Source organism: Anoxynatronum buryatiense (genome assembly GCF_900182905.1).
GTDB lineage: Bacteria > Bacillota > Clostridia > Peptostreptococcales > Tindalliaceae > Anoxynatronum > Anoxynatronum buryatiense.
The window spans coordinates 1-57,671 of record NZ_FXUF01000015.1 but is presented as its reverse complement, the minus strand read 5'-3'; the positions used below and the strand labels follow the sequence as shown (position 1 = coordinate 57,671).

50 protein-coding genes and 2 riboswitches (1 of these 52 running past the window's edge) are annotated in these 57,671 nt (G+C 51.1%); of the genes, 41 read left to right on the top strand and 9 right to left on the bottom strand.

What is annotated here, in order from left to right; genetic code table 11:
* From QOL74_RS15305 to QOL74_RS15255, 11 genes are all read left to right on the top strand, one after another.
* Positions 1 to 239, top strand: partial view of a glycerol-3-phosphate responsive antiterminator gene (locus QOL74_RS15305; RefSeq protein WP_283410373.1) — the end only. 328 nt of this gene lie to the left of the window's left edge; 239 of the gene's 567 nt are visible here — the last part of the coding sequence; the start codon falls outside the window, past its left edge; the stop codon is at positions 237 to 239.
* A 142-nt stretch (positions 240 to 381) separates the two neighbouring features.
* A complete protein-coding gene (locus QOL74_RS15300; RefSeq protein WP_283410372.1) occupies positions 382 to 1,842 on the top strand; it encodes an NAD(P)/FAD-dependent oxidoreductase in 1,461 nt (486 codons plus the stop codon).
* Positions 1,839 to 3,107, top strand: coding sequence for an NAD(P)/FAD-dependent oxidoreductase (locus QOL74_RS15295; RefSeq protein ID WP_283410371.1), 1,269 nt, complete (start codon positions 1,839 to 1,841; stop codon positions 3,105 to 3,107). The genes QOL74_RS15300 and QOL74_RS15295 overlap by 4 nt, the downstream gene beginning before the upstream one ends.
* A 49-nt stretch (positions 3,108 to 3,156) precedes the next feature.
* Positions 3,157 to 3,531, top strand: coding sequence for a DUF1667 domain-containing protein (locus QOL74_RS15290; RefSeq protein ID WP_283410370.1), 375 nt, complete (start codon positions 3,157 to 3,159; stop codon positions 3,529 to 3,531).
* A gap of 222 nt (positions 3,532 to 3,753) precedes the next feature.
* Entirely contained in the window at positions 3,754 to 4,503 is a 750-nt protein-coding gene (locus QOL74_RS15285) for an MgtC/SapB family protein (protein ID WP_283410369.1), read from the top strand.
* 61 nt (positions 4,504 to 4,564) lie between these two features.
* The gene (locus QOL74_RS15280) at positions 4,565 to 4,891 is read left to right on the top strand and encodes a hypothetical protein (RefSeq protein WP_283410368.1); all 327 of its coding nucleotides are present in this window, start codon (positions 4,565 to 4,567) and stop codon (positions 4,889 to 4,891) included.
* A gap of 135 nt (positions 4,892 to 5,026) precedes the next feature.
* Entirely contained in the window at positions 5,027 to 5,563 is a 537-nt protein-coding gene (gene hpf / locus QOL74_RS15275) for a ribosome hibernation-promoting factor, HPF/YfiA family (RefSeq protein ID WP_283410367.1), read from the top strand.
* 192 nt (positions 5,564 to 5,755) lie between these two features.
* Positions 5,756 to 6,361 (top strand): DUF5317 domain-containing protein, encoded by a 606-nt coding sequence (locus QOL74_RS15270; protein WP_283410366.1) that lies wholly within the window; start codon positions 5,756 to 5,758, stop codon positions 6,359 to 6,361.
* Positions 6,362 to 6,396: 35 nt separating this feature from the next.
* Positions 6,397 to 9,075, top strand: a complete 2,679-nt coding sequence (gene secA / locus QOL74_RS15265; protein ID WP_283410365.1) for a preprotein translocase subunit SecA — start codon at positions 6,397 to 6,399, stop codon at positions 9,073 to 9,075.
* Positions 9,076 to 9,107: 32 nt separating this feature from the next.
* Positions 9,108 to 10,212 (top strand): peptide chain release factor 2 gene (prfB, locus tag QOL74_RS15260; protein WP_283410364.1). Its coding sequence is split into 2 segments (ribosomal slippage): positions 9,108 to 9,182 and positions 9,184 to 10,212, totalling 1,104 coding nucleotides; the frame shifts between segments, so codons are not numbered across the junction.
* Positions 10,213 to 10,352: 140 nt separating this feature from the next.
* Positions 10,353 to 10,625 carry a hypothetical protein gene (locus QOL74_RS15255; RefSeq protein ID WP_283410363.1) on the top strand — a complete coding sequence of 91 codons (273 nt, stop codon included), beginning with the start codon at positions 10,353 to 10,355 and terminating at the stop codon, positions 10,623 to 10,625.
* 161 nt (positions 10,626 to 10,786) lie between these two features.
* Here the strand turns inward: QOL74_RS15255 and QOL74_RS15250 are convergent, their stop codons facing one another.
* Positions 10,787 to 11,239: a YaaR family protein gene (locus QOL74_RS15250; RefSeq protein WP_283410362.1), complete on the bottom strand. Its 453-nt coding sequence runs from the start codon at positions 11,237 to 11,239 to the stop codon at positions 10,787 to 10,789.
* A 397-nt stretch (positions 11,240 to 11,636) separates the two neighbouring features.
* Between QOL74_RS15250 and QOL74_RS15245 the strand changes: the two genes are divergently transcribed.
* From QOL74_RS15245 to QOL74_RS15230, 4 genes are all read left to right on the top strand, one after another.
* Complete coding sequence (locus QOL74_RS15245) at positions 11,637 to 15,041, top strand: DUF6240 domain-containing protein (RefSeq protein ID WP_283410361.1); 3,405 nt, start codon at positions 11,637 to 11,639, stop codon at positions 15,039 to 15,041.
* 11 nt (positions 15,042 to 15,052) lie between these two features.
* Positions 15,053 to 15,367: an EscU/YscU/HrcU family type III secretion system export apparatus switch protein gene (locus QOL74_RS15240; protein ID WP_283410360.1), complete on the top strand. Its 315-nt coding sequence runs from the start codon at positions 15,053 to 15,055 to the stop codon at positions 15,365 to 15,367.
* 283 nt (positions 15,368 to 15,650) lie between these two features.
* Complete coding sequence (locus QOL74_RS15235; RefSeq protein ID WP_283410359.1) at positions 15,651 to 17,261, top strand: flagellin N-terminal helical domain-containing protein; 1,611 nt, start codon at positions 15,651 to 15,653, stop codon at positions 17,259 to 17,261.
* Positions 17,262 to 17,371: 110 nt separating this feature from the next.
* Complete coding sequence (locus tag QOL74_RS15230) at positions 17,372 to 17,845, top strand: flagellar export chaperone FliS (RefSeq protein ID WP_283410358.1); 474 nt, start codon at positions 17,372 to 17,374, stop codon at positions 17,843 to 17,845.
* Positions 17,846 to 18,076: 231 nt separating this feature from the next.
* On the opposite strand, the gene QOL74_RS15225 is transcribed toward QOL74_RS15230, so the two are convergent.
* Positions 18,077 to 20,221, bottom strand: a complete 2,145-nt coding sequence (locus QOL74_RS15225) for a methyl-accepting chemotaxis protein (protein ID WP_283410357.1) — start codon at positions 20,219 to 20,221, stop codon at positions 18,077 to 18,079.
* A gap of 461 nt (positions 20,222 to 20,682) precedes the next feature.
* Between QOL74_RS15225 and QOL74_RS15220 the strand changes: the two genes are divergently transcribed.
* The 9 genes from QOL74_RS15220 to tsaD all read left to right on the top strand — a co-directional run bounded on the left by QOL74_RS15220 (position 20,683) and on the right by tsaD (position 28,901).
* Positions 20,683 to 22,839, top strand: coding sequence for a Tex family protein (locus tag QOL74_RS15220; RefSeq protein WP_283410415.1), 2,157 nt, complete (start codon positions 20,683 to 20,685; stop codon positions 22,837 to 22,839).
* Between the two features lie 58 nt (positions 22,840 to 22,897).
* Positions 22,898 to 23,015: riboswitch (FMN riboswitch) on the top strand.
* Between the two features lie 79 nt (positions 23,016 to 23,094).
* Positions 23,095 to 23,709: an ECF transporter S component gene (locus tag QOL74_RS15215; protein ID WP_283410356.1), complete on the top strand. Its 615-nt coding sequence runs from the start codon at positions 23,095 to 23,097 to the stop codon at positions 23,707 to 23,709.
* Positions 23,710 to 23,838: 129 nt separating this feature from the next.
* On the top strand, positions 23,839 to 24,300 hold the full coding sequence (gene tsaE / locus QOL74_RS15210) for a tRNA (adenosine(37)-N6)-threonylcarbamoyltransferase complex ATPase subunit type 1 TsaE (RefSeq protein WP_283410355.1): 462 nt from the start codon (positions 23,839 to 23,841) through the stop codon (positions 24,298 to 24,300).
* On the top strand, positions 24,297 to 25,040 hold the full coding sequence (gene tsaB, locus QOL74_RS15205) for a tRNA (adenosine(37)-N6)-threonylcarbamoyltransferase complex dimerization subunit type 1 TsaB (RefSeq protein ID WP_283410354.1): 744 nt from the start codon (positions 24,297 to 24,299) through the stop codon (positions 25,038 to 25,040). The genes tsaE and tsaB overlap by 4 nt, the downstream gene beginning before the upstream one ends.
* Positions 25,041 to 25,042: 2 nt before the next feature.
* Entirely contained in the window at positions 25,043 to 25,522 is a 480-nt protein-coding gene (gene rimI / locus QOL74_RS15200; protein WP_283410353.1) for a ribosomal protein S18-alanine N-acetyltransferase, read from the top strand.
* A 152-nt stretch (positions 25,523 to 25,674) separates the two neighbouring features.
* Positions 25,675 to 26,253, top strand: a complete 579-nt coding sequence (locus QOL74_RS15195; protein WP_283410352.1) for an RNA polymerase sigma factor — start codon at positions 25,675 to 25,677, stop codon at positions 26,251 to 26,253.
* On the top strand, positions 26,223 to 26,807 hold the full coding sequence (locus tag QOL74_RS15190; protein ID WP_283410351.1) for an anti-sigma factor family protein: 585 nt from the start codon (positions 26,223 to 26,225) through the stop codon (positions 26,805 to 26,807). The genes QOL74_RS15195 and QOL74_RS15190 overlap by 31 nt, the downstream gene beginning before the upstream one ends.
* On the top strand, positions 26,804 to 27,787 hold the full coding sequence (locus QOL74_RS15185; protein ID WP_283410350.1) for a hypothetical protein: 984 nt from the start codon (positions 26,804 to 26,806) through the stop codon (positions 27,785 to 27,787). Before QOL74_RS15190 ends, QOL74_RS15185 begins: the two co-directional genes overlap by 4 nt.
* 31 nt (positions 27,788 to 27,818) lie before the next feature.
* Positions 27,819 to 28,901 (top strand): tRNA (adenosine(37)-N6)-threonylcarbamoyltransferase complex transferase subunit TsaD, encoded by a 1,083-nt coding sequence (gene tsaD, locus QOL74_RS15180; protein ID WP_283410414.1) that lies wholly within the window; start codon positions 27,819 to 27,821, stop codon positions 28,899 to 28,901.
* A 342-nt stretch (positions 28,902 to 29,243) separates the two neighbouring features.
* Here tsaD and QOL74_RS15175 read toward each other — a convergent pair whose 3' ends face one another.
* On the bottom strand, positions 29,244 to 31,190 hold the full coding sequence (locus QOL74_RS15175) for an ABC-F family ATP-binding cassette domain-containing protein (RefSeq protein ID WP_283410349.1): 1,947 nt from the start codon (positions 31,188 to 31,190) through the stop codon (positions 29,244 to 29,246).
* Positions 31,191 to 31,316: 126 nt separating this feature from the next.
* On the opposite strand from QOL74_RS15175, the gene QOL74_RS15170 reads away from it, so the two are divergent.
* The 3 genes from QOL74_RS15170 to QOL74_RS15160 all read left to right on the top strand — a co-directional run bounded on the left by QOL74_RS15170 (position 31,317) and on the right by QOL74_RS15160 (position 34,090).
* Positions 31,317 to 31,958, top strand: coding sequence for a redox-sensing transcriptional repressor Rex (locus QOL74_RS15170; protein ID WP_283410348.1), 642 nt, complete (start codon positions 31,317 to 31,319; stop codon positions 31,956 to 31,958).
* A gap of 201 nt (positions 31,959 to 32,159) precedes the next feature.
* Positions 32,160 to 33,563 (top strand): CAP-associated domain-containing protein, encoded by a 1,404-nt coding sequence (locus tag QOL74_RS15165; protein WP_283410347.1) that lies wholly within the window; start codon positions 32,160 to 32,162, stop codon positions 33,561 to 33,563.
* A 47-nt stretch (positions 33,564 to 33,610) separates the two neighbouring features.
* Positions 33,611 to 34,090, top strand: a complete 480-nt coding sequence (locus tag QOL74_RS15160; RefSeq protein ID WP_283410346.1) for a MarR family winged helix-turn-helix transcriptional regulator — start codon at positions 33,611 to 33,613, stop codon at positions 34,088 to 34,090.
* A gap of 25 nt (positions 34,091 to 34,115) precedes the next feature.
* Here QOL74_RS15160 and QOL74_RS15155 read toward each other — a convergent pair whose 3' ends face one another.
* Entirely contained in the window at positions 34,116 to 34,286 is a 171-nt protein-coding gene (locus QOL74_RS15155) for a DUF362 domain-containing protein (RefSeq protein WP_283410345.1), read from the bottom strand.
* A gap of 160 nt (positions 34,287 to 34,446) precedes the next feature.
* On the opposite strand from QOL74_RS15155, the gene QOL74_RS15150 reads away from it, so the two are divergent.
* Positions 34,447 to 35,256, top strand: a complete 810-nt coding sequence (locus QOL74_RS15150; protein ID WP_283410344.1) for an AAA family ATPase — start codon at positions 34,447 to 34,449, stop codon at positions 35,254 to 35,256.
* Positions 35,257 to 35,515: 259 nt separating this feature from the next.
* On the opposite strand, the gene QOL74_RS15145 is transcribed toward QOL74_RS15150, so the two are convergent.
* Positions 35,516 to 36,046, bottom strand: a complete 531-nt coding sequence (locus QOL74_RS15145) for a type 1 glutamine amidotransferase domain-containing protein (protein WP_283410343.1) — start codon at positions 36,044 to 36,046, stop codon at positions 35,516 to 35,518.
* 748 nt (positions 36,047 to 36,794) lie between these two features.
* Here QOL74_RS15145 and QOL74_RS15140 point away from each other — a divergent pair.
* A complete protein-coding gene (locus QOL74_RS15140) occupies positions 36,795 to 38,066 on the top strand; it encodes an FAD-dependent oxidoreductase (RefSeq protein ID WP_283410342.1) in 1,272 nt (423 codons plus the stop codon).
* 30 nt (positions 38,067 to 38,096) lie between these two features.
* Positions 38,097 to 39,356 carry an NAD-dependent dihydropyrimidine dehydrogenase subunit PreA gene (preA, locus tag QOL74_RS15135; protein WP_283410341.1) on the top strand — a complete coding sequence of 420 codons (1,260 nt, stop codon included), beginning with the start codon at positions 38,097 to 38,099 and terminating at the stop codon, positions 39,354 to 39,356.
* 216 nt (positions 39,357 to 39,572) lie between these two features.
* On the opposite strand, the gene proC is transcribed toward preA, so the two are convergent.
* From proC to QOL74_RS15120, 3 genes are all read right to left on the bottom strand, one after another.
* Positions 39,573 to 40,406, bottom strand: a complete 834-nt coding sequence (gene proC / locus QOL74_RS15130; protein ID WP_283410340.1) for a pyrroline-5-carboxylate reductase — start codon at positions 40,404 to 40,406, stop codon at positions 39,573 to 39,575.
* Between the two features lie 117 nt (positions 40,407 to 40,523).
* Positions 40,524 to 41,894, bottom strand: coding sequence for a dihydropyrimidinase (hydA, locus tag QOL74_RS15125; RefSeq protein WP_283410413.1), 1,371 nt, complete (start codon positions 41,892 to 41,894; stop codon positions 40,524 to 40,526).
* 165 nt (positions 41,895 to 42,059) lie between these two features.
* On the bottom strand, positions 42,060 to 43,589 hold the full coding sequence (locus tag QOL74_RS15120) for an NCS1 family nucleobase:cation symporter-1 (RefSeq protein ID WP_283410339.1): 1,530 nt from the start codon (positions 43,587 to 43,589) through the stop codon (positions 42,060 to 42,062).
* A gap of 675 nt (positions 43,590 to 44,264) precedes the next feature.
* Between QOL74_RS15120 and QOL74_RS15115 the strand changes: the two genes are divergently transcribed.
* The 11 genes from QOL74_RS15115 (at position 44,265) to QOL74_RS15065 (ending at position 57,139) form a co-directional block, all read left to right on the top strand.
* Positions 44,265 to 45,581 carry a hypothetical protein gene (locus QOL74_RS15115; RefSeq protein WP_283410338.1) on the top strand — a complete coding sequence of 439 codons (1,317 nt, stop codon included), beginning with the start codon at positions 44,265 to 44,267 and terminating at the stop codon, positions 45,579 to 45,581.
* Positions 45,578 to 46,450 (top strand): DNA glycosylase, encoded by an 873-nt coding sequence (locus tag QOL74_RS15110; RefSeq protein ID WP_283410337.1) that lies wholly within the window; start codon positions 45,578 to 45,580, stop codon positions 46,448 to 46,450. Before QOL74_RS15115 ends, QOL74_RS15110 begins: the two co-directional genes overlap by 4 nt.
* A 114-nt stretch (positions 46,451 to 46,564) precedes the next feature.
* Positions 46,565 to 47,281: a DUF554 domain-containing protein gene (locus QOL74_RS15105; protein ID WP_283410336.1), complete on the top strand. Its 717-nt coding sequence runs from the start codon at positions 46,565 to 46,567 to the stop codon at positions 47,279 to 47,281.
* Between the two features lie 31 nt (positions 47,282 to 47,312).
* Positions 47,313 to 48,848: a methyl-accepting chemotaxis protein gene (locus tag QOL74_RS15100; RefSeq protein WP_283410335.1), complete on the top strand. Its 1,536-nt coding sequence runs from the start codon at positions 47,313 to 47,315 to the stop codon at positions 48,846 to 48,848.
* A 326-nt stretch (positions 48,849 to 49,174) separates the two neighbouring features.
* Entirely contained in the window at positions 49,175 to 49,459 is a 285-nt protein-coding gene (groES, locus tag QOL74_RS15095; RefSeq protein WP_283410334.1) for a co-chaperone GroES, read from the top strand.
* Positions 49,460 to 49,509: 50 nt separating this feature from the next.
* Entirely contained in the window at positions 49,510 to 51,147 is a 1,638-nt protein-coding gene (groL, locus tag QOL74_RS15090) for a chaperonin GroEL (protein ID WP_283410333.1), read from the top strand.
* Between the two features lie 95 nt (positions 51,148 to 51,242).
* Entirely contained in the window at positions 51,243 to 51,626 is a 384-nt protein-coding gene (locus QOL74_RS15085) for a hypothetical protein (RefSeq protein WP_283410332.1), read from the top strand.
* Between the two features lie 196 nt (positions 51,627 to 51,822).
* The gene (locus tag QOL74_RS15080; RefSeq protein WP_283410331.1) at positions 51,823 to 52,986 is read left to right on the top strand and encodes an aldo/keto reductase; all 1,164 of its coding nucleotides are present in this window, start codon (positions 51,823 to 51,825) and stop codon (positions 52,984 to 52,986) included.
* Positions 52,987 to 53,256: 270 nt separating this feature from the next.
* A riboswitch (purine riboswitch) is annotated at positions 53,257 to 53,358 on the top strand.
* Positions 53,359 to 53,460: 102 nt separating this feature from the next.
* Positions 53,461 to 54,933: an IMP dehydrogenase gene (gene guaB, locus QOL74_RS15075; RefSeq protein ID WP_283410330.1), complete on the top strand. Its 1,473-nt coding sequence runs from the start codon at positions 53,461 to 53,463 to the stop codon at positions 54,931 to 54,933.
* 66 nt (positions 54,934 to 54,999) lie between these two features.
* Positions 55,000 to 56,532: a glutamine-hydrolyzing GMP synthase gene (guaA, locus tag QOL74_RS15070; RefSeq protein WP_283410329.1), complete on the top strand. Its 1,533-nt coding sequence runs from the start codon at positions 55,000 to 55,002 to the stop codon at positions 56,530 to 56,532.
* 364 nt (positions 56,533 to 56,896) lie between these two features.
* Positions 56,897 to 57,139 carry a hypothetical protein gene (locus tag QOL74_RS15065; RefSeq protein ID WP_283410328.1) on the top strand — a complete coding sequence of 81 codons (243 nt, stop codon included), beginning with the start codon at positions 56,897 to 56,899 and terminating at the stop codon, positions 57,137 to 57,139.
* Between the two features lie 100 nt (positions 57,140 to 57,239).
* Here the strand turns inward: QOL74_RS15065 and QOL74_RS15060 are convergent.
* The coding region (locus QOL74_RS15060; protein ID WP_283410327.1) for a hypothetical protein at positions 57,240 to 57,671 on the bottom strand (432 nt) is incomplete at its 5' end.

The following is a 57,671-nucleotide window of genomic DNA, read 5'->3' as shown; positions in this document are numbered from 1 at the left end:
TGTTCATACTGGATTCCCTGTCACTTGAGACGGGCATTAAATCCATTCATGCCAACCGTCCTGACGCAGTGGAAGTATTGCCAGGCATTATGCCCAAAGTGATTCGCCAGGTACGGGCAGAAACCAAGGCGGCAGTGATCGCCGGCGGACTGATCAACGACAAGGAAGATGTGATTGAGAGCCTGAAGGCAGGAGCCATTGGTGTTTCATCCAGCAATCAAGCCATCTGGAGTCTTTAAAGCAGCAAAACAGCAGGGGTGGTCAGCAGTCATAATTTGATATAGATGGTTGAGAAATGGAGAACCATGCCCGATAAAGCCGCTGCAGTGCAACGGCTCTGTCGGGCATGGTTTTTTGATAAATCAGCAGGGAGGAGACCCCATGAACGATTCGTATGATATTGCCATCATTGGCGCCGGTATCATCGGGACAGCCATTGCCAGAGAACTAAGCCGTTACCAACTGAATACCGTATTAATTGAAAAAGAGAATGATGTGGCCAATGGCACCACCAAAGCAAACAGTGCCATTGTGCACGCAGGCTATGACGCTGCCCCCGGTTCCCTGAAGGCTCGGTTCAATGTGATGGGAAACCGAATGTATGAAGCGCTGTGTCAGGATTTGCAGGTACCCTTTCAAAGGGTGGGATCCCTGGTGGTGGCCTACGACGAGACTGAAATGAAAACACTGGAGGGGTTATATCAGCGGGGAAATGCCAATGGTGTCCCACAGCTGACAATAATTGACGGCAAAACCCTGCTCGCCTGGGAGCCCCATCTATCGCCCCGGGCAGTTGGCGCCCTCCATGCTCCCACCGCCGGTATCGTAGGTCCCTGGGAACTGGCCATTGCGTTAGCAGAAAATGCAGTGGAAAATGGAGTGCATGTGTTGCTGCAAAGGCCGGTTACGGATATTAAGAAACTGAACAAAGGATATTTGCTGACCACTCCAGAGGGAACACTGAGCGCCCGCATGGTGATCAATGCAGCAGGAGTTGAGGCAGATCGCGTGTGTGCCATGGTGGCGGCACCCCCGTTCACCATCACCCCCAGCCGGGGAGAATACCAGCTTTTTGACAAGGCTGCCGGCAATTATGTAAACCGTGTGATTTTTCAGTGCCCCACCCCTCAGGGAAAAAATGTGGTGGTACTTCCCACGGTGCATGGCAACTTGCTGGTGGGTCCCACAGCCGCCTTTGTGGATGACAGAACCGGAGTGGAAACCACCGGGGAGGGTCTGGCAGAGCTGGAAGAAAGAACCAGGGATCGGTTTGTAAAGCTGCCCTGGCATCAGGTCATCACCAGCTTTTCAGGGCTGCGGGCCAAAACCCCGGCCAATGACTTTATCATTGGAGAACTCAGCCAGGCTCCCGGTTTCTTCAATGTGGCAGCCATCGATTCTCCTGGCCTGACAGCAGCGCCGGCCATTGGAGAATATGTGGCAACACTGGTAACAAAGTCGTGGGGAACGGTACCGGTTCGCGAAGATTTTCAGCCGAAGCGACGCGCGGTGGTTCATTTTGATCAACTCTCCACTGAAGAGAAAGCCGATTTAGTGCGGCAAGCACCCAGTTATGGGCGAATCATCTGTCGCTGTGAAACCATTACAGAGGGTGAAATAGTGGATGCTATTCACCGGCCGGTGGGCGCGGTGAGCCTGGACGGTGTCAAACGGCGGGTGCGCGCCGGCGGCGGACGGTGTCAGGGAGGTTTTTGCGGTCCCCGGGTGATGGAAATCATTGCCCGGGAGAAAAAGATCCCCCTGACAGCCGTCGTGAAAGACGGTCCCGAATCATGGATCCTTTCGGGTCAAACCAAAAGCCGGAAGGAGGAAGGCCGATGAAGCACTGGGATCTGGTGGTGATTGGCGGCGGACCGGCGGGTCTGGCAGCGGCCATTGAAGCCAACGAAGCGGGAATTTCCTCCATTCTCATTTTAGAACGGGATCAGGAACTGGGGGGGATTTTACAGCAGTGCATACACAATGGATTTGGGCTGCATATCTTCAAAGAAGAGCTCACAGGGCCAGAATATGCGGAACGCTTTATCGATGCCCTGAAAGGGCGCAGCATCGATGTCATGCTGGATACCATGGTGTTGTCGCTGACACCTGAAAAACAGATTACTGCTGTCAATACCCGAGAAGGTCTTCTTCAGATACAGGCTGGGGCTGTCATTCTGGCCATGGGCTGCCGGGAAAGAACCCGGGGTGCCGTCAGGATACCCGGCACCCGGCCGGCCGGTATTCTCACTGCAGGAGCAGCCCAGCGGTTTGTCAACATGGAAGGGTACATGGTGGGCCGTGAAGTGGTTGTTCTGGGGAGTGGCGACATTGGCCTCATTATGGCCCGGCGCATGACCCTGGAAGGGGCCTCGGTAAAAGCGGTGGTGGAGCTCATGCCCTATTCCGGCGGACTGACCCGTAACATTGTCCAGTGCCTGGATGATTTCCATATTCCCCTGCTGCTGGGCCACACCATTACCCAAATTGAAGGAAAGCAGCGTCTTGAGAGCGTGACCATTGCCCAGGTGGACGAAGAAAGGCGGCCTGTTGAGGGGACACAGCAGCGCATTTCCTGCGATACGCTGTTACTTTCTGTGGGGCTGATTCCTGAAAATGAGCTTTCTCAGCAGGCAGGCATTGAACTGGACAGTATTACCGGAGGTGCGGTGGTGAATCAAACCATGGAAACCTCAGAACCAGGTATTTATGCTTGTGGCAATGTGCTTCATGTCCACGATCTGGTGGATTGGGTGACAGAAGAGAGCCGCAGGGCAGGCCGTTATGCAGCAGCCTACCTTAAAAAACGGGAATCGCTGGTGAAAACACTTCTTCAAATGACTCCTGGCCCGGGTATTCGCTATTTAGTTCCTCAGCAGGTAAGCTGTCCCCACGAAGAACAGGATCTGAAGGTTTATTTCAGAGTTGCCCAGCCTTGCGCCAAAGGTGAACTGCAAGTGTGGAGCGGCGAAGAAGTCTTGATGAGTCGGAAGAAGACGCATATGACCCCGGGAGAGATGGAATGGATACAGATTCCTGCCGACATGCTCCACCAGGCAGCGGATACCTCCCGGGAAATCACCCTGACACTGAAATCCCACCCATAATCAGTATTTTCCACTTTGAAGAGCCATGAAAAGAACAGGAGACATGGAAATGAATAAAACGGACAACCAGCACAGTACCATGACATGCATCGTATGCCCCATGGGCTGTCATCTCGATATTGAACACACCACAAAAGAAGGAAACTACCAGGTGACGGGAAACCAGTGCCCCCGGGGAGAGCAATACGCCATTGAAGAAATCACCCATCCCACCCGGATGCTCACCACCACCGTAAAGCTGAATCATGGAAACGTCACCCGGCTGCCGGTGAAAACCGCTCAACCTGTTCCAAAAGCATTGCTGTATCAGTGTATGCAACAGTTGAACCAACTGGAAGTGGAGGCGCCGGTGAAACAGGGGCAGGTATTGATTAAAAACCTGCTGAACACCGGTGTGGATGTGATCGCCACCAGAAGTGCTTAAATCGCTTCCCCAATTGACCCGGCAGCTGTCAACCCCTCATCACTGGTATGGCTCTTCGAACTGACAGTTGCCGGGCTTTTTTTAAGGTAAAGAAACAGCATGCGCAAAAAAGTGAACAGAGTGCCATTGCAGACGTTTTTTTGAACAAAGAGACTCATTCCGGGCGAATGTGTTATATCATATTTATGTGTTATATCATATTTAATGAAAGGGGGACTGATCTTGATATCCACAACCGAGTTGATACTTCGGCTGGTGCTGTCAGCCGTCATCGGAGGTTTCATTGGCATGGAAAGGGAAGCCAATAACCGGCCGGCAGGTCTCAGAACCCATGTGCTGGTCACTGTCGGCTCAGCCTTGATCATGCTGCTTTCCATGTATGGCTTCACCCATCTCACCGCCGCCGACAGAGGCGATCCCGCCCGTTTGGCAGCGCAAGTGGTCAGCGGGATCGGTTTTCTGGGTGCGGGAACTATTCTGAGAACAGAGAATAAAGTCAGTGGGCTCACCACTGCTGCAAGTCTTTGGGTGTGTGGCGGCATTGGGCTGGCCATCGGCAACGGCTTCTATCTTGGTGGTTTGGTAACAGCAGTGGTGGTTCTCTTTACACTGCGCAGCCTTGGCGTCCTGGAAAAAAAGTTCTTTAAGAAGAAATACCGCGTTTTAATCATTCAGTTCTACGAACGTCCAGGCCTGATAGGTGATATTGGTCAGATCATGGGAAACAACAGCATTCTCATTAAAGACATTCGTATGGTATCAGAGGAAGAGCTGGAATCTGAAGATGAAGATGAAGGTCCTGGCATGATCACAGAAGCCTATTTTGCCGTTAAACTGCCGGCAAAGTATGTCGGTAAAAAATTTTTCAGTGAACTGATGGCTGTTTCGGGAATGATCAGCGCCCAGTGGGAAGGTGGCAAAAAACGTTTCCCGGCAAAGCCCTCCGAACCCATTGAAAAAGAAGACTTATAGGACCTGGGAAACTTATTTGTGACCCGCGGCGGATGGCATTTTTCTCATAGAGACTTTGGGGATGATTTCACACAGCCTGCAGAAAAAAGAATCCGCTGTTTTCAACTTATCAACAGACTTACCCACATTATCCACAGGGTGGGGTGAACTTTGTCCACAAATTTCAAGAGTTATCCACAGAAAAGGGCGTTCTTTGTTAAGAATGTGTAAAATCAATGCCTTTCATGTCAAGAGGGAACATACTTTTCTTTTTTTATCCACAGTCCTTTTGATAAAACTGACACGCCCCGAAAAAAAATCTGCTGCGGCCATGCAATTGGTAGGTCATCCAACTTATTTTGAACTGTTAATTTCCGGTTGTTTTGCCCCTGAGGAATCGGGTATATAGAAACATACCATCCTCCCCATCAATTAACACCATTCCGACCTCGCAGCTGGGGCGGATGTGTCAGTTACCGGCATCGCCGGACACTTGAGAGATGACAGCCGGCATGAGAAATAAATAGGGAAAGGGGCTGGAGTGATGAAAGTAACAGTTACCGGAAAGAACATTAATGTGACAGATGCTTTGAGAGATACCATTGTGGCTAAAATGGAGAAGCTGGATAAGTATTTCAGTAAGGAGGCTGAGGCGAAAGTCACCCTCTCGGTGCAAAAGGAACGTCAGATCATGGAGGCAACCATTCCCATCAGCGGATCAGTGCTGCGAGCAGAGGAAGCCACCATTGACATGTATAACACCATGGATAAAGTGGTTGATAAGCTTGCTGCCCAGTTGAGAAAGCATAAGACCAAACTGGAGCGTAACCGGATCAATCATTATGAAACCATCAGGTTTGAAAATATCCCCATGGATGAGACTGATGACAGCTTTGAAGCCCGCATCGTCAAGACCAAACGATTCCCGGTGAAGCCCATGAATCATGAAGAAGCCATTCTTCAAATGGAACTGGTGGGTCACAGCTTCTTTGTATTTGCCAATGATGAGACCAATGAAGTCAATGTGATTTATAAGCGGCGTGACGGCAACTACGGGCTGATTGAACCCAATGTGGAATAAGCACCCGCGGTTTTTCGTCGCCGATGATGAATAAACAGACAATCCCCGCCCTTTTTCCGGCGGGGATTGTTTTTTTCTGCGACAATAACTGATATAATGGTACTCGCAGACAAAGATGGGATTCATCCGTCTATCTGTTTAAGGTAAATATCAGTGAATCATTGTTGGAATCACATCGAAGGAAGTGATTGAATGTTCATCGAAGCCCTCATGCTGGGCATTGCCATCGGCCTGTTCCGCGGCGGCAATCTGAAAAGTTTGCGCAGCGCCCACATTCGCATGTCGGCACTGCTGGTACTGGCTTTTCTGATTCAGGCTGCCCTGTCGTTCATGATGCTGGCAGGAAGCCGGTTGTTTCTGGACTTCAGGCTGGTGTTTTATGCCGTCAGCTATGGTCTTCTATTCATTGCATTGTTTTTTAATTTGAATAACAAGGCCGTGTGGCTGCTGATTCTGGGGAGCCTGCTGAATTTTGCCGTGATCTTTCTCAATGGCGGCACAGTGCCCATTGCGGTTGAAGCCCTTGAAAAAGCCGGTTTCACCAACAGATTAGAATTGATTCAGTCAGGACGGCTGTTGCAATATCAGCTGACAGAAGGCCCCGGCGGATGGCTGGCATTTTTGGGTAAGCGCCTCACACCGCCTGCCGCCTATCCCATTCGCCAGGTGTTTTCCATTGGTGATCTGGTGATATCGATGGGTCTTTTCGTCTGGATTCAAAGCCTTCTAATGGGAGACGGCCACTATCAAAAAGCCCGGGTCATTCGGATTGACCACAAGGGAAAAATCTGGCGATAGTAAGCGCCACCAATTCATAAACGAGGTGAAAGAAATTGAAAGCATTATTTGAAAAAGTGTTCGGATCATACAGCGAGCGGGAGTTAAAACGCATGGATCCGCTGGTTAAAAAAATTGAAGCCCTTGACAGCACCTTTGCAGCCATGAGCAACGAAACCCTAAGGGCAAAAACCATTGAGTATAAAGCGCGGCTGGCCCAGGGAGAGACCCTGGACGATCTTTTGCCTGAAGCCTTCGCCACTGTTCGTGAAGCCGCCTGGCGGGTGCTGGGGCTGAAGCATTACCCGGTACAGCTTTATGGCGGTATTGTGCTTCATCAGGGGCGCATTTCTGAAATGAAAACCGGTGAAGGAAAAACCCTGATGGCCACCCTGCCGGTATACCTCAATGCCCTGTCAGACAAAGGGGTTCACGTGGTGACGGTGAATGATTATCTGGCCCGCCGTGACTGTGAATGGATGGGTAAGGTTTATGAATTTCTGGGAATGACCACGGGTGTCAATGTGCACGGTCTGTCTCCGGCAGAAAAAAAAGCCATCTACGAGGCAGACATCACCTACGGTACCAATAACGAGTTTGGGTTCGACTACCTGAGAGATAACATGGTAATCCAGAAAGACAACATGGTGCAGCGGGATCTCAACTATGTCATTGTGGATGAGGTGGACAGCATCCTCATTGATGAAGCCCGCACCCCCCTCATCATTTCAGGAGAAGGCGAAAAGTCCACTCAGCTCTATGCCCTGGTGGACCACTTTGTGCGGGGGCTTAAGAACGAAATCCACTACAATGTGGATGAAAAAGCAAATTCGGTGGCCCTGACAGAAGAAGGGGTGGAAATTGCCGAAAAGCATTTTTCCCTTGAAAATTTGTCAGATCCGGAAAACATGGAAATTTCCCACCACATCAACCAGGCCCTGAAGGCCAATAATTTGATGAAACGTGACAAAGACTATGTGGTGAAAGACGGCGAAGTGATCATTGTGGATGACTTCACCGGCCGCCTCATGTTTGGGCGCCGGTACAGTGACGGGCTGCACCAGGCCATTGAAGCCAAAGAAGGTCTGGATGTCCGCCGGGAATCCCGTACTTTGGCCACCATCACTTTCCAGAATTACTTCCGTATGTACCAGAAAATTGCCGGTATGACGGGTACCGCCAAAACTGAAGAAGAAGAATTCAAGGCCATTTACGGGATGGATGTGGTGGAGATTCCCACCAATGAACCGGTGGTGCGGGAAGACCATGCCGATGCCATTTACAAGAATGAACCGGGAAAATACGCAGCGGTGGTGGAAGAAATCATTGAACACCATGCCACGGGACAGCCGGTGCTGGTGGGTACCATTTCCATTGAACGGTCTGAACTTATTTCCCGTATGCTGCAGAAAAAAGGCGTGAAGCACGAAGTTCTTAATGCCAAACAGCACGAGCGGGAAGCTGAAATTGTGGCCCAGGCAGGCCGCAAGGGTGCGGTGACCATTGCCACCAATATGGCTGGCCGGGGTACAGACATTCTGCTGGGAGGTAATCCGGAGTTTCTGGCAAAGCGGGATCTGAAGGCAAAGGGTATTGACGATGAAGTGCTGGCAGCTGTCACAGCCCTCACCATTCCAGACGATCCTGAAATTCAGGCCGTTGCCCGGGAATATGAGCGGCTTCATCAGCAGTATAAACAGGAAACAGATACAGAGCACCAGGCGGTCATTGCCGCCGGCGGTCTGCATATCATCGGAACCGAACGCCATGAATCCCGGCGTATTGACAACCAGCTGCGCGGTCGTGCCGGCCGGCAGGGAGACCCGGGTTCTTCCCGCTTTTTCATCTCCCTTGAAGACGACCTCATGCGTCTTTTCGGCGGTGAGCGGATGCAGGGACTGGTGGAAAAACTGGGACTGGAAGACGACATGGCCATTGAACATGGCATGTTGTCCAGATCCATTGAAAATGCACAGAAAAAAGTGGAGGGGCGCAACTTTGGCATCCGCAAGCATGTCCTCCAGTATGATGACGTGATGAACAAACAGCGGGAAGTCATTTACAACGAACGCCGCAAGGTGCTGGATGGGGAAGACATGCGGGATCAAATCCTGGCCATGGTGGAAACCATCATCGACAGCGCCCTGGAACTATATACCGCCAACAGCGAATATCCCGAAGAATGGGAACTGGAAGACCTGAACCGGCATCTCCAGGCCCAGTTCAGCCTGGAAACTTTCTATGATGCGTCTGATGTGGAATCACTCACAAAGCATGGGCTGCGGGAGGAAATTCTGCAGCATTGCCTGGCTCATTATGAGGTGAAGGAACAGGAAATCAGCGCTGAACGCCTCCGTGAAATCGAACGGATCCTCATGCTCCGGGTGGTGGACACCAAGTGGATGGATCACATCGATGCCATGGATCAGTTGAAACAGGGCATCGGGCTACGGGCCATCGGGCAGGAAGACCCGGTGCGGGCTTACCAAAAAGAAGGCTTTGACATGTTCCAGGAGATGATCCGCAACATTCAGGAAGAAACGGTGAAAGTGCTCTTCCACCTCCAAAAGGACGCAGTGGTGCAGCGAAAAGCAGTGGTGAAGGTGAACCCTGTTCCTGGCAGTGACGGCAGCGTTTCCGGCAGCGGTACCGTGGTGAACAAAGAAAAAGTCGGTCGCAATGATCCCTGCCCCTGCGGCAGCGGTAAAAAATACAAAAAGTGTTGCGGTGTGTAATACTGAAGCACAGCGATAAGGAAGGTGAAAAGATGCTGAATCTGGAAAATCTCCGGGCAGAAGTGCAGGAACTGAAAGAAAACATCACTGAAATGGGGGCTTCTCTTTGACGTCCCAGGTCTGCAACAGCGAATGGAAGAACTGGAACTGAAAATGGCATCCCCTGGTTTCTGGGATGACCATGATGTTGCCCAGGAGGTGCTGAAAACCAGCAAAAACCTCCAGAACAAGGTGGCGGAATACCAGGGATTGGAAAAAGCCCACGATGATCTGATGACCCTGCTGTATTTTTTGGAAGAAGGGGAGTCGGAGTTTGAAAAAGATTTTGTGAAAGGGCTGGAAAGCCTGAAAAAACAGGTGGAAACCATCCAGCTGAAAACCCTCCTCAGTGGTGAGTACGATCACTTAAATGCCATTGTGTCCATTCATGCCGGTACCGGCGGACTGGACGCCCAGGACTGGGCGGAAATGCTGTACCGCATGTACACCCGTTGGGCAGATGCCAGCGGCTACGGACTGGATGTCTACGACCTCCAGAACGATCCGGAAGCCGGCATTAAGAGCGTTACCTTTACCGTTAAGGGGGAAAATGCTTACGGCTACTTAAAGGCCGAAAAAGGGGTTCACCGGCTGGTACGGCTGTCTCCGTTTGACACTGCCGGCAAACGTCACACCTCTTTTGCTTCGGTGGATGTCATGCCCGAACTGGACGACACCGTGGAAGTGGACATTCAGGTGTCAGACCTGCGTATCGACACCTACCGCTCCAGTGGTGCCGGAGGCCAGCACGTCAACAAAACAGATTCAGCGGTGCGCATCACCCACATCCCCACGGGAATTGTGGTACAGTGCCAGAACCAGCGTTCCCAGCATTCCAATAAGGAAACAGCTCTGAAAGTGCTGAAAGGCAAGCTCATCGAGCTGAAAATAGAAGAGAACAAAGAAAAAATCGAGGAACTACAGGGAGACTACAGCCAGATTGCCTGGGGAAGTCAAATTCGTTCCTATGTGTTCCACCCCTACAGCATGGTGAAAGATCACCGCACCAATGTGGAAGTGGGGAATGTGTACGGTGTCATGGATGGGGATCTGGATCCCTTTATATACGGGTATTTGCGGGAACAGATGAAAGCCTGACGGTGAGGGCATTATTGAAAACACCGTGGTGACATCTGCCAAGAATCCATTGCAGGATATTCATTCACAGCGGGGTATTCGGCAGTTGTTCACTAAATGATGAATTGATGATTAAATGAGTGAGTGAGGAGGCGTGATACATGTCAATGGAACAGTTATTGGAAAAATTTACTGAAGCCCAAAAAGAGCAGTTGGCCAAGTGTCAGACAGTTGAAGCGGTGAAAAAACTGGCAGATGACCAGGGAATCCAATTGACCGCCGAAGAAATGGCATTGGTGGAAGAAGTATTCAACCAGACGGGAGAACTGAATGAAGAGGAGTTGGACCATGTTGCCGGCGGCTGGTTTTTAGTCAACAACAGGTTGAAAGAAACTCCCCTGCCCGGCAGCGCTCGCATACTTCCCAAAGAATAAACTTCTGTTTCAATCATTTGGTGCATGTTATTTCCAAACCAACAAAGCTAACAATAAGCGGGTGGCTGTCCAAGAACTTGGACAGCCACCCGCTTATTGCGTACTTTCATAACCGGTGAAACAGCATCATGGTAAGGCTGTGAAAAAGGTTTTTCTGATGATTACATCATGATATCCAGCAGGAGCCCCCGAATGTCATCCAGTCGTTTTAAGACTTTAATCCGGTCTGTTTCCTGGTCCAGAAATTCTTTGGTGAGTTCGTCCAGCTCCCGGTCCACATTTTTCACAATGCAATAAACCCGGTGCCGTCCCCGGCGGTCAAGAAAATTTTGCTTGGAAAAATGGTGAGAATTTTTGGAAGCCACATCCAAAAACTCTTTCACCAGCTTCTTATAGTGAAGCACGTCATTCAAATAAAGGCGCTCGCCAATTTTTTCCGCTTGGGCGGTGATTTTTCCGTAGAGGTCCTGCAAATGTTCCCGCACATGCTCAGATTTCACATGATCCAGCTTCTCCATAAAGACCCGCTGGGCAGGTTTCAGATGCTCCTGCTCAAGGACTTCCGGCCGCGAGATTGCTTCTTTGGGTATGGTTTGTTCAATGCGTGATACCATGGGAATCGCTCCATCTCTATCAATTCACCACAATGGCGACATGGTGGCGGGGGGGACGCGTTACTGAATCTCTCCAATATATCAATCGGCGTAATGGCCATAAATCTTAAGAGGCGTGGCTGCTCTTTTCACAGTAACGAGCAGTTCATTTCATGGCAATGAAACAAAAGGATTGTCGCTGTGGGGATTTGTGAAGAAAAAAGGGTGGTGATGTCCCGTCAGACGAATCGACGGTTGTCGGTTAAGAGATGAGGAACCCATGTCGATAACTTTATAGAAACGGATTTGAAATCAACGATGAATGCAAAAAAATAACCATATTTCACCAGTGAAACGATTCAATAATCAATGGCCCAACCAATGAATCAGCCGATGAACCGATAAAGGAGAAAAGCCCATGATCAGCTCTTTTTTTGATAAAATCAATGCACCCGTGCGACAGCCCACCTATGGGCGCCCTGACAACCGGCAAGCCCTCACCGGCGTGCTTCTGGAAAAAAACGGGCGGGAAGTCAGTGTGCTGGTTTCTGACGCCCGGGTGGTGAAAGCCCTGCTGAAAGAACCCCTTCAACAGGAGCCGGGTGAAAAAGTGGCCATCGACCGGCGTCAGATCGAGCAGATGGAAACCCAGGAAAAGAAAACCGATGAGAAAATGCCCCAGGAAAAGATGACTGAGGAAAAAACAGCGGCCCACCCGGCGGATAAACTGCTGGAACGCCTTCAGGTGCCGGTGAATGAAGATACCCGAAAAGCACTTGAAAACCTGGAAAAGTTCGGGTTGGAAGTGAACCGCGGCAATCTCATGGCCCTGACCACCGCCAAAAGCTTACTGGAGCAGGTAACGGGCCAGTTGACCCATGAAAAAGCCCTGAAGCTGTTGGAACAACAGATCGATCTTGAACGCACCTCCTTACAGGAACTGGCCCAGCGTCTGCGTGAAATGCCGGAGGAAAAAGAAAAATTTTCATTCCTGAAATTTCTTGGGTTGAAAAAAGAGATGACCACCAGTGAGGCAGAAAAACAAGCCCAAAAAATCTACGGCCAAAAGATGGGAAAAGATGTGGCAGATGCCATCAAAGCTTTGGATAAACAGGGAATCACCATCAGCCGCCAGCAGGTGGACCGGCTCATTAACCTGCAGGAAAAAATCTTCGGGTTGAAAGACCTGAAAGATGAAACTCTGACAGAAGTCCTCAAGGGAAAAATCGAACCCAGCCTGGAAAACATCTATAAGCTTCATCGCGGCGTTCGTCAGGGCATGGTGGCATCTCAGGCTGCTGTTGGTTCCGGGAAAGGGTATGGCGACCCGGTGAGCGTGCCTTCGGCGGCGCTTCACCCCGCTGAACTGGCCAGAATGACGGATGAGATCGCCCGGCACTTGCAAACAGAGGGGATGGAAGTTAACGAAGAACGTATCCGCATGGCAGGGGTACTGCTCACCGGTGGAGTGGCTGTCACCGGCGACACCCTGGAGCAAATGGAATCGTTGAAAGCTGCCGTTCAACTGGTGACAGAAAAACTGGACGTTCATTTACTGGCAGCCCTTGAAAAAGCAGGCATACAGGTGGAAAAAGAAGATATTCGCCAGTTGGCGGAGTGGATTCGGGAACATGAAGCGTTGCAGGGAACCGGTAAAGAATCCGGTTCACAGGCATCAGACACAACCGCAGGCAGTGCAGCGACCAATGCCGAGGCAGTGAAAGCCACCATGGAACAGCTGGAACAGCAACTGGATAAACTGTCACAACTGGATGAGAAACAGCTGGCACAGCTGATTCGCCAGGGGGGCAGCCTGCGGCTGGAGCAACTGGCCCCTGTGGCGGAACGAATCACCCTCTCAGGCCTTTCTGAAACAGACCAACAGGCCCTGCGGCTGGCTCAGACGCTGGGAAGACTCTCAGAAATGAACCTGGATATGGCTGCCCTGCATCTGCGGCGCCAGGCTCCCATGACCCTTCAGCAACTGGTTGCCACCCAGGAGATGTGGAAGACCCAGCAACTGGAAGGAACAGTTTCCGGTGATGCAGGCAAAGAAGAAGCCCTTCCCATGGCAGATGCCTCCCGGGTAGATCAGGTGGTGGCCCAGTACCTGGCACAGCAGGGGATAGCCCCGGCAGCCGGCGGTGCCCACGAAGACCTGGAAGCCCTTCGGGCCCTTGGCCGGCAACACCTTCCCCTGGAAGAAAGCCGGGTGAGTCAGCTATACGCCATGCGGGGCGCAGTGGAAAATCTGCAACAGATGACCCTTGACGAAGCCCGGCAGTTGGTGACACCATCATCGGGCGTGGTGGAAGAAAAACCCCTTGCAGACCTGGTGCCCCAGGCCCTTCTCCAACCAGAGGGAGCTGGCAGCCTGGAAGCGGGATTCCAAAAAATAGAACTGTTGCAGCTTCTCCAGCAGCTCACCCCCGATGCATTGGCCCTGCATCTCAAACATGACCTGCCCCTGACGCCGGAAGCCCTCAAACTGACGTTGCAGCTTCTGGGCGGGCAGATAGATATGGAGAAGTACCGGCAGGAGATGGCACTTCATATAGGGCGATTGACGAATGAAAATCCCCTGACAGATAGAGAAAACATGGCGCATTCAACAGATACACGCCGGCAACTTGAAAACATCACAATGCCCCGGGAGATGGATGGGCGCATGGAGATGCTCCTGAACCGTCATGTCGCCGAACAGTTCCCCCACGCTTCTTCAGACCCTGAGACAGGTGCACTGATGAAGGCAGCGGCCCACGCTCTCATGGCCCAGCAAATGCCCGTGAAACGGGATAGTCTTCAGCAAATGATGCAGCTGATGCGGCTGGCAGACGATGTGGAACAGCGCCTTCATCAGCAAGGCACGCTTCCCGCTGATCGGGGCGGTGCGCCGGTGATGCAACAGTCCCTGGAAGAACTGATGAACAGCCTGAAAGTCACAGCAAAAGAAGAAACAGTGCTGCCAACAGCTCCCACCACATACCAGCTGGAGCAGATGGCGACAACCCTCAGCAGCCTTCAGGCACTGGCGGGTGAGACAGACCGGAAAGAAAGCCTGCTGTCTCTTTTGATCAAAAATGCGACCCCCCTCACCCTGCAGGAAGTGAAACAAATGGATCTTTTTTTGCAAAACCGTCATCAAACAGGCCAGTTGTTGGGTCAGATGATGGATTTACTGAAAGAACAGGGCAACTCCGGCAACCGATATGCCCAGGAGGCAGCCCAACAGCTTTCGCGTCTGATGGAACAGGCCACCGGTCAGCTTCGCAGCGGTCAGGGAGCCGATGAGCAGCTTTACCGGGAGGCTGCCCGCATTCTCCGCGATCTGGAGCCGGCACTTCAGCAAATGAATCCGGAGGCCAGGGAAAACCTGGGTCAGGCGGGGGAACGTCTCCTCAACTCCCTTGAACTGCAACAGCAGCTGAACCGGGAAGATACGGTATTTCAGCTTCCCTTCATGCTGGGAGGTCAGTTGCAGAACCTGCAGGTGTATTTCATGAACCAGCGAAAGAACAAAAAAATTGATCCTCAGGACATGACGGTGCTGTTAAACTTCGATACCCGGCACATGGGAAATCTCAACGTGTTTGTTGGGGTGAAGTACAAAAAAATAGTCATGAAAATTGGTGTGGCCAGGCAGGAAGATAAAGACTGGATCGACTCCCGCCGGGCCCAACTGGAAGAGATGCTGGCGGCCATGGACTTCGAAATCAAAGACCTCAGCTACCGGGTGGAAGAAGAGCAGCATTTGATGAGCTTGGCCGAAGACCTGCAGGCATTCAGAGGCTTGCGTCATGGCCGGCTTGATCTGCGGATTTAGGGGGCGCTTCCATGAAAAAGGAATCCAAATCATCGCCAAAACTGAAACATGCTGTGGCCCTGCGCTATGATTTGCAGAAAGACTTTGCCCCCCGCATCACCGCAAAGGGAAAGGGCATTGTGGCTGAGAATATTCTCCGACAGGCAGAAGATCATCAGGTGGCTGTGGTGGAAAACGAAAGGCTGGTGAAGGAATTGCTCCAGTTTGAGCTGGGAACAGAAATCCCCCCTGAGTTGTATGATATTGTGGCCCAGATTCTGGTGTTCGTGGAATCTGTGGATCAAGAAAAAGGGCTTGCAGCCCTAAAGCAGCAGAAACATTTATAAAGAATGCTTCTGCCTCTAAAGTCAGTGGAATTTCAAGTCGATATAAGTGTTGAAACCAATCATTATCAATGAATTTTGCTTCACTGCTGAATAGCACATCGCCCCAAAGATTCATCAGCCGGAACAACTGCAGGGAAACCTGATAAGCAGTCAAAGCAGTTCATTCAAACGATTTTTCAAGGAGTACAGGCAACATCGGCAAAGTGCCACGGAGGGCATCACCGCCGCGTCGGTACCATGGAGGGTTCAGACATCAAACTAAATTGAGTGGAGGGAATCACCCATGAGAATCAATCACAACATACCGGCACTGAATGCTCACCGAATTTTAAACCGTAACAATACCAGCGCAGCAGGCACCATGGAGCGTCTGTCTTCCGGCCGCCGTATCAACCGTGCCAAAGACGATGCCGCCGGCATGGCCATCAGTGAAAAAATGAAAACCCAGATTCGGGGACTTCGAAAAGCCAGCCAGAACACCCTGGACGGCATTTCCCTGATTCAGACAGCAGAAGGCGCCATGAACGAAGTGCATGCCATGCTGCAGCGTATGCGTGAACTGGCAGTGCAGTCTGCCAACGGTACCACCACCGATGAAGACCGGGAGGCCATTCAGGCTGAAGTGAACCAGTTGACTTCAGAAGTCAACCGAATTGCCAACGGCACCGAGTTCAATACCCGAAAGTTGCTGAGGGGGAATGAAGCACCCGATAGCAACACATTTGTACACCGAATGAGCACTGGTACAGCGGCAACCGTTTCGGGGTCAATTGACAATACAATTGACCTGTCTGCTGAATGGATGACCATCACAGTAGACGGGCAGGAAAGAACCGTGCGCCTGGGCAGTATCAATGGGGCAGCAACAGAAGAAAAAATGCTGGGTGTGCTGAATGATGCCCTGGGTAATCTGGGAAAAGCTATTTTCAGTGATAACACAGGTGGTTTTGAAATTGTTTCAACTTCCATCGGAGGCAGAAGTTCCATCTTAATTGAAGGTTCGGCCACTGCTTTGGGTGCCTACGGGTTGACACCGCCCAGCGTAAATGTGACAGGAACAGCAGAAGTGGATACTGGCCTGGCTTCGGGAACCATCTATTTTGCCGGAATGCCGGAACATGGGTCCACGCTGACGATCGGCGATGACAAAATAGAGTTTTATGACAGCAGCATTGAGCCCTATACCGGCTCCAATCGTCCCATTGATATTGCAGGACGTACCGTTGATGATATTTTAGATATTATTGTTGCCATGGATTTCGCAGGCGTGGGTTCCATTGTGAAGGATTTTGCTGTTGAAGACTATCCCAATACTGGAGACAGCAGCGGACGTTTGCGCTTTATAGCATCAGATGTAGGATTTGCCGGACAGACGGTCTTCCTGGAAGGAACGCCCAAAGAGTTTGTGGCAAATCTGCAGATTGGACCCAACCAGGGACAGGGGTTCCGCTTGTCTGTGGGAGATATTCGTGCGGTTCAGCTGGGAATCAGTTCAACTAATCCAGATGGCAATACAGGCGTTAAAGGTGCTTCCTATGTGGGAGACAGCAAAGATGTCACTGATGGTATGTCGGCAGGAGGCATTGAACACGCTTTGAATGTTTCCAATGAAGAAACGGCTGCCTCTGCCATCACTGTTTACAACAACGCCATTATCAAAGTGGCCCAGCTTCGCGGTGAACTGGGTGCCATTCAAAACAGGCTGGAGTACACCTCCGCCAACCTTGATAACACCCAGGAAAACATGACAGCCGCCCTTTCCCGCATTGAAGATACCGATATGGCCCTTGAAATGAGTGAATACACTAAGATGAACATCATGATGCAGGCAGGCACCAGCATGCTGGCCCAGGCCAACCAAATGCCTCAAATGGTGCTGCAGCTGTTGGGATAATCAACCGCTGATGTTGATGTGATAAAACGATGAGCCGGTCATCAGAAAAGATGATCGGCTCTTATGTGAATGGTTGACAAATGTGACCTGAAGGCAAGGGAGGTTTTAAGATGACGGAGCAGGAAAAGTTGGAACAACAAGTGGCCCAGGCCAGTGATGCAGAGCTGGTGGTGCTGTTATTGGAGGGGATCAACACCCGCCTGGATGAAGGAATTGGCGCTGTCACTTCCGGCGATCATGAATTACTGGAGACTGCTGTGGCGAAGATTCGCGCTATTTTGGGAGAACTGCTGGCAACCCTGTGGGGCGACTCAGAGGTGGCCATTCAGTCCCGGCAGATTTATCTCTATATGAACAAGCTGGTGACAGATGCAGGGAACCGGCGGGCCAATGAACCGCTGGAAGAAGCGAAAAAGGTGCTGAAACCGTTGCTGGATGGCTGGCAGCATCTGGTGAAACACCCGGAACTGGCCGAAGCACCGACATCCACCCAAGGCCCCTCAGTGGTGGCGGGCATGACTTATGGAAAAGGAACCCTGAATGAAAGCGTGATGAACAGCGGGGACCGGCTGGGCAAAGGCTGAAGCGCTTCAACAAAACAGATGACATTTCACAACCAAAAGACCGGAGAAGCGTCGTGCGCTTTCTCCGGTCTTTTGGTTGTACTCCCTGCCGATTGCCAATGAACATTGTCACTTTTGAAGTTAACAATTCACTATTCCTTGCGAACTATCCACTTTAGCTCAGTGGTATAATGATCTTTGCCGCTTTTGAAGTTAACAATTCACTATTCCTTGTTAACTATCCACTGCAACTTACTGGAACTTGTCTGACGCTTCTTCGTCCACAGAGGTTTCTGAAGCCATCTCATCGAAAGCAGTCGGATCATACTGGTTAGCTGGGTCATCCAGGTCATCCGGGTAAGTCTGGCTGTCATCATACGCCTCTGCAGGAGTTGAGAGCCGTTCTGTCTTTTCTTCATGAGTGGTGGGTTTTTCCAGCAACTGCTCCCGGGTAACGAACTGATCCAGCAGCTCAGTGGTTTCCCGGGTCATTTGGTTCAGTACCTGAGCGGTTGAAGCAATTTCTTCCACCGAAGCCGATGACTCCTGGGAAGCCGCAGCGATTTCCTGAGCGATGGCAGACTGATCCATGGCAACGGAAGAAATATGGTCAATCTTAGAAAGAATAGAGTCTTTGCTGCGGTTGACAGAACTGATGGAAGAACTTGCCTGGCTGATCTTAGGCGGCATCTTGGTAATGTCGTTGAGGATGGCTTTAAAGGAATCGATGGAGCTGTGCACCACATCTTCCTGTTTTTTCAGCTGCTGAATATTATCTTCGGTGGTTTTGACGATGGTGTGGCTTTCGTGAACGATTCCTTCCAACAACTGGTTGATATGGGCTGAAGACTGGCTGGATTGCTCTGCCAGTTTTCGCACCTCGTCAGCCACAACGGCGAAGCCTCTGCCGGCGTCGCCTGCCCGGGCGGCTTCAATGGCGGCATTCAGGGCCAGTAGATTGGTTTGGGCAGAAATTTGATTGATGGAATTGGTGATGTCTCCAATTTCCCGCAAACGCTTATCCAGTTTTTGTACCTGCTGGCCGATATCATTGAAGGCCTGGCCGATGATGGCGGTGGAGCTCACCAGCTCATTCAGCTGACTGCTGCCCACAGAAACCAGTTCACCGGTTTTTTCAGCATCCGACTGTACAGATTCAATGACCTGCACTGTGCCCTCCAGTTCCTGCCCGAAATCACTGAGAATCTGGCTGATGGCAGCCAGTTCCTCTGCCTGGGAATTGGAGCCGGAGGCGACTTCCTGAATGGAAGTGGCCACCTCCTGAGAAGCCAGCGACATATCATCACAGATTTTTGCCAGCGAGTGGGCGCTTTCGTCGGTATATCCCATATTCAGCTTGGTTTGCTGCAGGGTTTCAGAAACCCGGCTTAAGGTGACGGCCAGCGCTTTTTTGATGGAACCAAACTCATTTTTCTGGTTCTCATCCAGCTCCGGAGTAAAGTCGCCGGTGGCAACCACTTCAAAAACACTGTTAATTTCTTTGGTGGAAGAACGGATAATCAACATGACGACAAGGGAAATGAAGAACAGCAGCAGTGCGGCAATGAGGGTAATACTGATGATTTGGCGCACATTCGCCTGATGAATGGCCAGACTGTCCTCATAAAGAGCGCCGGCCATTTCACGGTCCTGGTTCATGATGATAGAAAGGTTGTTGATCATGGAACGGCCCATGGTTTCCAGAGAACCGGAAAGCTGGGCAACAGACGCTTGAAGTTCGAACAACTCCAGTTCCTGCTCTGAGGCACCTTCTTCAGGTTCAGCAGCGGGAGCGGCAATGGTCTCCTGGGTTGCTTCGGCAGATGTATCATCTTCAGGGGAGGCAGTTTCAGCAGGGTCTTCCAGCGGCTCACCCTCAGTCTCAGTGTCTCCCGGCACTTCGGCGGCCGGCACTTCGCCGGCTGTGGCGGCTCGTGCCTGGGCACTCTGGGCAACCCGAACATCCCGGCTGAGACGTGAATGCGCCTCCAGATTGGCCACGAAAGTCGCCCAGGTATTGAGGAAGTCCCCGTGAGTTCGCTTGGCAGTGTCAAAAAGAACCTGTTGGTTGGAATCCTGGCGAATGCCTTCGCCGTAGGCTGTGAAAAGGGCAGTGGTGGATTCGTTCAGTTTCTCCACCTCATCAGCCACGCTGGGAAAATAGCCATAGGCCGTCAGACGGCCGATTTCCAGCCGGGCGACCATCAGCTGATTTGTCAGCTCCATGGCCAGTTGCGTGCGGAGAACCGCTTCTTCATTGATTCTTTCCACATTCTGGTTGATGGCGTTCATTCCCTGAAGCCCGCTGTAGCCAATCCAGGCAGTGGACAGGATCGCCAGCAAAACAATAATGGCGATGCTGTGGGTGATGCGCAGGTTGTTAAATAGCTTATGCATAGTCTTCCTCCTTCGGTAATCTAATTCAGTAATCTAAAAAAGCACTATCATTATGTAAGTGGCCCGATAAAGGCACGAAAACAAGGAATAAGGGAACTGTTAATAGAATTGAAACAATGGGAGACGGGAAAAATGAAAAAGAAAAGCAGCGTCAGCAGCGGCTGGGTACATGATGTTCAGCGCTAAAAGTAACGTTGCTGACATTTTTGTATTAACATCCATTTTATCACAGTCGAAAGAGGGAAACCAGCCTTGAATACGTTTTCTTTGGCAGCCTTATTTTCGGCGATATCATCGTCATGGCCGAAGCTTTCGGCGGTGGATACCGGCATTGATATATCAACACCTGAGTCAAAGGCTGACTTCGATTGGAAGGCGAAAGGGTCAGGCGGCTGTGTTTTGTGAAAAATATGCTATACTGAAATCATTCAATCCAATCAAATACAAGGGGGAACACCATGATGGATTTTGTTCAAATACTGGCAGGCGAATTTCATCTAAAAACTTCGCAGGTGGCACAAACACTGGCGCTTTTGGAAGAAGGCAACACCATACCGTTTATTGCCCGTTACCGGAAAGAGATGACCGGGGGCATCAGCGATGAAGTGCTGCGGGACCTCCATCAGCGGTTGACATACCTGCAAAACTTGCAGCAGCGACGGGAAGAAGTGTACAGGCATATCACCCAGCTGGAAGAAATGACCCCTGAGTTGGAAGAAAAGCTGGCAAAAGCCACCACACTGACAGAAATCGAAGACCTTTACCGGCCCTACCGCCCCAAGCGGCGCACCCGGGCCACCATTGCAAGGGAAAAAGGGCTGGAAGCCCTGGCAGCCTGGCTGCAAAGCCGGGATGTTCCCGGCCACGACCCCCTCACAGAAGCCGCAGCGCATCTTAACCCTGAACAGGAGGTCAATACACCTGAGGAAGCCCTTCAGGGTGCCATGGATATTGTGGCGGAAGATCTGGCCGATGAAGCGGAGCTGCGGAAAAAATTGCGGCGGCTTTTATGGCAGCAGGGAGAACTGGCAGTGAAAGCCAAGGATGAAACGGCAGAGTCAGTCTATGAAATGTACTATGACCACCGGGAACCGGTGAAAAAAATACCGGATCATCGGGTACTGGCAGTAAACCGGGGAGAAAAAGAAGCGTTTCTGAAAGTGGCGCTGGTGATCCCGGAAACGGTGGCAGTGACCCAGCTGGAAAAAGCACTTCTGGTATCAGAAACTGATCCGCGCAATGAAACCCTGCGGGCAATTGCCGTTGATACCTGGAAACGGCTGCTGCTTCCCTCTCTGGAAAGAGAAGTGCGTAACGAACTGACCGAACGGGCGGAAGCCGCCGCCATCATTCTATTTGGCAAAAATATGGCCGGCCTGCTGATGCAGCCCCCGGTGACAGGGAAACGGGTGATGGGCATTGATCCAGCCTATCGTACGGGCTGTAAACTGGCAGTGGTGGATGAAACCGGACGGGTGCTGGAGACCACCACCATTTACCCCGTGCCGCCTCAGAATGAAATGGTCAATTCTGCTGCCACGGTGAAGCGCATGGTAGCCAGTCATGGCATCACCGCCATGGCCATCGGCAACGGCACCGGATCCCGGGAAACAGAGCAGTTCATTGCTTCCCTCATCCCCTCTTTCCCTCACCCGGTGGCCTATGCCATTGTCAGTGAGGCAGGTGCCTCTGTTTACTCGGCCTCCAAGCTGGCTACAAAAGAATTTCCTGACATGGATGTTTCCCTGCGGGGAGCAGTTTCCATCGCCCGGCGTTTGCAAGACCCCCTGGCAGAGCTGGTGAAGATCGACCCCAAGGCCATCGGCGTGGGCCAGTACCAGCACGATGTGAACCAGAAGCAGCTGGAAGAACGGCTCTCAGGCGTTGTGGAAGACAGTGTGAACCGGGTGGGAGTGGATGTGAACACCGCATCGCCCTCCCTCTTACAGTATGTGGCGGGCATCAGCAAAACAGTGGCCGAGAACATTGTGGCCCACCGGGAAGCCAACGGCGGATACACCGACCGAAAAGAGCTGCTGAAAGTTCCCCGTCTGGGCCCGGCCGCCTTTACCCAGTGTGCCGGTTTTCTTCGGATTCGCCAGGGAAAAAACCCCCTGGACAACACGGCGGTGCATCCGGAATCCTATCCCCAGGCACAGTCGCTGCTGAACAAAGTGGGCCTCACCCCCGCTGATCTGGCAGCAGACCGCAGCAGTCTGCTGGAAGAAAAGCTGGCAGACCTGAAGTTGGAGGCGCTGGCAAAAGAGCTGGACATGGGGCTGCCCACCCTCTGTGATATGGTGGCAGAGCTGAAAAAACCGGGACGTGACCCCCGGGAAGAACTGCCGAAACCGGTGTTTCGAACCGATGTCATGAAAATGGAAGACCTGGAGCCGGAAATGGAGCTCACCGGCACGGTGCGCAATGTCATCGACTTTGGTGCCTTTGTGGATATCGGTGTCAAGCAGGACGGCCTGGTACACATCTCTGAGTTGCGCAATGGCTTTGTGAAACATCCCCTTGATGTGGTGGCGGTGGGTGACGTGGTGACAGTTCGGGTACTCAGTGTGGATCTGAAGCGCCAACGCATCGCCCTCACCATGAAAAAAGAAAAATAGTTGCAACCATCACCACCTTGCCTTATAATAAAAACAAAGGCAGCCTGTGCTGCTTCATACAAGTCTTCAGGGCAGGGTGAAATTCCCGACCGGCGGTAAAGTCCGCGAGTCGCTGTGGCGATTGAACCGGTGTAATTCCGGTACCGACAGTATAGTCTGGATGGGAGAAGATGAACGTGTTTTTGTCAATCTTGTCATGCATCGGCGCCTGAAGACCAGGCGCTCTTTTTATGAAAACAATCAGGAGGGACAACAATGGAAAAAGTAGAAAAAGCAACCCCCGTCACCCGTTCCCGGCTGACCACCAGCCAGTTGACCAAAATATCGGCCCTGGCGGTCATGGCCTATGTATTAATGTTTCTGGAGTTTGGGCTTCCTTTCTTTCCAGGATTTCTAAAAGTGGATTTCAGTGATCTGCCAGCCCTCATCGGAGCATTTGCCATGGGACCAGTGGCAGGCATTCTGATTCAGCTGGTGAAAAACATGATTCACTTTATCACCAAAAGCTGGTCTGGCGGCGTGGGAGAATTGGCCAACTTTATTGTGGGTGTCTTTTATGTGGTGCCGGCAGCCTTGATTTACCACTACAAGAAAGATCAAAAACATGCCTTGATCGGGATGTTGGTGGGCACTGTTTGCATGACAGTGCTGGGCTCAACGGCCAATTATTTTGTGCTGATTCCCATGTACTCCCAGTTTATGCCGCTGGAAGCCATTATTGAAATGGGTGCGGTGATCAACCCCCGCATTGTCGATGTGAAAACCCTGGTTCTTTACGGGATCGCTCCTTTCAACTTCTTTAAAGGGATGATGATCGCCGGAATGACCCTGGTGCTTTACAAGCGCATTTCACCCCTTTTGAAAAAATAAGTTTCCCTGGCCGGATCCTCTTGTCAAAATGTGCCAGTATGCTATACTGAAACAAGCAATGACCCAAACCATCAGGGCTTCCGAAATACGGGAGCCCTCGCCTTGGTTTTTTGGAAGGAGAAGCAGTTCATGAACATGTGTCGAAAAGTTGTGAAACAGAGCCAGACCGAAGCCATTGCGGCAAAACTGGCAACCCTGTTGAAGCCGGGAGATGTGGTCTGTCTTTCAGGTGACCTGGGAGCAGGTAAAACCACCTTCACCAAAGCCCTGGGAAAAGCCATGGGAATCAGGGAGAACATTACAAGTCCCACCTTCAACCTGGTGCAGGAATACGATGGTGATGTGCCCCTCTATCATTTTGATGTCTACCGGTTGCTGAAACCAAGTGAGTTCAGGGACCTTGGAGCAGAAGAATATTTTTCGGGGGCGGGTGTCTGTGTCATCGAATGGGCCAATCTGGTAAAAGAATACCTGCCTGAGCGGCACCTGTGGATTGAAATCAAGTGGCTGGATGCCAGCCGTCGTGAAATATGCATCACCCCCTCTGAGACCTTTGGAAACACGCTGGTGAAGGAGCTGGGAATCACATGAAACTTCTCGCTGTGGAAAGCACTTCCATGGCTGCGGGTGCAGCCCTCATAGAAGAAGACCGTCTGCTGGGTGAAATTCGGCTGAATCACCGTAAAACCCATTCGGAACAACTGCTTCCCATGGTGGACCAACTCCTCACCCTCTGTCAGTGTCCCATGGAATCCCTGGAGGGGCTGGCCGTTTCTGTCGGGCCCGGATCTTTCACGGGGATTCGCATCGGTGTGGCCACTGTCAAAGGACTGGCACAGGCTCTGAATCTTCCCGTTGTAGGGGTATCCACCCTGGAAACCCTGGCCTGGCAGGTGTCGCCCTTTAAGGGACGGGTGGTGCCGTTGATGGACGCCCAGCGAAACCTGGTCTATACGGCGGGTTATCAATTTCACCGGTGCGGCGAAGCGCCGCCCGAAATCATCACGCCGCCGGATGTGTTACATATTCAGGAACTGTTGGAAAAACTCATTTCAGAATCAAAGATTTCACAAGAAGAACCCATTCTCTTTACCGGTGATGCCCTGCCCCTTCATGAGGAGCGCCTGAAAGGGGCACTGGGAGACAGGGCGGTTTTTGCCCTGCCCATCCACGCCATGCCTTCCGCCGCGGCCCTGGCCCAGTGCGGTCTTTTCAAAATGAAAGCGGGTGAGGGAGTTGCCCCGGCGAAGGTGCAACCGGTTTATCTGCGCACTTCCCAGGCAGAAAAAGTCCATCACCAAAAGGAACTTCTGAAAAAGGCGGGAAAATGACCATGAAGACGGATCAGGGAGAAATTCGAGCCATGACAGCGGCAGATATCCCCGGTGTCATTGACATTGAAAAAGCATCCTTCACCACCCCCTGGACCCATCACGCCTTTCGTCTGGAGCTGAAAAACCAGCTGGCGGTTTACCGGGTGGCCGTGGTGGCGGGTAAAATCGCTGCCTACGGAGGCATGTGGCTCATCATTGATGAAGCGCATGTCACCAATGTGGCCGTTCATCCCGGGCACCGGGGGCAGCATTGGGGAGAAAACATCATGCATGTTCTCATGGCAGATGCCTGCAGCCGGGGGCTGCTGCGCATGACACTGGAAGTCAGAAAAAGCAATGATCCTGCCATTGCCTTATATCGAAAACTGGGTTTTCGCATGAGCGGGATTCGCCCCGGATATTACCAGGATACGGGTGAAGATGCCCTGATAATGTGGGCTGAACTGGATCAACGCATTTCCTGCAAAGAGACACTTTAGCGCTGCAGCCATTCCCAAGGGGGTCGCTGCAGTTTTTTACAATTCGCTGAAATACCGCCGCTGGTGATTTTATTCAGTCCATGGATTGGTTGTCAGACTTTTTAATGGAAGGTTCCGTCATATAGAGTAACGTAAGAGTAGGGGTGGTTTCAGTGCAGTTGACAGATGCCCAGCTTGTAACAAAGATCCTGCGTGGAGACCCCACCGGCTTTCAGGAGCTGGTTTCCCGTTACCAAAAACCGGTTTTTGGCATCTGTTATCGCATGATGCGGCAACGGGAGGAGGCAGAGGACCTTTCTCAGGAAGTGTTCATCAAAGCCTACCGCTACCTGGGTCAATACAACCATGAGCATAAATTTTCTTCGTGGATTCTGAAGATTGCCACCAACACCTGCATCGATGCCATACGAAAAAAACGGGTGGACACCCTGCCCCTTGATGAGGAGATCAAAACCAATCAGGAGGATGTGAGTGCTGAAAGAGCCTTTTTACAGGAGGAAGCCCATCGGGAAATTGAAGCCGCCATCGGCTCGCTTCCCCCGGATTACAGGATTGTGGTGTTGCTTTATCATCACCAGGGCCAAAGCTATCAGCAGATTGCCGACCAACTGGAGATTCCCATGTCAATGGTCAAGAACCGATTATTCCGTGCCCGTAAAATGTTAAAAGAATCCCTGAAAAAGTTGAAGGAGGAAACCCTATGGACTGCCGAACAAGTTCAGAAATCATGATCAAACAAATGGACGGTCCACTGGCCGAAGCTGATATGCAAGGATGGCAGCAGCACCTGTCAGCCTGCACAAAATGCCGGAAAGAAGCGGCTGAGTGGCAGCAGCTATCGGTGATGCTGGCGCGGCTTCCTGACCTTGACCCTTCGCCGGGATTTGAACGCCGGGTGATGGCCGCAATTGACCCGATGCGCTATGCCGTTCGTCAACCGCAACATGCCATGAACCTGGGCATGTTATTCATCTGGATAGGAATCGTGGGAGGGGCTTCGCTGCTGGTGGTGGAAGCCGCTGCCCGCATGCAGCAATGGATGATGACATGGTTTCAGGGAACCGCCCTGTACCGCCTCTTGGCATTTGTGTACGAGTTTGTGGTGATTCGGGGAATTTTCTACTTCCTCATGCCCCAAAAGGGACTGTGGGACTGGCTGACCCGTTGGGAAACTGTCGACAGCTGGTGGGTGACCATGGGAACCTTGAACCTGGTCATGGTATTGGTGCTCATCAAGGTGATACTGGACAGAATTCTGGCCGGCGGAAGGGGAGAAGTACGATGAACAGCTGGAAAAAAAGACTGGGGTGTGCTTTTCTGACAATGCTGCTGTCGGGTATGGTGGTGGAAGCGGCACCATCAACACCGGTTCGTGGACAACTGGTGCAGTTTCACCGCCCTGTGGAGGTGGAAGCCGGTGAGACTGTCGCCGGTGACGTGGTTAGTTTTTTCAGTACGGTCACCATTCGAGGCCAGGTGGAAGGCGATGTGGTGGGTGTTTTCAGCCAGATTACGGTGGAAGGCGGCACCATCGAAGGTGATACGGTGGCAGTATTTGCCCCCCTGTACCTTCAGCGGGCCACCGTTGAAGGAGATGCCATTTCTGTCTTCGGTGGTGTCACCGCCGATGCCCAAACCAGCATCAGCGGCAGTGCCGTTGGTGTGATGGGATCAGGGCTTAATGCCCGGGATGCACGGGTACAGGGAGATCGCATTGATGTGGCCGGTTTTTTGCCGGGAAACATGAGCGGACTGCCGGTACTGGCAGTGCTCCTGGCGATTTTTCTGGGACTAAAGCAGTTGGTGGCCTTTGTGGTGGGTGTCATTGCCATTGTGGTTTTCCCGGAACGATTTGAACGCATGGCAGATCATGGCTTCGACGAAGTGGGCAAAAAAACCCTGGTGGGCATTCTGCTGAGCATGGGCGTTCTGGTGCTTATGGTGATTCTGGCCGTATCAGTGGTGGGCAGTCCGCTGGTACCCCTTGTGTTCCCTGCCTTTATGCTGTTGGAATTTGCAGGGAATACCACCATGAAAATCGCCCTTGGACGACGAATTGGCCAGGGATTGGGGCGCCAATGGGGAGCCATTCTTGAGCTCTTCATTGGTTCGCTGATCTACCTGTTGCTGGAAATCACGTTGGTGGGAAAAATCTTCACTTTTATTTTCAAACTCATTGGAATGGGAGAAGTAATGGACAGCCGGTTTGGAGACAGGCCAAAACACCGACAGGCAGGAGGGCTGGCAGATGCCCCGTCAAATTGACCGGCAGGTCGCTGAACTGCCCAGCCTGAAAATGCCGCCGCCGGGCTGGCTGACTCTGGGCATTGAAACCAGTTGCGACGAAACAGCAGTAAGCGTGGTGCGAGACGGGCGTCAGGTGCTTTCCAGTATCGTGGCCTCTCAAATTCCCGAACACCAGAAATTTGGTGGTGTGGTGCCTGAGGTGGCTTCCCGGCAGCATGTGGAAACCATTACCCAAGTAATCGATGAAGCCCTGCGAGAAGCTGAAGTCTCCCTTGAACAGATCCATCAGGTGGCTGTTACCTACGGGCCGGGTCTTGTGGGGGCCCTCCTGGTGGGAGTGGCTGCGGCCAAAGCCCTGGCTTATGGACGACGCTTGCCCCTCAATGGCGTGAACCATATTGAAGGCCACCTTTTTGCCAATTTTATCCAATCCCCATCATTGGAACCGCCCCTCTTGGCCCTCATTGTTTCAGGCGGACATACGCATCTGGTGCATATGAAACAGTATGGCGTTTATGAAATTCTGGGAAAAACAAGGGATGATGCAGCGGGGGAAGCTTTTGACAAAGTGGCTCGCGTGCTGGGGCTGGGTTATCCCGGCGGCCCCCTCATTGATGCGGCGGCCCGCCAGGGTGATCCCCGGGCCATTGATTTCCCCAGGGCAGTTGTGACAGATCACCCCTGGGATTTCAGCTTTAGCGGCTTGAAGTCGGCGGTGCTGAACCATGTCAATACGGTGAGAATGAAGGGCCATGACGTGCAGGTGGCCGACGTGGCTGCCAGCTTTCAGCAGGCGGTGGTGGATGTGCTGGTGAATAAAACCCTGGACTGCGCAGTGACAAACGGCATTAAGCAGGTGGTGCTTTCCGGCGGAGTGGCCGCCAACAGCCTGCTGCGCCAGACGCTGGCTGACCGGTGCCGGGAACAGGGCATCGCCTTCTGCGCTCCTGATCTTGCCCTCTGCACCGATAACGGCGCTATGATTGCCTGCGTGGGGTATTATGATTACAGCCTGGGAATTCGTTCCCGGTGGAACCTGAATGCAGTGGCTGGTTTGTCCATCGGAGAACGGAATGAACAATGGTTCTTCAGAGATGCATCATTTCCTTCAAAGCATGTTGACATAAAATAACATCCATAACAGGATCAAAAACCGAAAGGGCAGTCAAATGCCTGTCTTTTGCCGTTTAAAAGAAAAAAAGTCCAATAGATAAGTTGATTGAGCATTATCGTTCTCAACTGATTCTCACCTGTGTTAACTGAGAAGATCTCTCCAGAAAAGACATTTTATGGGGATGAGGCAGGTGTGGATATTGTGGATATCTTTGAAAAGAAGTGTTAGCAAGGACTAAAACTGTGGATAACTTTGTGGAAAACATTGAAAAACTGTGGAGAAAAAATGAAACCCTGCCGTCAATTGATTGACGACAGGGTTTTGTGAGAAAATGCGTTAACATAATTCAGATGAACCTCATCATGATTCCTCCGCCTGTTCCAGCAAAACTTCCCATTCACTGTACAGCGTTTCCAGTGAGGCTTTTAGAGCGGCAGATTCTTCATGAATGCGGCGGCTTTCGGCTGCATCAGAATAGATTTCCGGTAAACACATGAGCGCCTCCAGTTCTTTTACCTTCTCTTCAAGCTGATGCATGTCTTTCTCCAGCTGGGAGAGGTTTTTTCTCAGGGCATTGGAGGCGTCCCGCTGGCGCCGCTCCTTTTGGCGCTCCTGTTTCTGACGGGTGCGGTTGTCAATCACCGGCTCCACCAGGGCATGTTGTTCCTGGAGGAGTTGCTTTTTCTTGGCCGTATAGTCATCGTAATTTCCCAGATAATGGGTCAATCCCTCTGGTGAAAATTCCAGCACGCCGGTGGCAATGCGGTTGATAAAATAGCGGTCGTGGGAAATAAAGAAAAGCGTGCCGTCATAAGTCTGCAGTGACTCCTCCAGATTTTCCCTGGCGGGAATGTCCAGATGGTTGGTGGGTTCGTCCAGCAGCAGCAGATTATGATGGGAAAGCATGAGTTTCAGCAGTGACAGCCGGGCTTTTTCGCCGCCGCTGAGATGTGCAATGGGGGTGAAGACCTCCTCACCAACAAAGAGAAAGGCACCCAGCCAGGTGCGCAGCTGTGTTTCGTTGAACCGGGGATAAGCATTGTGAAGTTCTTCCATAACAGTGCAGGTTTCATCCAGGTTTTTCAGCTCCTGGTGGTAGTAACCCAAAGAGACCTGGTGGCCCAGTGTCAGGGTGCCAGTGTCGGGCGTGAGCTCGCCTGCCACCATGCGAAAGAGAGTGGTTTTTCCGATGCCGTTGGGACCCACCAGGGCAATGCGTTCACCCCGCTGCAGGGTGAAACTCACTGATTCAAAGAGCGGCGGCTGAGTCTCCCAGCTTTTGGAAATATTTTCAGCAGCCAGCACTTGACGGCCGCTGTTCTGGCCAACTTGAAAATGGAGCGAAGAAAGCACAGCCTGGTGTACCCGCTGTTGGGGCCGTTCCATTTTTTCCAGCTTCTTCTCCCGGCTCTTGGCCCGGTTGGCCAGTTTTTCAGTGCCGTGCTGCTTCATGCGCCGTACCAGTTCTTCCTGGCGCTGTATTTCCTTTTCCTGTTTCTTTGCGCTGCGTTCTGCGGCCTCAAGCATGGCTGCCTTTTTTTTCAGGGCTTCGGTATAGCCGCCCCGAAAACTGGTGACAGTTTGCTGCGCCACTTCCAGTGTCCGGTCGGTGACCTGATCAAGAAAGTAACGGTCGTGGGAAATGACCAGAATGGTTCCGGAATAAGAACGCAAAAAACTTTCCAGCCATTCCACCGATTCGATGTCCAAATGATTGGTGGGCTCATCCAGCAGCAACAGATCGGGTTTGCTCAGCAAGAGGCGCCCCAGGGTGAGGCGTGTTTTTTGGCCGCCCGACAGGGTGTTTACCTGCCGCTGAAAATCATCCCCATAAAAACCAAGCCCGTTCAGCACGCCCCGCACCTCGCTGCGAAAGGCATATCCGTTTTGAGCTTCAAAGCTCTCTGTGAGCCGGGCGTATGCAGCCATCACTTCTTCCAGGCGCTCATGATCGTCGGCAGAAGCAGAGGCACCGGTTTGCGCAATTATGGTCTCCAGACGACGCAGCTCTTCCTCCATATCAAGCAGGTGTTGAAACACCGCCAGCACATAATCGTGGACGGTTTCATCCGTCGTCATTTCCGGCATCTGATGTTGAATACCCATGCGCAGCGTGCCGGGGATGAACAATTGCCCCTCGTCATGGGGCAGCTCCCGGGTGAGCAGTTGAAAGAGGGTGGTTTTTCCTGCACCGTTGGGTCCCACAACCCCCACTTTTTCGCCGGCATTGATGGAGAAAGAGATGCGGTCGAAAAGACAACGGGTACCAAAATATTTAGATAATTGACTGACAGACAGAATGACCATGTAAAAACTCCTTAAAAAACGTTATTTTATGAACAAACAACAGACGAAAGCGTTTTTTTTTTCTGCTATTTATATTATAATGAACAGTGACCATCCTGTCATCCCGAGAAAATGAGGTGAATTGCAGTGAAAAAAGATGTGAAAAATGTATCCATGGCGGTCATCCGTCGACTTCCCAAGTATCACAGGCGCTTAAAAGAACTCATGGATAAGGATGTTACCCGAATTTCATCCAAGGAACTCAGCGCAATGATTGGGTTCACCGCCTCGCAAATTCGTCAGGACCTCAACTGCTTTGGCGGATTCGGCCAGCAGGGCTATGGGTACGACGTGGCCGAGCTTTATGGTGAAATCAGTCGGATTCTGGGGCTGACGGGGGAGTACAATACCATCATCATAGGGGCCGGAAACCTGGGCCAGGCCATTGCCAACTACTCCAACTTTGAAAAGAAGGGGTTTCATATGCTGGCGTTGTTTGAAAAAAACCCGCGCCTCATTGGCCTGCAGATCCGGGACGTTCCGGTGTTGGACATCGACGAACTGGAAAGCTTCTGCGCCGACAAAAAAATTGACATCGGTGTTATCTGCACCAACAAGGAAAGTGCTCAGGATGTCGCCGACACACTCATCAAGCTGCCTGTGAAAGCCATCTGGAATTTTGCCCCGGCAGACATACAGGTACCGGAATCCATTACGTTGGAGAATGTTCACCTTAGCGACAGTCTCTACATCATTTCTTATCTGCTTAAAATGAATGAAATGGAGTAATCTGGAGCGCAACCAGACAGTACAGTTCGTTGGATGACCCGGCACCTGTGGTGCCGGGTTGTTTTTTTCTGCCCTGCTTTCAGTTCCTGTCATCAGGCATGCCGATTTTGCTGCTGATGGATGTGAAGGCGCGAATCAATGAGTGCTTCATGTTAGAGGGCCACTGTTTTATGGTAGAATAGAAAGGAACACACAAAATCAATGGAGATTGATCCCGTGGTACAGGTCACAGGATACAGATATCTGAATCAACAAATTCTAAAAGAGAATGGAGAATGGGGCATGATGAAGCGCGGTGTGGTGATGGGACTCATCTTCAGCCTGGCGTTGTCGGTGGTGGTGCTGACGGCAAAGCCTGTAATGGCAGTGTCTTCTCCCGAAATTGTGTTGGATGGGCAGCGGTTACTGTTGCCTGCCGGAGAGCCGGGACCGGTGATCAGCTCTGAGGGGCGGGTGTTGGTGCCGGCCAGATGGATTGCCGAAGCCCTGGGGCTGCGTGTCAGCTGGCAGGAGACTACCCGTCAGGCCGTTTTCGAAGACGCTCACCAGCAAACGGTGCTCACCATCGGATCTTCCACTGCTCAAATCGGGCAGCATACTGTGAGACTGGATTCGCCGGCTGCGGTGCTTCAAGGGCGCACCTATGTTCCGCTGCGATTTGTCACCGAGGCTTTTGGAGCCCGGGTGGCCTGGGACCCTCAGGCCCGCCAGGTGAACATTGAAAGCTTTCAGTCACTGACAACACGGCTGAAACAATTGTTCCAGATTCAGGGAATCGGCCTGGGAGACCCGGCTGCGCTGGTGGTGACTCTTTGGGGTGAACCGCTGGAAAAACTGCCCAGCGAGTACGCCTTTGAATGGTGGATTTACCACGACAACTATCGAAATTACGTGCAGGTGGGGGTGGAGAAAGACCGGGTGGCGGCCCTCTATACCAACGGCACTCACTGGGAGTCTGACAGCGGTCTCGCTGCCGGCAGTCTTCAGACGGCGGTGCGGCAGATTCTCGGAAAACCCCTGGAATGGATCGAAAAAGGTCAGAACCGTTACCTGCGAGACGGTAAAAAGCATAGCGACCTGTTTCTGCTGGAAGACATTGCCTATGGAGAATTCTATTATGACATTCATGAAAACCACCAGGTGACGGCAATTCAGGTGATTTTAAAACAGTCGGAAGAAAGCATGAACGGCTTTCTGGGGAATCAGCGGCCAGAGCTGGAAAAAAGCTACAGCCGGCAGCTTTTTCTGCTGGCCAATGCACTTCGCACCCGAATGGGACTACCTGCCTTTCAGTGGAATGAACAGGCGGCTCAGGCAGCGGAAAAACACAGCCGCGATATGGGCGTCAAAGATTATTTTTCCCATGAAACACCTGAGGGCAGAACCTTTGTGCAGCGACTGACAGCAGAAGGGCTTCGGTTCACAAAGGCTGGTGAAAATATTGCAGCCAACCTCAATGCCATCAATGCTCATGAGGCTCTCATGAACTCACCGGGGCACCGGGCCAATCTGCTTTCAGACATGACACACCTTGGAACCGGATCTTCACAGGGACATCAGGGAACTTTTGAATTACTGCATACCCAGAAATTCCTGTCATTCTAACGAAAAATGATGATTCAAAATATGTATGAAAGTGCAGGGGATGAAGCTTGCGCCACTATTACACTCAAATACACCAATACATGGAGCGGCTCATAAGCCAGGTGATTCTGACAGATCGCCGGGAACTGGAAGTGAACGGCGGGCGGATGAATCTGCAGGAGTATCTTTTACTGAAAAAGGTGCGCCGGGATGAGGGGCAAACCTTTCAGCAGATGATGGAAGAAACAGGTTGCAGCCGCAATGAAGTGACAGCGATGGTTCGCCGGCTGCTGAAGCAGCATTTGATTCAAAAGGGCCCGGCTTCCCAGGACCGTCGAATCAGGCGGCTGGTCTTGACAGAAGAAGGAAAAGACTGTTTGCTTCGCATGGAAAGCATGGAACAGGAACTGCTGTATGGATTACTCAATGAGTTTACCCTCAATGAAGAAAAAGCCATTCTGAAATTTCTTGTGAAACTGGAAATGCAGCTGAAAGAAAAAGACAGTGCCGCAGCACTGCCTTCCTGTCAAATCGATGAAACTGATTAAAACGGACCGTTAAGACTGTTCCAGACTACTCGGGCTGAGGGGAGTCAACGGGGCACACATTGGCACATGCACCACAGTCGATGCAAGCTTCAGCGTCAATGACATAAATATCGTCGCCGGCAGTGATGGCATCTACTGGACATTCGGGTTCACAGGCACCACAGCTGATACAGGAATCATGAATAACATAAGCCATTACAAATACCTCCTCTAAAGTGATTCGTTTTGTTTGGTGACAACGTCATTATATCAGGGTGCGAAAGGTGAGGGCAAGAAGAAACAGCCGAATTTCGCAGAAAACAGAATCAATATAATGAAAATCATTTTTAATAAATGGGCAAAAAGGGGACTAAATGATGGAAGTAACCTTGTTCATCGGTGGCAGCGGCACCGGTAAAAGTTACCAGGCAATGCAGCTTGCAAAAACGCTGGGAATTCGTTACATCATAGACGACGGGCTGCTGATCCGTGACAACCGGGTATTGGGAGGACGCTCCGCCAAACGGGAATCCTCCCGTATGGGAGCTGTGCGAAGAGCCATATTCAATGACAAAGAGCACTGCCGGCAGGTGCGTGACCTTATTGAATCAGAAAATCCTACGAAATTACTGATTCTGGGAACCTCGGAAAAAATGGTACACACCATTGTGCAGCAACTGCAACTGCCGTCACCTGCTGCCACTATCTGGATTGATGAGGTGGCAGAGCCCTCAGAAATTCAGCTGGCCCGACGAATCCGCATGAAAGAAGGCAAGCACATTATTCCAGTGCCTGCCTTCCAACTAAAAAAAGATTTTTCGGGGTTTTTTCTCAATCCCCTTCAAGTGCTTAAAGGGTTCGGAAAAGATACCGCCGGTCAGGAAGGGGAAAAATCGGTGGTGCGGCCCACCTTCAGCTACCTGGGCAAATACACCATCTCCGACGGTGTCATCCGCAGCCTGGTACATCATGCCCTTCATCGACACACCCAGTTGATTCCCATGGGAACCACCTTTATACACAACACCCGAAACGGTCTGGTGGTAGAACTGGATGTGAAAGCCCCCTTCGGTATTCCGGTTACCCGCCAGCTTCGACTGGCCCAGGAGCGAATTGGCAGGGAAGTGGAAAACATGACGGCGCTTCACCTGGCGTCGGTGAACATTACCATTAAAAAGTGGGTGTAGGCACAAGCCGCTCACCAAAGTAGTTGCCGCATAAAGGCGTTCACCGTTAATCGCATCTGCTTAAAGGCGCCTGCCCCCGTCAGGTGTTTTGTCAGACCTTGGAAGAAACTGTTGGCAGGGCGCACCGGTGGATTCATAAACAAGCTGTGAGGGCATCTTGGCAGTCTTAAAGCCAAAAAAAGTGCAGGCCTTGGGATAACGTGGATTCCAGGTGACCTTGAAGAACTGGCACCGATAACAATTAATCCGCTTCATGGCACTAGCAAAGGGCCATCAAGCTCAAAAGAGCCCGCATGTACTGGGGAAGATCGGCGGGGCCCTTGGCAGAGACCAGCGAACCGTGGGTAACCACCGGCTCATCAACCCAGTGGGCGCCGGCATTCACCAGGTCGTCCCGAATGGCCGGTGTACTGGTCACCTGTTTCCCCTTGAGCGTGTTGGCAGAAACCAACACCCAGCCGGCATGGCAGATCTGTCCGATAATTTTGTTTTCCTGGTCCATATGGCGGGCCAGATCCAGCACCTCCGGATACCGCCGCAGTTTATCCGGAGCCCAGCCGCCGGGAATCAGCAGGCCGTCGAAATCCTCCGGGTTCACGTCGGCCAGGCGCAGGTCGGTCGTTGCAGGCACACCATATTTGCCATGGTAAACGCGATTGGCTTCCTTTCCCGCCAGCAGCACTTCAATGCCGGCTTCCCGTAACCGGTATACCGGATACCACAGCTCAAGGTCTTCAAAGGCTTCATCCACCAATTGGATAAAACGGATTTTTTTTGTTTTTGTTGACATGAGAACACCTCCTTAGAAAACGAATACCCTCTTTTATGCCAAATATGCGATTCGTTTATAAATCGCTGATATAAAAATGTATCAAGGGGGGCGAAAAAAGGTCTTGTGAAACGGAACGTCCAATGATAGTGCCGATTCTGCAAAGGGGTGATACATGTGTGAATCAGATGGTGAAGGGATCATCATCCATTATTTGACGAAACACTTGAAATCTGGGAGCTGCGTTACCATGGCGGTTTGAATCTTTCTGGCACAGTCCTTGCAAGAAAATGACCATAGACGTGTTTTTCATGATGGCTGCAGGCAATAGAAGCGCGCCGCTCAGAGTAACCTGAAAATTTTCAATGTTTGCTGGTGTGCAGACGCCTGGATCCACCGCATGAAATAATACCTGAAAGGGATTATCTGAAAGGAGTGCATGTCAATGGATGAAACGCCGACGTAAAGCACAGCATCATGGCGGAAGCAGTAAGACTTGTTTATTGATCGGCTTCAGTCCTTCAGGCACATAAGATTACCCGCAAGGTGATCGACAGGGAAACCTGAGTTTTCCTGTGAAATCGATTGCCGCCAAACGAGAATCGTTCCATCGATGCCGTTGCAGGTTCTGAGGCTTTAAAAAACCGGCTGGAAACACTTCGGCAGGTTTACTTCAATAAGAACGACCGGGTTCATTATGGTTCAACGGACATGGTTAACCGCGAATCAAAATGAGTCCGGATCAGTTAGTTAAAAGGAGGAAAAGGCATTGGAAGAAAAACGCAAAGCCTATTTAACAGAAGTGGTGCCCCCGTTTACACCCCTGACAGCCATGGAGGAAGCCTCCCGCTGTCTCCTGTGTCATGATGCTCCCTGTAGTGCAGGATGTCCTGCGGGCACTGACCCGGGCAAATTCATCCGTTCCATTCGTTTCCGCAATGTGAAGGGTGCTGTTGAAACCATTCGGGAAAACAACATCCTGGGAGCCACATGTGCCCGGGTATGCCCCTATGGCCGCACCTGTGAAGAAGCCTGCAGCCGCACCGGCATTGATGTGCCCATTCAAATTGGTCGATTGCAGCGTTTTGCCACCGACTTTGAGCAGGCCCTTGGCATGAAGGTGCTGGAAGCACCAGAAGCCAGCCTGGAAAAAGTGGCTGTCATCGGCGGCGGACCAGCCGGCCTGGCAGCAGCTGCCCGCCTGGCAATGAAAGGCTATCAGGTGACCATTTTTGAAAAGAACGAAAAAGCCGGCGGTGTATTGACCTATGGGATTGTTCCCGGCAGACTTCCCCAGGAAATTGTTGACTGGGAAGTGAAGTATGTTAAAGATCTGGGTGTAGAATTTGTCTACAACTGCTGTGTAGGGAAAGATATTACATGGGCAGAACTGAAAAACCAGGGCTTTAAAGCTTTCTTCCTGGCCATGGGACTTCAGCAGTCAAAACCCATCGATATTCCCGGCATGGATCTTGAAAATGCCGACTATGCCCTTGATTTCCTGGCCGGCGCAAAGCCAAGCGAAGGAAAACTGGCAGTGGGTGAGCATGTGGTGGTGGTCGGCGGCGGAGACGTGGCCATGGATTGTGCCACCACTGCCAAAATGCTGGGAAATCGTGTGACAGTGGTTTACCGACGGCGTCAAATGGATATGCCGGCTTACCCGCCAGAAGTGGCCTATGTTCAATCACTGGGTGTTGACTTTATCACCGAAACCCTGCCGGTGGAAGTGCTGGGAGAAAACGGTAAAGTCACTGCTCTGAAAGCCCGGGGAAAAGACGGTGTTTCAGAGTTTGTGCTGAAAGCTGACCGTGTTGTCATGGCCATTGGCCAGGAAGTGGATGAAACTGGTTACGCTGAAGGGCTGAAGGTGAATGACAAGCAGCTGGCTGTGGTGGATGAAGCCACCTGTGCCACCAGCGTCGAAGGTGTTTATGCGGCCGGTGACGTTGTGAATGGCGGTAAAACAGTGGTACAAGCAGTGGCAGAAGGCAAAGCGGCCGCCGACGGCATTGATGCCTGGCTGGCTTCCAAGCGATAACCAAGTCCAAGAAAGAAGGTGTGAATCAAGATGGCAAAACGCAAAGATCTGTCCATGGAGTTTTGTGGCGTCAAATGTGAGAATCCGTTTTTCCTGTCTTCCTCACCGGTGGGCAGTAACTACGATATGTGTAAAAAAGCGTTGGAAACCGGCTGGGGTGGCATTGTTTACAAAACCATCGGCTACTGGATTCCCCAGGAGTGTTCTCCCCGGTTTGACCAGACCCGTAAAGAAGGCACTTCCTTTGTGGGCTTCAAGAACATGGAAATGATCTCCGATAAACCCACAGAGAAAAACCTGGAAATGATGTATCAGTTGAAGAAAGACTTTCCTGATAAGGTGCTGGTGGCTTCCATCATGGGTGAAAACACCGAAGAGTGGAAGAAGCTGGCAAAAGCGGTAACTGAGATTGGTGCCGACATCATCGAGTGTAACTTCTCATGTCCTCAGATGACCACCCATGCCATGGGTTCAGATGTGGGATGTAACTTCAACCTGGTGGCAGAGTATACCCGCGCAGTGGTGGAATCCACCCATCTGCCGGTGATGCCCAAAATGACCCCTAACCTGACACTGATGGAGCTGCCCGCCCGTGCTTCCGTGAAAAACGGCGCCAAAGCCATTGCCGCCATCAATACCATCAAAAGTATCACCGAGGTGGATCTGGACAACCTGACCTGCCTGCCCATTGTTAATAGAAAATCCTCCATCTCCGGTTATTCCGGCAAGGCAGTAAAACCAATTGCCCTGCGCTTCATTGCTCAAATGGCCAAGGATGATGAACTGAAAAACATCCCCATTAGCGGCATGGGCGGTATTGAAACCTGGCAGGATGCCCTTGAATTCCTGCTGGTGGGTGCCAGCAACCTGCAGGTCACCACTTCTGTCATGCAGTATGGTTACCGCATTGTGGAAGACCTGATCAGCGGTGTTTCCTACTGGATGGAAGAAAAAGGCATCACCGACCTGAACACCATTGTGGGCCAGGCGCTTCCCAATATCGTTCCTGCAGAAGAAATCGAACGTGACTTTAAGGTTTATCCCAAGTATGACCACGACAAATGTGTGGGCTGTGGTCGCTGCTATGTTTCCTGTTATGACGGTGGGCATCAGGCCATTGACTGGAACGAAACAGAGCGCCGCCCCTACCTGAACGAAGACAAGTGCGTGGGTTGTGGACTGTGCTGGATCGTCTGTCCCATCGAAAACTGCATTACCCCGGGAGAAGTGAAGTTCCATGATTTCGGAACTCCCCGCGATATCCACGTGATTCCCAAGCAATTTATCTAACAGCCACTTTGTGGCAAAAGCCTGCAAGGATATCGAAGATATCTAAGAAACTAAAAAACCTGCAGAAACGCAATAAGAAAGCTGTGACGGTCGTTGACTGTCACAGCTTTCTGTATTTCAAGTTTCAAATCTTGTATTTCCTATTTCCTAAACCATATTTCCTATATCCTACATCCTATGTTCTGTTTCCTATGTCCTGTGCCCCGTTCCGGCTCCCTACTCCCTGATATCGGCCTGTAGCTCCCGGCGCAGTTCCTCCGATCGCTGGGCAGAAGCCTGTATGGCCTCCATCACATGCTCCTGAAAATGGCGGGTTTCAAGAACTTTCATCCCGGCCAGGGTGGTACCGTTGGGTGAGCAGATCTGGCGAATCAGGGTATCCAGGTCATCTTCGCTGGCGGCGGCCATTTCCACGGCGCCCCGAAGGGTTTGGATAGCCAGCTGTGAAGCGGTATCATGGGATAACCCCAGCGATACACCACCTTCAATCATGGCTCGAAGAAAGGCATAGACATAGGCCGGGCCGCTGCCGCTGAGGCCGGTGACACCGGGCATTTGAGACTCCTCCACCTGAACAACGGCGCCGACACATTGAAAGATGCGCTCTGCCAGTGCCATGTCGCCGGGGGTGACAGCCGCATTGCCCGTGAGGGCGGTGGCAGATGCCAAAACCCGGGCAGAAGTGTTGGGCATGGCCCGCACTACCGGGTGAGCGACAGAAAGGCTTTTGGTCAGACCGGCAATGTCAATTCCGGCAGCAATGGAAATAAACAACTTTCGCTCAGTGGCCAGGGGATCCACTTCCCTGAGGAGGTTAAAAAGATCCTGAGGCTTAACGGCCAACACCAGCACATCACTCCAGGTCACCAAGCCTTCCTTGTCCATGGAAACAATCGACTGTCCGGCAATTTCCAAAGGGTGATGTTCAGACTGAAGCTTGTCATTGAAACGAATGTGGGCCGGGGCAAACTGACCTGATTGAACCATGCCCTGAATGAGTGCTTTTGCCATGTTACCGGCTCCGATAAAACCAATGTGTTTATCTTGCATCACAGCACCTCCTAAACTGATAAAGAAAAACCTTCACCTGTAACAAGCGAAGGTTTTCTCTGAAATTGCTAACACTTTACCATTGAAAGACATTCTTGTCAACGGCTGCAGAAAACACTACGTCAGCGGTGTCCGCTTAACGAATTCGCCCCAGCCTTTTTCGCCCACAAACTGCCCATTGTCATAGACCAGTTTGCCGCGGGAGAAGGTCATAACGGGGTAGCCCTTCAGCTCCACGCCTTCCCAGATGGTGTAATCCACATCAGAGTGCATGTTATCCTTGGAAATCACATAGGTCTTCTCGGGGTCATAGATGACCAGATCGGCATCAGATCCGGGAGCGATGGTTCCCTTTTGGGGAGCGCAGCCAAAGAGCTGGGCCACGTTGGTGGAGCATACCTCAACCGCTTTGTTGAAGGAGATGCGGCCCCGGTTGGCTTCGCTGAGCATGTAAGGATACATGTTTTCAACACCCATGCAGCCATTGGGAATTTTGGTGAAGTCGTCTTTGCCCCAGTCTTTTTCGTAAGACTGGAAAGGGCAGTGGTCGGTGGCCACGATGGAAATGTCGCCCCGCTTAATGCCATCCCACAGGGCATCCTGTGATTCGGGGCCCTTAATGGGAGGTGAGCATACGAAATTGCGGCCGTCTTCCCGCTTGTACACTTCGTTGGTGAAATACAGGTACTGAGGGCAGGTTTCTGCAATCACATCATAGCCTTCCTGCCGGGCTCTGGTGACTTCGTCCATACCTTCCTTGCAGGCCAGGTGAACAATATATAGGGGCACATTGAAAGACTTGGCCCAGTGAATGGCCCGCTTGTCGGCTTCGGCCTCTGCGTATTCTGGCCGGCTCAGATAATGGTACCAGGCGTGGGTCTTGCCTTCTTTTAGGAAATTCTCAATGTTCATATCGATAACATCAGGGTTTTCAGCATGAACAGATACCCGGGCACCCACTTCTTTGGCGCGAATCATCGCCCGCACCATCACGCCGTCGTCAACCATCAAGCCTTCTTTTTTATACACCATGAACACCTTGAAACTGTTAATGCCATAATCCACTGCCTGTTTGAACTCTTTCAAAACAGCAGGAGTCAGGTCGGTAATGGCGGTGTGGAAAGAATAGTCCACGCAAGCCTGAGGCTCGCACAGGGCGCGGCGGCCTTCAACGGCCTCCACCAGCCCCTGCCCCTTGCCCTGAATGACAAAGTCAAAAACAGTGGTAGTGCCGCCGCAGGCAGCAGCCCGGGTGCCGGCTTCATAGCTGTCGGAAGAAACGGTGCCCCCAAAGGGCATTTCCAGATGCGTGTGAGCATCCAGTGCGCCGGGCAGTACATAGTTGCCTGTGGCATCAATGATCTGTTTTGCCTCCATCTGGTCCAGGGAACGGGTAATGACTTCAATCTTACCGTCGCGGACGCCGATGTCTGCCTTAAAAGTATCCTTGGCAGTGATGACAGTGCCATTTTTGATGATTAAATCCATCATAACATGATCCCTCCTTCAAAATTAAACGCAAGCACCTCCGGCTGCATACGCTGCTGAAAATGCTTGCGAATGAATCGACTCCCGAAGGGCGGGGGTGCCGCCCCTTCGAGAGGAGATATAGCCAGAGAGAAAGCTCTCTATGGATAGTATACTATAAAGGGGTTAGCTTTTCACTCTTTCAGTGATTTGCTCCTCAACTTCTTCGGAGATCAGTGAGTCGGTTTCGTTTTTCATCAGCGCAGGATAAATCAACAGCGCCAGAATGAATCCAACCAGCCAGCCGTTTTCACCAAAGAAACGGAAGAAGTTGTTGGTGCCGCCCAACAGACGGGGCAGTCCCAGTACCGGAAGCGCCAGAGAGATGAGCCAGGTGTAGACGGCCTTCATGTTCACGCCGTTGCCATACCAGTAGCGGCTCTGCTCGCCTTTGAACAGGTCGTCAAGATCAAGCACTTTCTTGCGGTACAGGTAATAGTCAGCCACATACATACCGGCCAAGGGGCCCAGGAAGTTGCCGTAAACGCCCAGCCAGTCAAAGAGGTACGCACCTGCGGTGGCCAACAGACGCCAGGGCATCATGGCAACGCCTGCAAAACCGGTGATGAGAGCGCCCATGCCATAGGTGATTTTGCGGGGGTTCAGGTTGGAGATACCATTGGCGGGGGCCACCACGTTGGCGGCGATGTTGGTGGTCAGAGTTGCAATGGCAATACCGGCTGCTCCCAGAATGGTTGCCAGGGGGCTGTTGATATTGGCCACAACGGCAACGGGATCCCATAAAGCTTCACCGTAAACGATGACGGTGGCGCCGGTGACAAACACACCCACAAAGGCGAAAGCGGCCATGGTGGTGGGCAGACCCAGTAATTGACCCATAAACTGGTCTCTTTGGGTTTTGGCATAGCGTGAGAAGTCAGGAATATTCAGTGCCAGGGTTGACCAAAACGCAATATTGGCAGTCAGACCCGGCAGGAAGACGCGCCAGAAAGTACCCGGAGCATAAGTGGCAGGCAGGTTCAGAATGGCACCCACGCTGCTGCCGGCAGCATTAACGGCGGTAATCGCCCATACCATCAGGGCAACTGAGAGAACGCCCAAAATAGGAGCACCCCATGATTGCATGAATTTGATGGCGTCAGGTCCCAGGTAGGCAATCCAGACATTCAGTGCCCAGAAAATAAAGAAGGAGATCCAGATACTGCCGGCCCATGCGGCCCAGGCAGGACTGAGGGAAGCGATGACGGCATCAAGAGCACCGCCGCCGATCCATGTTTGAATACCGAACCAGCCGGCTGCCACGATGGCACGGGCGATGGCGGCAATATGAGCGCCTTTAACACCGAAGGCTAATCGGGCAAATACCGGGTAAGGAATACCATACTTGGTACCGGCGTGGGAGTTCAACTGCATGGGCACCAATACAATCAGGTTGGCAAGGGCGATGTTAAGAATTGCCTGCCACCAGGAAAGACCGGCGGCCATGAGGCCGGAAGCCATCATATAGGTGGGGATACAGACGGACATACCCACCCAGAGAGAAGCGATGTTGTAAGTGGTCCAGGAGCGTTCCTCCAGTTTGGTGGGAGCCAGGTCATCATTGTAGTACAGATTGCCTTCCAGGTTTTTTCGTGCTGCATCGCTCAATTCAAAAAGTCCGTTAACCTCGCGTTGTGTTTTAAGCTTATCTGCCATGCATGTAACACCTCCATTGTCGTTTCTTTGACTGCAAGCAGTCAAAGACCAAAGAAAATAGACATAAGTTCCAATAGTGCGAAAATAAGAACGGGACTGACAGGTGCCTCCTTTCCTGTGGGTTCCTGGTATACATCTGCTTTGGGTGTTTCGGCGTGGTTGGCAGCAGCCGAAATCATGTCTCCCTGTAAATAAGCAAGGATCATGCCATGATTACAGCATCCCTGAAACAAAGGCATACCAGTCTTGTATCTGTTACCGACAAAATTGTCGGGGAAGAACCATGATAAGTGTGATTCAAATGTAAATCAATAAACGGATGAATGTCAACGAAGGGCTCATTTTGAAACGATCAAAAAAAGAATCAATTGCAGACGTTCGATGCTTGAATGAATCAGAAAATTCACTGAATCCATCCGTCTCATCATCTCGTCAGAATATTGACGCATTTATGGTGTTATTATACAGGAAGTTGGGTGATGCTGCAAGTCACCCTGTCCAGGCGCTCATATCACTTCCGTATTGTCATGATTGACATTGATTTCCGCGGTTGTCAGAACGTTGGAATTAACATATAATGGAACGGAAAGCCTTCGGATTCACAAGTGATTTCAGATGCAATATCAACAGGTGGCAGGAATGACAAACGGCAGCAATACTGGGAGGGACATCATCGTGAACAAATGGTTTTCAAGAATACTGGCGGTGCTGCTCATTGCCAGCCTGACGGGAAATGTGTGGTTTTATATGGAATACCGGCAAAACCGACAACGGCTGAATGCCATGGAAGCGCTGGTATCCCAAAGTATTGAGCGCAATATCCGCCAGAGCATGCGTCAGATAGATTTTCTCATGGAAAACGAAACGCCGGAATCCCTGCAACGGCTTCAAAGTGCAGTGGAAGAACTGACGGCTTCCTTCATGCAGTGGGCATTAATGAATCAGCGGGAAGAGGTTCCTCATGAACGATTGCAGGAAGGGCTGGCCGCGATGGAGGCCCTTCGAAACATGCTGGTGGATCAGCTGGAGCGGCAATATCGGGCGCAGGAATCCCGGCTGGGCGACCCAGACAGAGCCATGCTCACAAAAGTGCATGATCAGCTGGGGAGGTTGCTGCTGATTTATCATAACATTCAGGGGCGGTTGGATCAGCTGAGAAATCCGGATGCCAGCGATGGCGGTCTTCGACAGCTGACAGAACAAATTCAGGAAACGGTAGTGCTTTACCGGCACAGCGCCCTGCCCAATCAGCACCCTGGTTATCTGGAACCTGAAGAAGCACTGTTGCGGGCTGAAAAGTACCTGCCTCTCTTTTCAGTGGAAACAATGGAACTGACTTCCCGGGAGGTGCGCATTCGGGAAGGTGTTCACACCTACCGGGCAGAAGCAGTGACGGCGGCAGAACCGGCAAAACTGCGTATTGATGCCCGTGATGGCAGAATAAGAGAATTTCAGGCAGGGACAGTGCCCGAAGGCCCGGGAACTCTCGCGATGGAACATGCGCTGGAAGTTGCCCGAAGCCTGATGCCTTGCGTTGCAGCAGAGGAAGTGCGGGAAGAATTCATGTATAATCAAAACGGGCAGACACAACCGGTCTATCTGTTTCGCTTTACACCGGTGGTTGATGGAGAGATCATCATGACCAGTGATGCCTGCCAGATCACCATTTCAGCAGTGGATGGCACGGTGGTGCATTTTGCAAGCGACTTTTCTGAAACCATGGTTCCAGAAGTGGTGCAGCAGATTTCCATGGAAACACTGCGCAACGAATGCCAACCAGAACTGGGACGTATGATTTATGAAGGACAACGGGTGATCCGCACTTTTGGCACCCGGTTTTCACCCCGCCTGGCTTACAGTTATCGAGTGATGCGAAACGGGCAGTCCACGTTACTCTATTTCGATGTGGAAACCGGACGTCAGATTCATGAAGCCTTTGATCTTTTTCAGCCAGTGACCATAAAGGCAAAGATAACGGGAGTTAACCCATGAGGCTGGTGAGCATTGAAAACGGCGCAGCGGTATTGGCGGTCACCTGCTTTTCCCTGGAAAAAACCCTGACCTGCGGACAGTGTTTCCGCTGGAGGCCAGAACCAGACGGCAGCTATACAGGTGTCGTGAAGGGAGAAGTGCTCAATGCCCGGCAGGAAGCGGACAATCTGATACTGAAGCCGGTTTCTGAAGCAACCTTGCAGAATTTATGGATCTCCTACTTTGACCTTCAACGGGATTATGAGGCCATGAATCAACAACTGCTTCAAAAGGCACCATGGCTTGCAGCGCCCATCGAAACCGGAAAAGGGATCCGGTTGTTACAACAGGACCCCTGGGAAACCACCATCACCTTTCTCTTTTCAGCCAATAATCACATTCCCCGCATCACCAAAAGCATTGAACAGCTGTCATACCGCTATGGCACGCTGATTAACCGAATCAATGATCACGATAACCACGCCTTCCCGAAACCAGATCAATTAACAGATCTGACACTGGAAGATTGGAGGGCAGTGGGGGCTGGCTACCGTGCGAACTACCTTTTCCAAACAGTGCGGCAGTGGAAAGCCTGCTACCGGCTGATGTCAGAGCAGCAGCATCGCGATCCCCGCGCAGACAGGGAACTGTTGCAAACACTTCCGGGCGTCGGGCCGAAGGTTTCCGCCTGCATCAATCTGTTCGGCATGGGGGCCCGGCACCAGTTTCCGGTAGACGTATGGGTGCGCCGCATGGTGAAAAGCCTCTGGCCGGAAGCGCCGCAAACAGATGCAGCCATCGAGGCCGAAGCCTTAAATCTGTTCGGAGAGGCAGCGGGGTATGTCCAACAGCTGCTCTTTTATCACGCCCGTTTGCAAAAAATCAAATAATGTATGAAAAGCCTGATATCATGAAGAATCTCATATCATGAAGAACCTGAAATAAAGATAGTCGATTCAATCATCATTTCGGCTGATTAGTTCAACAGTGAAGGAGAAGTGGATATGTTTGGAACCATTGTCAACAGTCTGGCCATTTTACTGGGAGGGTGTCTGGGCCTGCTTTTTCAAAAAGGCATCGCTGATCGTTTTAAAAATACCGTGATGCAGGCGTTGGGGCTGTCGGTTTTAATGATTGGCATGTCGGGGGCGCTGAAAAGCGAAAACATACTGCTGCTGATTTTTTCACTGGTGGTGGGAAGTTTGGTGGGAGAAGCATTGAAAGTGGAAGATAAACTGACGGCTTTTGGTAAATGGATGGAGGCCCGCTCCGGCAGAGGTGAAGGGCAGGTAGCCCGTGGGTTTGTGGCCACCAGCCTCATTTATTGTGTGGGTGCCATGGCCATTGTGGGTGCCCTGGAGAGTGGGCTAACAGGAAATCACGAAACCTTGTATGCCAAATCATTATTGGACGGCGTCTCTGCGGTTATTTTTGCTTCCACGCTGGGGGTGGGAGTGCTGCTTTCGGCCCTGAGTGTGCTGGTTTACCAGGGGGCCATCACCCTGGCAGCCGGGGCGCTGGCAGTGGTGTTGGTGGACGCTGTGATTCTGGAAATGTCAGCCATTGGAGGTCTCTTGATTGTAGGTATTGCCGTTAATATTCTTGAAATTAAACGAATCCCTGTTGGAAACATGCTGCCGGCCGTTTTTGTCCCACTATTCTACCCTGTGGTTGAACCTTTTTTAACGAAGTTGGTCCAATTCTTGCAAACATTATTCTAATGTCTTTTAGTAAGAAAGGGAGGTTGATCGCATGCAGATATTGATAGGAGCTGCCGTGGGAGTTGCAGTAGGGTTTGTGCTGTGCTACTTAACGGTTGCCGGAAAAGGGAAAAAGCTTCGCCATAATGTGGGCAAGGTACTGGAAGAGTACAGCCGGGGGAATGTGCTGAAAGAGATGGACACCACCGGATATGGTGCGTCAGACCAAATCATTCTCAAGCCGCTTGGAGCATTGCACCAGATGCTGAAAAACTGGGTTTATCAGATTGTGCGATCCTCCAGTATCATCAGCCGGCTTACCCAGGAACTCAATGAAGATTCCCATGCCAGTCTGAAGGAAATATCACAACTGTCCCAGAAAATCAGTGACTTTTCGGCGGATGCCTATCAGGTGAGTAATGACATCATGGAAGCAGCTTCCATCTCTGAAGAGCTTTCCAGCGGCAGCGCAGAAATTGCCGCGGCTGGTCGTCAGGTGCAGGAACGTACCATTAAAACCAGAGAAGTGGTGGATGTCGGCGGGGAAGCCATTGAAAAAGCGATCCGGGTGATGGATGAAATTGGCCAAAAACTGGAAGGCACCGGTGATGAACTGAAGAAGCTTGATCAGATGATGAACAACATCACTGGTATGTCGGTGAAAATCAACAAGATAGCAGAACAGATTAACCTACTCTCCCTGAACGCTTCCATTGAGGCGGCACGGGCTGGGGAAGCCGGCCGGGGCTTCACCATTGTCGCCCAGGAAATTGGAAAACTGGCAGACGAAAGTGCCGGTGCTTCCTCTGAGATCAGCCGTGTGGTCGAAGGCATCATGGGGCAGATGAACACCACCCATGATCTGATGGAGTCGGGTGTTCTCCAGGGGCATGAAGGACAGCAGGTTGGCCGTGAAGCCAGAGGAAAGCTGACGGAGATCATGAAAGCAATGGAAGAAATTCTTGAGGCCATTGGACATATCAGCACAGTCACCGGTGAACAGTCGGAAGCCACCGAACAGATGGCCACTCATATTGAAAAAGTGGCGGCTTTCTCGCGTGACACCATGAGTACGCTGGAGCAGATCAACGGTATGATGGAACAGCAGAATGCCTACATTGAAAAAAGCACACAAAAAGCAGACGAACTGTATGACATCAGCCATGGACTGGGCGAATTTGGCGGCCAGTTTGATGAAATGCTGGGTCGCTGTCTGGTGCGCTACAGCCAGCGTCTGGCAGATGAAATCAAGATGAAGGGCTTGCAGCAGGTTGATCTCAATGCATTTGCCCGCAAAACCGGTGCTGCCGACTTCTATGTCACTGATGAAACAGCTACCATCGTTGCCAGCTCCGACAAGGCGGCCATTGGTTTTCAGTTCCCGGATGATCCGGCTTCCCAGGCCTTCGATTTTCTGAAAATCCTGAAAGATCCCAAACATCAGGTGATCCAAAAAATGCAGCCAAGAGACCTGGATAATGAATACTATAAATTTGCCGGAGTGTCTCGCAGTGACGGAAAAGGCATTGTGCAGGCCTCGCTTGCCATGAGGGATATTCCAAAATTCCATATTCGTATGGATCTATAGACATTTTCCAAATGGATTTGATGACATTCTCCCAATAAACAGATGATCTGAGAGCTCGTTAAGCGGGCTCTTTTTCTCTGCAACGATTTTGAAACAATATTTCAACATAAATAAGAGCAATGATGAATAATAAGAAGAAAGAAAGAGATATCGAGAGATAAATCGCAGCAAATGCAATTTATGGCGAAAATCGTTTTCAAATAAGGTTTGCAAGCCATTTTTCTTTTCTATATGATAAGTGTGTTAGCACTCGATCGAGGTGAGTGCTAACAAATCGGTGAACAATGAAAAACCATAGAGAAATGAAAAAGGAGGCAAAAGAAGGTATGAACATTAAACCATTGGGCGATCGAGTTGTGATCAAGAAGTTGGAGGCAGAGGAAAAAACAAAAAGCGGTATCGTTCTTCCCGGAACAGCCAAAGAACAACCACAAATGGCTGAAGTACTGGCAGTGGGTCCTGGCGGCATGGTAGACGGTAAAGAGGTTAAAATGGAACTGAAAGTCGGAGACAAAGTGATTTTCTCCAAGTACTCCGGCACAGAAGTTAAATTGGATGGCGAAGAAGTAACCATTGTGCGTCAAAACGACGTACTGGCGATTGTAGAATAGAGTTTCTGAAGACTGGTAACTTGTAAATTACTAAGGAGGGAATTAGAATTATGGCTAAAGACATTAAATTCAAAGAAGACGCCAGACGCGCACTGGAAAGTGGTGTCAATCAACTGGCGAACACTGTTAAAATCACCCTTGGACCAAAAGGACGCAACGTCGTTATCGATAAGAAGTTCGGCTCACCCCTCATCACCAACGATGGTGTCACCATTGCCCGTGAAATCGAACTGGAAGACCCCTTCGAAAACATGGGGGCTCAACTGGTCAAAGAAGTTGCCACCAAAACCAACGATGTGGCCGGTGACGGTACCACCACTGCCACACTGCTGGCCCAGGCCATCATTCGTGAAGGCATGAAAAATGTGGCTGCCGGTGCCAATCCCATGATTCTGAAAAAAGGCATCTACAAAGCGGTTGAAACTGCTGTTGACGAACTGGGCAAAATTGCCCTGCCTGTGGAAAGCAAATCAGCCATTGCACAGGTGGGAGCCATCTCTGCCAGCGATGAAGAAATCGGCAACCTGATTGCTGACGCCATGGATAAAGTGGGCAAAGACGGTGTCATCACTGTTGAAGAATCCAAATCCATGGGAACCACACTGGAACTGGTGGAAGGCATGCAGTTTGATCGTGGCTACCTGTCACCCTACATGGTAACCGATGCAGAAAAAATGGAAGCGGTTCTGAGTGATGCTTTCGTTCTCATCACCGACAAGAAAATCTCCAATGTTCAGGAAATCCTGCCACTGCTGGAACAAATCGTTCAGCAGGGCCGTAAGCTGTTAATCATTGCAGAAGACATCGAAGGCGAAGCTCTGGCCACTCTGGTGGTAAACAAGCTGCGCGGTACCTTCGAATGCGTTGCTGTGAAAGCACCTGGCTTTGGCGACAGAAGAAAAGCCATGCTGGAAGACATCGCCATCCTTACCGGCGGCAAAGTGATCTCCGAAGAACTGGGTTACGAGCTGAAAACCGCAACGGTTGATATGCTGGGACGCGCCCGTACCATTAAAGTGGACAAAGACAATACCACCATCGTGGAAGGCAGCGGCGACCAAAGCACCATTCATGACCGCATTGCACAAATCAAAAAGCAAATCGAAGACACCACTTCAGATTTCGATCGTGAAAAACTGCAGGAGCGACTGGCCAAGCTTTCCGGCGGTGTTGCAGTGATTCAGGTTGGAGCAGCCACTGAAACCGAGCTGAAAGAGCGTAAGCTTCGCATTGAAGACGCTTTGAATGCCACACGTGCTGCTGTTGAAGAAGGCATTGTTGCCGGCGGTGGAACTGCCCTGGTGAACGTGATTCCTGCCATTGAAGATTTGCTGAAAGGCATGACGGGAGATGAAAAAACCGGTGCGGCCATTGTTCGTCGTGCGCTGGAAGAGCCTCTGCGCCAAATCGCAGAAAATGCCGGCCTCGAAGGATCAGTCATTGTGGAAAAAGTGATGAACTCCGATAAAAACATCGGCTTCGACGCATTGAATGAAAAATACGTCAACATGATCGACGCTGGTATTGTTGACCCCAAAAAGGTGACCAGAAGTGCGCTTCAGAACGCTGGTTCCATCTCTGCAATGCTGCTGACCACTGAAAGTGCAGTGGTTGACCTGCCGGAAAAAGAATCTGCAGGTGCCCCGGGCGGCATGGGCGGCATGGGCGGCGGAATGCCCATGATGTAATTGTAAAGTCTAAACACTTTACAACACATCATCACCCGCGAAACATAATACATTATGGAAACCAGGGCGGTGGCATTTCGCCCTGGTTTTTTATGTTGAAAGCCAGCATTCATCATGATTTTGATTCATTGAAAAAAATCAATGGAAAACCAATAAATAACTTGCAAAACATTCGCTCATTTGCTATAATGAGTTTAAGGAAGATGACTCCTTCCTCGAATCCTCTCAAAAAGACGTTGAGGTGCTGCACGAAGAAGTATCCCACTGCACCAAGCAACACCAAGCAACACCAAGCAACACCAAGCAACACCAAGCAACACCAAGCAACACCAAGCAACACCAAGCAACACCAAGCAACACCAAGCAACACCAAGCAACACCAAGCAACACCAAGCAACACCAAGCAGGTTGATGTTCCGGTTTTTGAGGAACAGCTGCAGGGAATGAAACTGCAGTCAATCGTTGAAAGAGGGTATTGAATGAGTTTCTGCATCGAAGGAGTGGCAGAGCTGCGGCATCTGTCCCAAAAGAGAGGATTCATTTTTGAATAACCGGATTCCAAGGAAAGATAATGGAATCCGGTTATTACTTTTTTGGCGAATAAGGCTCTCTCGGGCATATGCGAGAACACACACGCCATCCATATGACAGATGGCGGCGCTGGACGTGTTGCTGATGATTCGATATAATGAAGCCATCACCGCCAGAAAACAGGAGGAATCAGCAATGATCTATCGACCTTATGGCAAAACAGGCAAAGAGGTATCTGTCATTGGTTTCGGAGGCATGCGCTTTGGAGACGACGATGATTACGCGGCAGAAGTGGTGCGCTATGCCAGTGAAAAAGGGATCAACTACTTCGACACAGCGCCCTTCTATTGCGATGACCGCAGCGAATCCATCTTTGGAAAAGCCTTCAAAAAAATGCCCAACCCGTACTATATTTCCACCAAAAGCATGATCCGCAAAGAAAAAACAGCAGATGAAGTGCGTGCCCGCATCGAAAAATCCCTGGGCCGCCTGGGCGTTGATAAAATCAACTTCTTTCATATGTGGTGTCTGATGGACCTTGACCAGTATCGGCGGGTCATGGCTCCTGGCGGTCCCTATGAAGGGGCCATGAAAGCAAAAGCCGAAGGCCTGGTGGATCACGTTGTCTTCTCCACCCACTGTACCGGCAAAGACATCCGCACCATTATTGAAGATGACGTCTTTGAAGGGGTACTGCTGGGCTACAATGTCATCAATCATCCCTTCCGGCAGGAAGGGGTTCAGGCCGCCTTGGAGCATCAGCTGGGAGTGGTGACCATGAACCCCCTGAGCGGTGGGCTGATTCCCCGTTATCAGGACCACTTCAGCTTTATCAGGGAGTACGACGAAGAAAGCACCGTGCAGGCAGCCCTGCGCTTTAACGCGGCACAACCGGGCATTACCGTGGTGCTGGCAGGGATGGGCAGCAAAGAAGAGGTGGATGAAAACACCGCGGCTGTGGCGCGTCCGCTAACAGTATCAGAAGCAAAGCGCCGGGAAATTTCAGGAAAGCTGACGGAAAAACTGGACGCTCTGTGCACCAACTGTCAGTATTGCCGGGAAAAGAAATGCCCGTCAAAAATTAAAATGAACCTTTACATGGAAGCCTACAATCTGTCACTGCTCATCAACTCCGACGAAACCCTCCGACAGCTGGACTGGTACCATGACCGGGGTGAGTTGAAAGCGGAAGACGGGCTTCCGGGAGACTGCATTGCCTGTGGTATCTGCGAAACCCTGTGCACTCAAAAACTGCCCATCATTCAGCGGCTGGAAGCAGTACAGGCGATGCTGGACCAGCGTTCATAGCTTCAAATGCCAGCAGGTTGCCGAAGTAACTGATCATGTTTTCAATAAAACAGCCACCAACTACGTCTGCGATCATTGTGGATACGTTTATTGGTTTCTGATGTAATCAGATGCAACCGTTGAAATGCAAGATATTTCCGAACCTTTCACATCCTATTGACATGGCTCATTTCCTCTGATAAGCTTGAGGACAACCATCAACCAGAACGGCATGCATGGAAAACAAAATCCACTTTCGCCCTGAGCCGAAACCGGCTTACAGGCACTGCTCAAACTGAATGATGCTGCACTCATATAATGCCACTAATACGGAATGGCAGTCTCTACAAGGGAACCGTAAATTCCTTTTCTATGGGTGAATTGTTGTTATTGGAAGAAACTTGTCCACTAACCCTTTTCTCCCGCGCCTTGGTGATGAAATCGGTTGGTGGATTTTTTTGACAGGAAAGAGGCATCGGTCACGTGAAGGAGGAAATGCAGATGAACAAAATTATGAAAGAGGGACTCACTTTTGATGATGTCCTGTTGATTCCAGGCGCATCAGAAGTACTGCCCGCCCAGGTGGATCTACACACCCGTTTAACACCCTCCCTTAAACTGAACATCCCGCTTCTCAGTGCCGGCATGGATACCGTCACAGAAGGCAAAATGGCCATTTCAATGGCCCGGGAGGGCGGTATTGGCATTATCCACAAAAACATGACCATTGAAGAGCAGGCACTTGAAGTGGATAAAGTCAAACGAAGTGAACACGGCGTGATTGTGGATCCTTTCTTTTTGTCTCCCGACCATGCCGTTTCCGACGCGCTGGAACTGATGGAGCGCTACCATATCTCCGGGGTTCCCATCACCGTGAAGGGAAAACTGGTGGGAATCATCACCAACCGGGATATCCGCTTTGTGAGAGACTATGACAAGCTCATCGATGAGGTCATGACCAAGGAAAACCTGGTGACGGCCAAAGAAGGTGTCACCATGGATGAAGCCAAGGAAGTTCTCATGATCCACAAAATTGAAAAACTGCCCATTATCGACGATCAAGGCATGCTCAAAGGCCTCATCACCATTAAAGACATTGAAAAAGCCATCAAGTACCCCAACTCCGCCAAAGACGACAAGGGCCGGCTGCTGGTGGGTGCTGCCGTAGGCGTCACAGCAGACATGCTGGAACGGGTACAGGCACTGGTGCGTTCCAAGGTGGATGTGGTGGTGGTAGACACCGCCCATGGTCATTCCAAAGGGGTACTGGAGGCGGTGGCCAGCATTCGAAAGCAATACCCCGAGCTGCAGATTATTGGCGGTAATGTGGCCACGGCAGAAGGCACTGAAGCCCTCATTAAAGCGGGTGTCAATGCGGTGAAAGTAGGCATCGGCCCTGGATCCATCTGCACCACCCGGGTGGTCACCGGCGTCGGTGTCCCGCAAATCACCGCCATTTATGACTGCTCTCAAGCAGCGGCTCCCCATGGCATTCCCGTGATTGCAGATGGCGGCATCAAATATTCCGGCGACATCGTCAAAGCATTGGCAGCCGGAGCCCACACCGTGATGATTGGATCTCTCTTTGCTGGCACCGAAGAAAGTCCTGGAGAAACGGTGATTTACAAGGGACGCAGCTTCAAAACCTATCGTGGCATGGGCTCCATGGGAGCCATGAAAGAAGGCAGCCGCGACCGTTATTTTCAAGATCAATCTGATGAAAAGAAACTGGTGCCCGAAGGCGTCGAAGGCCGGGTTCCCCACAAGGGCCCACTGAAAGACACGGTGTATCAGCTCATGGGCGGTCTTCGTTCCGGCATGGGCTACTGTGGCACGCCCACCATCGACGATCTGCGGCAAAAAGCTTCCTTTATCAAAATTACCGGGGCCTCCCTTATTGAAGGACATCCCCATGATATCTACATCACCAAAGAAGCACCCAACTACAGTGTAAGAGACACCGAATAAGGGTATCATTTATCAGGCAACGGAGACAGGTGACACAAGAAAGACCATTGAGGGAGGATCAAGTGGATGGAGAAAGAAAATGTATTAATCCTTGATTTTGGAGGCCAGTACAACCAGCTCATTGCCCGAAGAGTGCGTGAATGCCAGGTGTACTGCGAAGTGGTGCCTTACCATGTTTCGGCTGAAAAAGTGAAAGAAATCAACCCTGTGGGGATTATTTTTAGCGGAGGTCCAGCCAGCGTGTATGCAGAAGGAGCCCCTCAGTGTGATCCTGCCATTTTTGACATGGGCATTCCTGTGCTGGGCATCTGCTACGGGGGGCAGCTCATGGCACGCCATTATGGCGGCAGCGTCAACCGGGCCGAAAAAAGAGAATATGGTAAAGTGGGTCTGCAGTTTCAGGGAAAATCCACCATTTTTGAAGGTCTGCCAGAGGGCCTCATCAGCTGGATGAGCCACACCGACTTCATCGACCGGGCACCTGAAGGCTTCAGTATCACCGCCGCTACCCCCGACTGTCCCGTGGCCGCCATGGAAGACCCACAGCGAAAAGCCTATGCCCTTCAGTTTCACCCCGAGGTGGAACATACCCAGCAGGGAATTGACATTATCCGTAATTTTCTATACAAGGTATGCCAATGCACCGGCGACTGGACCACTGGCAATCTCATCGAAGAAGCCATCGACACCATTCGCCAACAGGTGGGAGACCGCAAGGTGCTCTGCGCCCTCTCAGGAGGAGTGGATTCCTCTGTGGCAGCCGTTTTGGTTCACAGAGCCATCGGAGACAAACTCACCTGCGTGTTCGTGGACCATGGGCTGCTGCGCAAAAACGAAGGCGATCAGGTGGAAGACCTCTTCACCAACAAATTCCACCTCAACTTCATTCGAGTGAACGCTCAGGAACGTTTTCTGGCAGGCCTGGCCGGTGTCACCGAACCAGAGGCAAAACGAAAGTTTATCGGCGAAACCTTTATTCGCGTCTTTGAGGAAGAAGCATCCCGACTGGGCGAAATGGACTTTCTGGTACAGGGCACCCTTTATCCGGATATCATCGAAAGCGGCACCGATACCGCCGCCGTCATCAAAAGCCACCACAACGTGGGCGGTCTGCCGGAAGACATGAAGTTTCAGCTCATCGAACCCTTCAAATATCTGTTTAAAGATGAAGTTCGGGCCATTGGCGCCGCCTTGGGAATCCCCGACGAAGTGGTTTGGCGCCAGCCCTTCCCCGGCCCCGGTCTGGCCGTGCGCATACTGGGAGAAATCACCGAAGAAAAGCTCCACATTGTGCGGGAGGCAGACGCGGTGGTGCGGGAAGAAATCAAAAAAGCCGGCCTTGATCGTGATATCTGGCAGTACTTCGCTGTGCTTCCAGGCATCAAAAGCGTGGGAGTCATGGGAGATGAACGCACCTACTCCCATACCGTCGCCATTCGCGCCATCACCAGCTCCGACGCCATGACCGCCGACTGGGCCCGCATTCCCCACGACGTGCTGGCCGCCATGGCCAACCGCATAGTCAACGAAGTTGACCAGGTGAACCGGGTGGTGTATGACATTACCTCAAAACCCCCCGCAACCGTTGAGTGGGAGTAACAACAGCAAACATTGAATAGCCCCGCAAGCACTGTGAATATAGTGTTTGAGGGGCTGTTTTTATTGTTGACCGTTTGTTGAATCTGATTAAGTGACTCACTTCTCCGATTATTTAGAAATATTACGTTGATATTACTGGATTTGATGGCATGACTAAGGCATAATAGAAGTGGTGGCAAAACAAAGAACCTGCTAAATCATCGCATATTGTAATGTTGCGGCAAGAAGTAAGTATTACCGAACCAAAGTTCGCAAATACCTATTGAAATGGGAGGTAAAGCGAACTGAGTGGCGGGAATAAGACGTTATCGGAAATTCAGTTTAAAATTCATACTTAGAAAAAAAATAAATAAGGAGAAAAGATATGTTGAAAATCATTAGAAAACTATTTGAAACGCTAAAAAGACTAGAGAGCATACTGACAAGAGAATATTTTGGGTCATTCAATGGCTTTTTTCTAGTTTTTATAGGAATAATAGTTTTTGTAGGAATAGGAAAAGCAATAGATGATAATTTTGGTATTAATGTTTTTCTAAGGATAGCATTTTTTACCATGGGTACATATATTTACTCTTTAGTTCCATTTGCGGTTTATTGTCGCTGCTAACGCTGGCTGTCCAGAACCAGACGGACTAAATTGACCGAAAACTGCCGGACTTTGTGACCAGAAAACCCAAAAGCGCCTTTTAACACTTTTGGGTCATCCATCACAGGTGCTGCTGACCGGCTTTCTGCCCTCCGGGAAACGGAGGGAGTTTACGCGTCTTGCCCCAGACCAGGCGCTGTGGGTGGTAAGATGTTTTTACAGTCATACGGTAAGGAGTTTTTCTCTTGCACAGTAAGGAGAATTTTTCTGGTACAGTAAGCACTTTTTTCACTGCATGGTAAACAGAATTTTCTTCTGATGGTAAGCACTTTTTTCCTGGCTCTATGACAAGTCTGCCACAAGGAGAAGGCATCCGCCTCAAGTCAGTATATACTGTACTTATTGCAGTATATATGAGGAGGCCGAGATGATGCTGAGTAAAAAACACATGCAGGAAAGGGAGTGTAAAATAAATTGTGCTTTTAGCTAATCCAACTATAATAACAGTAGGGAGAGGATGGAAATGGCTAAGAGCAAAAAACCAAGAATCATG

Excerpts from the sequence above, each read along its gene's own strand:
- QOL74_RS15120 (WP_283410339.1), bottom strand. The coding sequence starts at position 43,589 with ATGGCAGATAAGCTTAAAACACAACGCGAGGTTAACGGACTTTTTGAA.
- proC (WP_283410340.1), bottom strand. The coding sequence starts at position 40,406 with ATGCAAGATAAACACATTGGTTTTATCGGAGCCGGTAACATGGCAAAA.
- groES (WP_283410334.1), top strand. The coding sequence starts at position 49,175 with ATGAACATTAAACCATTGGGCGATCGAGTTGTGATCAAGAAGTTGGAG.
- rimI (WP_283410353.1), top strand. The coding sequence starts at position 25,043 with ATGAAGACGGATCAGGGAGAAATTCGAGCCATGACAGCGGCAGATATC.
- QOL74_RS15300 (WP_283410372.1), top strand. The coding sequence starts at position 382 with ATGAACGATTCGTATGATATTGCCATCATTGGCGCCGGTATCATCGGG.
- QOL74_RS15150 (WP_283410344.1), top strand. The coding sequence starts at position 34,447 with ATGGAAGTAACCTTGTTCATCGGTGGCAGCGGCACCGGTAAAAGTTAC.
- QOL74_RS15105 (WP_283410336.1), top strand. The coding sequence starts at position 46,565 with ATGTTTGGAACCATTGTCAACAGTCTGGCCATTTTACTGGGAGGGTGT.
- QOL74_RS15185 (WP_283410350.1), top strand. The coding sequence starts at position 26,804 with ATGAACAGCTGGAAAAAAAGACTGGGGTGTGCTTTTCTGACAATGCTG.
- preA (WP_283410341.1), top strand. The coding sequence starts at position 38,097 with ATGGCAAAACGCAAAGATCTGTCCATGGAGTTTTGTGGCGTCAAATGT.
- QOL74_RS15165 (WP_283410347.1), top strand. The coding sequence starts at position 32,160 with ATGGAGATTGATCCCGTGGTACAGGTCACAGGATACAGATATCTGAAT.
- QOL74_RS15080 (WP_283410331.1), top strand. The coding sequence starts at position 51,823 with ATGATTCGATATAATGAAGCCATCACCGCCAGAAAACAGGAGGAATCA.
- QOL74_RS15190 (WP_283410351.1), top strand. The coding sequence starts at position 26,223 with ATGGACTGCCGAACAAGTTCAGAAATCATGATCAAACAAATGGACGGT.
- QOL74_RS15220 (WP_283410415.1), top strand. The coding sequence starts at position 20,683 with ATGGATTTTGTTCAAATACTGGCAGGCGAATTTCATCTAAAAACTTCG.
- QOL74_RS15290 (WP_283410370.1), top strand. The coding sequence starts at position 3,157 with ATGAATAAAACGGACAACCAGCACAGTACCATGACATGCATCGTATGC.
- QOL74_RS15250 (WP_283410362.1), bottom strand. The coding sequence starts at position 11,239 with ATGGTATCACGCATTGAACAAACCATACCCAAAGAAGCAATCTCGCGG.
- QOL74_RS15215 (WP_283410356.1), top strand. The coding sequence starts at position 23,095 with ATGGAAAAAGTAGAAAAAGCAACCCCCGTCACCCGTTCCCGGCTGACC.
- QOL74_RS15245 (WP_283410361.1), top strand. The coding sequence starts at position 11,637 with ATGATCAGCTCTTTTTTTGATAAAATCAATGCACCCGTGCGACAGCCC.
- groL (WP_283410333.1), top strand. The coding sequence starts at position 49,510 with ATGGCTAAAGACATTAAATTCAAAGAAGACGCCAGACGCGCACTGGAA.
- hydA (WP_283410413.1), bottom strand. The coding sequence starts at position 41,894 with ATGGATTTAATCATCAAAAATGGCACTGTCATCACTGCCAAGGATACT.
- QOL74_RS15110 (WP_283410337.1), top strand. The coding sequence starts at position 45,578 with ATGAGGCTGGTGAGCATTGAAAACGGCGCAGCGGTATTGGCGGTCACC.
- tsaB (WP_283410354.1), top strand. The coding sequence starts at position 24,297 with ATGAAACTTCTCGCTGTGGAAAGCACTTCCATGGCTGCGGGTGCAGCC.
- QOL74_RS15225 (WP_283410357.1), bottom strand. The coding sequence starts at position 20,221 with ATGCATAAGCTATTTAACAACCTGCGCATCACCCACAGCATCGCCATT.
- QOL74_RS15230 (WP_283410358.1), top strand. The coding sequence starts at position 17,372 with ATGACGGAGCAGGAAAAGTTGGAACAACAAGTGGCCCAGGCCAGTGAT.
- guaB (WP_283410330.1), top strand. The coding sequence starts at position 53,461 with ATGCAGATGAACAAAATTATGAAAGAGGGACTCACTTTTGATGATGTC.
- QOL74_RS15145 (WP_283410343.1), bottom strand. The coding sequence starts at position 36,046 with ATGTCAACAAAAACAAAAAAAATCCGTTTTATCCAATTGGTGGATGAA.
- hpf (WP_283410367.1), top strand. The coding sequence starts at position 5,027 with ATGAAAGTAACAGTTACCGGAAAGAACATTAATGTGACAGATGCTTTG.
- guaA (WP_283410329.1), top strand. The coding sequence starts at position 55,000 with ATGGAGAAAGAAAATGTATTAATCCTTGATTTTGGAGGCCAGTACAAC.
- QOL74_RS15280 (WP_283410368.1), top strand. The coding sequence starts at position 4,565 with ATGATTTCACACAGCCTGCAGAAAAAAGAATCCGCTGTTTTCAACTTA.
- QOL74_RS15100 (WP_283410335.1), top strand. The coding sequence starts at position 47,313 with ATGCAGATATTGATAGGAGCTGCCGTGGGAGTTGCAGTAGGGTTTGTG.
- QOL74_RS15270 (WP_283410366.1), top strand. The coding sequence starts at position 5,756 with ATGTTCATCGAAGCCCTCATGCTGGGCATTGCCATCGGCCTGTTCCGC.
- QOL74_RS15155 (WP_283410345.1), bottom strand. The coding sequence starts at position 34,286 with ATGGCTTATGTTATTCATGATTCCTGTATCAGCTGTGGTGCCTGTGAA.
- QOL74_RS15175 (WP_283410349.1), bottom strand. The coding sequence starts at position 31,190 with ATGGTCATTCTGTCTGTCAGTCAATTATCTAAATATTTTGGTACCCGT.
- QOL74_RS15255 (WP_283410363.1), top strand. The coding sequence starts at position 10,353 with ATGTCAATGGAACAGTTATTGGAAAAATTTACTGAAGCCCAAAAAGAG.
- QOL74_RS15235 (WP_283410359.1), top strand. The coding sequence starts at position 15,651 with ATGAGAATCAATCACAACATACCGGCACTGAATGCTCACCGAATTTTA.
- QOL74_RS15295 (WP_283410371.1), top strand. The coding sequence starts at position 1,839 with ATGAAGCACTGGGATCTGGTGGTGATTGGCGGCGGACCGGCGGGTCTG.
- QOL74_RS15065 (WP_283410328.1), top strand. The coding sequence starts at position 56,897 with ATGTTGAAAATCATTAGAAAACTATTTGAAACGCTAAAAAGACTAGAG.
- tsaD (WP_283410414.1), top strand. The coding sequence starts at position 27,819 with ATGCCGCCGCCGGGCTGGCTGACTCTGGGCATTGAAACCAGTTGCGAC.
- QOL74_RS15240 (WP_283410360.1), top strand. The coding sequence starts at position 15,053 with ATGAAAAAGGAATCCAAATCATCGCCAAAACTGAAACATGCTGTGGCC.
- tsaE (WP_283410355.1), top strand. The coding sequence starts at position 23,839 with ATGAACATGTGTCGAAAAGTTGTGAAACAGAGCCAGACCGAAGCCATT.